General features: G+C 68.3%; 51 protein-coding genes and 2 pseudogenes. 27 read left to right on the forward strand and 26 right to left on the reverse strand.

Features of this window, described 5'->3' with window-relative positions:
- The first annotated feature begins 218 nt into the window (after window positions 1–218).
- Window positions 219–1,775 (forward strand): GMC oxidoreductase, encoded by a 1,557-nt coding sequence (locus tag ACFYYF_RS15160; protein ID WP_388775553.1) that lies wholly within the window; start codon window positions 219–221, stop codon window positions 1,773–1,775.
- A gap of 90 nt (window positions 1,776–1,865) precedes the next feature.
- Here ACFYYF_RS15160 and ACFYYF_RS15165 read toward each other — a convergent pair whose 3' ends face one another.
- Both ACFYYF_RS15165 and ACFYYF_RS15170 read right to left on the reverse strand, forming a co-directional pair.
- On the reverse strand, window positions 1,866–2,345 hold the full coding sequence (locus ACFYYF_RS15165; RefSeq protein WP_361692585.1) for a carboxymuconolactone decarboxylase family protein: 480 nt from the start codon (window positions 2,343–2,345) through the stop codon (window positions 1,866–1,868).
- A 9-nt stretch (window positions 2,346–2,354) separates the two neighbouring features.
- The gene (locus ACFYYF_RS15170; protein WP_388775555.1) at window positions 2,355–3,428 is read right to left on the reverse strand and encodes a dihydrodipicolinate reductase; all 1,074 of its coding nucleotides are present in this window, start codon (window positions 3,426–3,428) and stop codon (window positions 2,355–2,357) included.
- A 115-nt stretch (window positions 3,429–3,543) separates the two neighbouring features.
- Here ACFYYF_RS15170 and ACFYYF_RS15175 point away from each other — a divergent pair, with 115 nt between their 5' ends.
- Complete coding sequence (locus tag ACFYYF_RS15175) at window positions 3,544–4,164, forward strand: L-threonylcarbamoyladenylate synthase (protein ID WP_388775558.1); 621 nt, start codon at window positions 3,544–3,546, stop codon at window positions 4,162–4,164.
- An 82-nt stretch (window positions 4,165–4,246) separates the two neighbouring features.
- Here ACFYYF_RS15175 and ACFYYF_RS15180 read toward each other — a convergent pair whose 3' ends face one another.
- Window positions 4,247–6,637 carry a M4 family metallopeptidase gene (locus ACFYYF_RS15180; protein ID WP_388775561.1) on the reverse strand — a complete coding sequence of 797 codons (2,391 nt, stop codon included), beginning with the start codon at window positions 6,635–6,637 and terminating at the stop codon, window positions 4,247–4,249.
- Between the two features lie 587 nt (window positions 6,638–7,224).
- Between ACFYYF_RS15180 and ACFYYF_RS15185 the strand changes: the two genes are divergently transcribed.
- Together ACFYYF_RS15185 and ACFYYF_RS15190 are read left to right on the forward strand one after the other, a co-directional pair.
- Window positions 7,225–9,504 (forward strand): MMPL family transporter, encoded by a 2,280-nt coding sequence (locus ACFYYF_RS15185; protein ID WP_388775564.1) that lies wholly within the window; start codon window positions 7,225–7,227, stop codon window positions 9,502–9,504.
- Between the two features lie 106 nt (window positions 9,505–9,610).
- On the forward strand, window positions 9,611–10,210 hold the full coding sequence (locus ACFYYF_RS15190; RefSeq protein WP_388775567.1) for a GNAT family N-acetyltransferase: 600 nt from the start codon (window positions 9,611–9,613) through the stop codon (window positions 10,208–10,210).
- On the opposite strand, the gene ACFYYF_RS15195 is transcribed toward ACFYYF_RS15190, so the two are convergent.
- Window positions 10,171–10,407 carry a DUF6296 family protein gene (locus ACFYYF_RS15195; protein ID WP_388775568.1) on the reverse strand — a complete coding sequence of 79 codons (237 nt, stop codon included), beginning with the start codon at window positions 10,405–10,407 and terminating at the stop codon, window positions 10,171–10,173. The genes ACFYYF_RS15190 and ACFYYF_RS15195 overlap by 40 nt on opposite strands.
- Before the next feature lie 188 nt (window positions 10,408–10,595).
- On the opposite strand from ACFYYF_RS15195, the gene ACFYYF_RS15200 reads away from it, so the two are divergent.
- On the forward strand, window positions 10,596–13,328 hold the full coding sequence (locus tag ACFYYF_RS15200; protein WP_388775570.1) for a SpoIIE family protein phosphatase: 2,733 nt from the start codon (window positions 10,596–10,598) through the stop codon (window positions 13,326–13,328).
- Window positions 13,329–13,469: 141 nt separating this feature from the next.
- Here ACFYYF_RS15200 and ACFYYF_RS15205 read toward each other — a convergent pair whose 3' ends face one another.
- Together ACFYYF_RS15205 and ACFYYF_RS15210 are read right to left on the reverse strand one after the other, a co-directional pair.
- Window positions 13,470–15,110 carry an MFS transporter gene (locus ACFYYF_RS15205; RefSeq protein ID WP_388775571.1) on the reverse strand — a complete coding sequence of 547 codons (1,641 nt, stop codon included), beginning with the start codon at window positions 15,108–15,110 and terminating at the stop codon, window positions 13,470–13,472.
- Window positions 15,111–15,240: 130 nt separating this feature from the next.
- Complete coding sequence (locus ACFYYF_RS15210; RefSeq protein WP_388775573.1) at window positions 15,241–16,068, reverse strand: enoyl-CoA hydratase/isomerase family protein; 828 nt, start codon at window positions 16,066–16,068, stop codon at window positions 15,241–15,243.
- Window positions 16,069–16,447: 379 nt separating this feature from the next.
- Here ACFYYF_RS15210 and ACFYYF_RS15215 point away from each other — a divergent pair, with 379 nt between their 5' ends.
- Window positions 16,448–17,227 carry a tetratricopeptide repeat protein gene (locus tag ACFYYF_RS15215; RefSeq protein ID WP_388775575.1) on the forward strand — a complete coding sequence of 260 codons (780 nt, stop codon included), beginning with the start codon at window positions 16,448–16,450 and terminating at the stop codon, window positions 17,225–17,227.
- 599 nt (window positions 17,228–17,826) lie between these two features.
- Complete coding sequence (locus ACFYYF_RS15220) at window positions 17,827–18,240, forward strand: hypothetical protein (protein ID WP_388775578.1); 414 nt, start codon at window positions 17,827–17,829, stop codon at window positions 18,238–18,240.
- A gap of 636 nt (window positions 18,241–18,876) precedes the next feature.
- Here ACFYYF_RS15220 and ACFYYF_RS15225 read toward each other — a convergent pair.
- The 3 genes and pseudogenes from ACFYYF_RS15225 to ACFYYF_RS15235 form a co-directional block, all read right to left on the reverse strand.
- On the reverse strand, window positions 18,877–19,200 hold the full coding sequence (locus ACFYYF_RS15225) for a hypothetical protein (RefSeq protein WP_388775580.1): 324 nt from the start codon (window positions 19,198–19,200) through the stop codon (window positions 18,877–18,879).
- 1,030 nt (window positions 19,201–20,230) lie between these two features.
- A complete protein-coding gene (locus ACFYYF_RS15230) occupies window positions 20,231–21,031 on the reverse strand; it encodes a calcium-binding protein (RefSeq protein ID WP_388775583.1) in 801 nt (266 codons plus the stop codon).
- A 594-nt stretch (window positions 21,032–21,625) separates the two neighbouring features.
- Window positions 21,626–21,922 (reverse strand): annotated as a pseudogene (locus ACFYYF_RS15235) (TSUP family transporter); the annotation flags it as partial.
- A 438-nt stretch (window positions 21,923–22,360) separates the two neighbouring features.
- Between ACFYYF_RS15235 and ACFYYF_RS15240 the strand changes: the two are divergent.
- Together ACFYYF_RS15240 and ACFYYF_RS15245 are read left to right on the forward strand one after the other, a co-directional pair.
- Window positions 22,361–23,395: a matrixin family metalloprotease gene (locus ACFYYF_RS15240; protein ID WP_388775586.1), complete on the forward strand. Its 1,035-nt coding sequence runs from the start codon at window positions 22,361–22,363 to the stop codon at window positions 23,393–23,395.
- Window positions 23,396–23,412: 17 nt separating this feature from the next.
- The gene (locus ACFYYF_RS15245) at window positions 23,413–23,844 is read left to right on the forward strand and encodes a DUF6281 family protein (protein WP_388775589.1); all 432 of its coding nucleotides are present in this window, start codon (window positions 23,413–23,415) and stop codon (window positions 23,842–23,844) included.
- Window positions 23,845–24,650: 806 nt separating this feature from the next.
- Here ACFYYF_RS15245 and ACFYYF_RS15250 read toward each other — a convergent pair.
- Genes ACFYYF_RS15250 through ACFYYF_RS15260 form a run of 3 tightly spaced genes read right to left on the reverse strand, consistent with a single transcriptional unit; the run spans window position 24,651 to window position 27,074 of the window.
- On the reverse strand, window positions 24,651–25,400 hold the full coding sequence (locus ACFYYF_RS15250; protein WP_388775591.1) for an ABC transporter ATP-binding protein: 750 nt from the start codon (window positions 25,398–25,400) through the stop codon (window positions 24,651–24,653).
- Window positions 25,400–25,969, reverse strand: a complete 570-nt coding sequence (locus tag ACFYYF_RS15255) for a hypothetical protein (RefSeq protein WP_388775594.1) — start codon at window positions 25,967–25,969, stop codon at window positions 25,400–25,402. Before ACFYYF_RS15255 ends, ACFYYF_RS15250 begins: the two co-directional genes overlap by 1 nt.
- Before the next feature lies 1 nt (window position 25,970).
- Window positions 25,971–27,074, reverse strand: a complete 1,104-nt coding sequence (locus tag ACFYYF_RS15260; RefSeq protein WP_388775597.1) for a hypothetical protein — start codon at window positions 27,072–27,074, stop codon at window positions 25,971–25,973.
- 742 nt (window positions 27,075–27,816) lie between these two features.
- On the opposite strand from ACFYYF_RS15260, the gene ACFYYF_RS15265 reads away from it, so the two are divergent.
- A complete protein-coding gene (locus tag ACFYYF_RS15265) occupies window positions 27,817–28,095 on the forward strand; it encodes a hypothetical protein (protein ID WP_388775598.1) in 279 nt (92 codons plus the stop codon).
- A gap of 97 nt (window positions 28,096–28,192) precedes the next feature.
- A complete protein-coding gene (locus ACFYYF_RS15270) occupies window positions 28,193–29,107 on the forward strand; it encodes an aminoglycoside phosphotransferase family protein (RefSeq protein ID WP_388775601.1) in 915 nt (304 codons plus the stop codon).
- A 3-nt stretch (window positions 29,108–29,110) separates the two neighbouring features.
- Here ACFYYF_RS15270 and ACFYYF_RS15275 read toward each other — a convergent pair whose 3' ends face one another.
- The gene (locus ACFYYF_RS15275; RefSeq protein WP_388775603.1) at window positions 29,111–30,484 is read right to left on the reverse strand and encodes a sporulation protein; all 1,374 of its coding nucleotides are present in this window, start codon (window positions 30,482–30,484) and stop codon (window positions 29,111–29,113) included.
- 207 nt (window positions 30,485–30,691) lie between these two features.
- Between ACFYYF_RS15275 and ACFYYF_RS15280 the strand changes: the two genes are divergently transcribed.
- On the forward strand, window positions 30,692–31,231 hold the full coding sequence (locus tag ACFYYF_RS15280) for an ATP-binding protein (protein WP_388775605.1): 540 nt from the start codon (window positions 30,692–30,694) through the stop codon (window positions 31,229–31,231).
- 326 nt (window positions 31,232–31,557) lie between these two features.
- Window positions 31,558–31,845, forward strand: a complete 288-nt coding sequence (locus tag ACFYYF_RS15285; RefSeq protein ID WP_388775608.1) for a hypothetical protein — start codon at window positions 31,558–31,560, stop codon at window positions 31,843–31,845.
- Window positions 31,846–32,240: 395 nt separating this feature from the next.
- Here the strand turns inward: ACFYYF_RS15285 and ACFYYF_RS15290 are convergent, their stop codons facing one another.
- Both ACFYYF_RS15290 and ACFYYF_RS15295 read right to left on the reverse strand, forming a co-directional pair.
- A complete protein-coding gene (locus ACFYYF_RS15290) occupies window positions 32,241–32,468 on the reverse strand; it encodes a hypothetical protein (RefSeq protein WP_388775609.1) in 228 nt (75 codons plus the stop codon).
- 57 nt (window positions 32,469–32,525) lie between these two features.
- Window positions 32,526–33,281: a GntR family transcriptional regulator gene (locus tag ACFYYF_RS15295; RefSeq protein WP_388775611.1), complete on the reverse strand. Its 756-nt coding sequence runs from the start codon at window positions 33,279–33,281 to the stop codon at window positions 32,526–32,528.
- A 162-nt stretch (window positions 33,282–33,443) separates the two neighbouring features.
- On the opposite strand from ACFYYF_RS15295, the gene ACFYYF_RS15300 reads away from it, so the two are divergent.
- The 4 genes from ACFYYF_RS15300 (at window position 33,444) to ACFYYF_RS15315 (ending at window position 36,953) form a co-directional block, all read left to right on the forward strand.
- On the forward strand, window positions 33,444–33,794 hold the full coding sequence (locus ACFYYF_RS15300) for a hypothetical protein (RefSeq protein ID WP_388775614.1): 351 nt from the start codon (window positions 33,444–33,446) through the stop codon (window positions 33,792–33,794).
- A complete protein-coding gene (locus ACFYYF_RS15305) occupies window positions 33,794–35,095 on the forward strand; it encodes an FtsK/SpoIIIE domain-containing protein (RefSeq protein ID WP_388775746.1) in 1,302 nt (433 codons plus the stop codon). The genes ACFYYF_RS15300 and ACFYYF_RS15305 overlap by 1 nt, the downstream gene beginning before the upstream one ends.
- Window positions 35,092–35,289 (forward strand): hypothetical protein, encoded by a 198-nt coding sequence (locus ACFYYF_RS15310; protein ID WP_384794548.1) that lies wholly within the window; start codon window positions 35,092–35,094, stop codon window positions 35,287–35,289. The genes ACFYYF_RS15305 and ACFYYF_RS15310 overlap by 4 nt, the downstream gene beginning before the upstream one ends.
- A gap of 299 nt (window positions 35,290–35,588) precedes the next feature.
- Window positions 35,589–36,953, forward strand: a complete 1,365-nt coding sequence (locus ACFYYF_RS15315; protein WP_388775748.1) for a replication initiator — start codon at window positions 35,589–35,591, stop codon at window positions 36,951–36,953.
- An 864-nt stretch (window positions 36,954–37,817) separates the two neighbouring features.
- Here the strand turns inward: ACFYYF_RS15315 and ACFYYF_RS15320 are convergent.
- The 4 genes and pseudogenes from ACFYYF_RS15320 to ACFYYF_RS15335 all read right to left on the reverse strand — a co-directional run bounded on the left by ACFYYF_RS15320 (window position 37,818) and on the right by ACFYYF_RS15335 (window position 41,369).
- The gene (locus ACFYYF_RS15320) at window positions 37,818–39,317 is read right to left on the reverse strand and encodes a recombinase family protein (protein WP_388775617.1); all 1,500 of its coding nucleotides are present in this window, start codon (window positions 39,315–39,317) and stop codon (window positions 37,818–37,820) included.
- 12 nt (window positions 39,318–39,329) lie between these two features.
- Window positions 39,330–39,971: pseudogene (locus ACFYYF_RS15325) on the reverse strand (ABC transporter permease); the annotation flags it as partial.
- Window positions 39,931–40,911: an ABC transporter ATP-binding protein gene (locus ACFYYF_RS15330; RefSeq protein WP_388775620.1), complete on the reverse strand. Its 981-nt coding sequence runs from the start codon at window positions 40,909–40,911 to the stop codon at window positions 39,931–39,933. The gene ACFYYF_RS15330 and the pseudogene ACFYYF_RS15325, both read right to left, overlap by 41 nt.
- A complete protein-coding gene (locus tag ACFYYF_RS15335; protein ID WP_388775622.1) occupies window positions 40,908–41,369 on the reverse strand; it encodes a MarR family winged helix-turn-helix transcriptional regulator in 462 nt (153 codons plus the stop codon). Before ACFYYF_RS15335 ends, ACFYYF_RS15330 begins: the two co-directional genes overlap by 4 nt.
- A gap of 255 nt (window positions 41,370–41,624) precedes the next feature.
- On the opposite strand from ACFYYF_RS15335, the gene ACFYYF_RS15340 reads away from it, so the two are divergent.
- Window positions 41,625–42,002: an STAS domain-containing protein gene (locus tag ACFYYF_RS15340; RefSeq protein WP_388775625.1), complete on the forward strand. Its 378-nt coding sequence runs from the start codon at window positions 41,625–41,627 to the stop codon at window positions 42,000–42,002.
- 30 nt (window positions 42,003–42,032) lie between these two features.
- Here ACFYYF_RS15340 and ACFYYF_RS15345 read toward each other — a convergent pair whose 3' ends face one another.
- Window positions 42,033–42,464, reverse strand: coding sequence for a MarR family winged helix-turn-helix transcriptional regulator (locus tag ACFYYF_RS15345; RefSeq protein WP_388775628.1), 432 nt, complete (start codon window positions 42,462–42,464; stop codon window positions 42,033–42,035).
- Window positions 42,465–42,600: 136 nt separating this feature from the next.
- On the opposite strand from ACFYYF_RS15345, the gene ACFYYF_RS15350 reads away from it, so the two are divergent.
- Window positions 42,601–43,788 carry a PP2C family protein-serine/threonine phosphatase gene (locus ACFYYF_RS15350; protein ID WP_388775631.1) on the forward strand — a complete coding sequence of 396 codons (1,188 nt, stop codon included), beginning with the start codon at window positions 42,601–42,603 and terminating at the stop codon, window positions 43,786–43,788.
- Between the two features lie 134 nt (window positions 43,789–43,922).
- Here the strand turns inward: ACFYYF_RS15350 and ACFYYF_RS15355 are convergent, their stop codons facing one another.
- A complete protein-coding gene (locus tag ACFYYF_RS15355) occupies window positions 43,923–44,333 on the reverse strand; it encodes an ATP-binding protein (RefSeq protein ID WP_388775632.1) in 411 nt (136 codons plus the stop codon).
- 473 nt (window positions 44,334–44,806) lie between these two features.
- On the opposite strand from ACFYYF_RS15355, the gene ACFYYF_RS15360 reads away from it, so the two are divergent.
- Window positions 44,807–46,021 carry a phosphatidylserine/phosphatidylglycerophosphate/cardiolipin synthase family protein gene (locus ACFYYF_RS15360; RefSeq protein WP_388775635.1) on the forward strand — a complete coding sequence of 405 codons (1,215 nt, stop codon included), beginning with the start codon at window positions 44,807–44,809 and terminating at the stop codon, window positions 46,019–46,021.
- 92 nt (window positions 46,022–46,113) lie between these two features.
- Here the strand turns inward: ACFYYF_RS15360 and ACFYYF_RS15365 are convergent, their stop codons facing one another.
- Window positions 46,114–46,833, reverse strand: coding sequence for a GAF and ANTAR domain-containing protein (locus ACFYYF_RS15365; protein ID WP_388775637.1), 720 nt, complete (start codon window positions 46,831–46,833; stop codon window positions 46,114–46,116).
- Between the two features lie 261 nt (window positions 46,834–47,094).
- On the opposite strand from ACFYYF_RS15365, the gene ACFYYF_RS15370 reads away from it, so the two are divergent.
- The 4 genes from ACFYYF_RS15370 to ACFYYF_RS15385 all read left to right on the forward strand — a co-directional run bounded on the left by ACFYYF_RS15370 (window position 47,095) and on the right by ACFYYF_RS15385 (window position 48,926).
- Window positions 47,095–47,355, forward strand: a complete 261-nt coding sequence (locus ACFYYF_RS15370; RefSeq protein WP_361692498.1) for a WhiB family transcriptional regulator — start codon at window positions 47,095–47,097, stop codon at window positions 47,353–47,355.
- 111 nt (window positions 47,356–47,466) lie between these two features.
- Window positions 47,467–47,901: an ATP-binding protein gene (locus tag ACFYYF_RS15375; protein ID WP_388775640.1), complete on the forward strand. Its 435-nt coding sequence runs from the start codon at window positions 47,467–47,469 to the stop codon at window positions 47,899–47,901.
- Between the two features lie 110 nt (window positions 47,902–48,011).
- Window positions 48,012–48,332 carry a hypothetical protein gene (locus ACFYYF_RS15380; protein ID WP_388775643.1) on the forward strand — a complete coding sequence of 107 codons (321 nt, stop codon included), beginning with the start codon at window positions 48,012–48,014 and terminating at the stop codon, window positions 48,330–48,332.
- A gap of 168 nt (window positions 48,333–48,500) precedes the next feature.
- On the forward strand, window positions 48,501–48,926 hold the full coding sequence (locus tag ACFYYF_RS15385) for a hypothetical protein (protein ID WP_388775646.1): 426 nt from the start codon (window positions 48,501–48,503) through the stop codon (window positions 48,924–48,926).
- A 28-nt stretch (window positions 48,927–48,954) separates the two neighbouring features.
- On the opposite strand, the gene ACFYYF_RS15390 is transcribed toward ACFYYF_RS15385, so the two are convergent.
- Entirely contained in the window at window positions 48,955–49,404 is a 450-nt protein-coding gene (locus ACFYYF_RS15390; RefSeq protein WP_388775648.1) for an ATP-binding protein, read from the reverse strand.
- A 356-nt stretch (window positions 49,405–49,760) separates the two neighbouring features.
- On the opposite strand from ACFYYF_RS15390, the gene ACFYYF_RS15395 reads away from it, so the two are divergent.
- The 3 genes from ACFYYF_RS15395 (at window position 49,761) to ACFYYF_RS15405 (ending at window position 51,963) form a co-directional block, all read left to right on the forward strand.
- Window positions 49,761–50,141 carry a DoxX family protein gene (locus ACFYYF_RS15395; protein ID WP_361692483.1) on the forward strand — a complete coding sequence of 127 codons (381 nt, stop codon included), beginning with the start codon at window positions 49,761–49,763 and terminating at the stop codon, window positions 50,139–50,141.
- A complete protein-coding gene (locus ACFYYF_RS15400; protein WP_361692480.1) occupies window positions 50,138–50,605 on the forward strand; it encodes a peroxiredoxin in 468 nt (155 codons plus the stop codon). The genes ACFYYF_RS15395 and ACFYYF_RS15400 overlap by 4 nt, the downstream gene beginning before the upstream one ends.
- A gap of 410 nt (window positions 50,606–51,015) precedes the next feature.
- Window positions 51,016–51,963 carry a TauD/TfdA dioxygenase family protein gene (locus ACFYYF_RS15405; RefSeq protein WP_388775651.1) on the forward strand — a complete coding sequence of 316 codons (948 nt, stop codon included), beginning with the start codon at window positions 51,016–51,018 and terminating at the stop codon, window positions 51,961–51,963.
- A gap of 55 nt (window positions 51,964–52,018) precedes the next feature.
- Here the strand turns inward: ACFYYF_RS15405 and ACFYYF_RS15410 are convergent, their stop codons facing one another.
- The 3 genes from ACFYYF_RS15410 to ACFYYF_RS15420 form a co-directional block, all read right to left on the reverse strand.
- On the reverse strand, window positions 52,019–53,494 hold the full coding sequence (locus ACFYYF_RS15410; protein WP_388775653.1) for an FAD-binding protein: 1,476 nt from the start codon (window positions 53,492–53,494) through the stop codon (window positions 52,019–52,021).
- A 383-nt stretch (window positions 53,495–53,877) separates the two neighbouring features.
- A complete protein-coding gene (locus ACFYYF_RS15415; protein WP_388775656.1) occupies window positions 53,878–55,068 on the reverse strand; it encodes an SPFH domain-containing protein in 1,191 nt (396 codons plus the stop codon).
- Window positions 55,069–55,079: 11 nt separating this feature from the next.
- Window positions 55,080–55,331 (reverse strand): hypothetical protein, encoded by a 252-nt coding sequence (locus ACFYYF_RS15420; RefSeq protein ID WP_361692468.1) that lies wholly within the window; start codon window positions 55,329–55,331, stop codon window positions 55,080–55,082.
- Window positions 55,332–55,433 lie beyond the last annotated feature (102 nt).

Genomic DNA, 55,433 nt, shown 5'->3' on the forward strand with positions numbered 1-55,433 from the left:
GTCAAGAGCAAGCGGAGCAGAGCTCGCCGATCACCCCAAGATCGGACAGAAGTTACCAACCGGTATGTAGTGACTTAACAAGCCAGTAACAGTAGAACCTGTTCCCACTCATCGAGAGTGAGGAGTGTCACGTGGGTGACATCAACCAGCAAACCAACGATTCCAGGGGTGTTTCGCGCCGACGATTCATAGCTGGAACAGGTTCTATTCTTGGAGCAGTGAGCCTCGCCGGTCGCGCTGTCGCGGCCCCCGCGCAGATCGCCACGGCGGCCACGTCGATCCCGTCCGGAGCACACGTCCCCGTCCTCGTGATCGGCACCGGTTACGGCGGCTCGGTCGCCGCCCTGCGGCTCGCCCAGGCGGGTGTCGACGTGCAGATGGTCGAGATGGGCATGGCCTGGGACACCCCCGGCTCGGACGGCAAGATCTTCGCCAACACGACCAGCCCGGACCAGCGTTCGTACTGGCTGCGCACCCGGACCAAACAGCCCCTCAGCAACTTCCTCGGCTTCCCCATCGACAAGGACATCCCCCGCTACACGGGAATCCTGGACGCCGAGGAGATGGGCCAGATCATCGTGTACCAGGGCCGCGGTGTCGGCGGCGGATCACTCGTCAACGGAGGCATGGCGGTCACTCCCAAACGGGAGAACTTCGGCGCGATCCTCCCCTCGGTGAACGCCGACGAGATGTACGCGACGTACTACCCGCGCGCCAACGCCACGCTCGGCACGGGCCTGATCGACCCGGCGTGGTTCGACACCACCGACTGCTACCAGTACGCGCGGGTCGGCCGGAAGCAGGCCCAGCGTTCCGGCTTCCCGTTCGTCTTCGTGCCGGACGTGTACGACTGGGACTACATGAAGCAGGAGGCCGCGGGCACCGTCACCAAGTCGGCCCTCGCCGGGGAGATCCTCTACGGCAACAACTACGGCAAGAAGTCGCTCCAGAAGACCTACCTCGCCCAGGCCACGGCCACCGGACGGGTCACCATCTCACCGCTGCACAAGGTCACGTCGGTCGCACCCGCGTCCGGCGGCGGCTACACGGTCCTGATCGACCAGCTCAGCACCACCGGCGCCACCACGGCCACCAAGACGGTGACCGCCGACCGCGTGTTCTTCGCGGCCGGAAGCGTCGGGACGAGCAAGCTCCTGGTCCGGCTGAAGGCGACCGGCGCGCTGCCCGGCCTCAACGGCGACGTCGGCCAGGGGTGGGGCGACAACGGCAACGTCATGTGCGGCCGCGCCAACCACCTGTGGGATCCGACCGGTTCGCTCCAGGCCAGCATCCCCTGCGGCGGCATCGACAACTGGACCGCGGGCGGCGCGTTCGCCGAGGTGGCGCCGCTGCCCACCGGCATCGAGACCTGGGCGTCCTTCTACCTGTCCATCACCAAGAACCCCAACCGCGCCCAGTTCACCTGGAACGCGGCGACCGGGAACGTCGACCTCAACTGGCAGACCGCCTGGAAGCAGCCCTCCATCGACATGGCGAAGACGATCTTCGACAAGATCAACGCGAAGGAGGGGACGATCTACCGGACCGATCTCTTCGGCGTGTACAAGATCTGGGGCGACCATCTCACCTATCACCCGCTCGGCGGCGCCGTACTGAACAAGGCCACCGACAACTACGGCCGCCTGAAGGGCTATGCGGGCCTGTACGTCATCGACGGCGCGCTGATCCCGGGCAACACCAGCGTCAATCCCTTCGTCACCATCACGGCCCTCGCCGAGAGGAACATCGAGAACATCATCGCCGTGGACCTCTAGGCGGTGCGGACCCCGCGAGGGGTCCGGATCCGCTCGAGGGGCCCCGGCATCCCGCCGGCCGGACGCGCGTTCAGTGGGTCGGCAGCGCGTTCAGTGGGTCGGCAGCACGCACACGGCGTCCAGTCCCAGCACGTGGTTGAGCCGGCCGAACGCCAGCCAGGAGCCGACGCTCATCGACAGCTCCACGATCTCCCGCTGGCTGTACAGGCCCGTCATCCGGGTCCAGAAGTCCTCGTCCAGACCATGGTGATCCAGTGCGTACCGCTCGGCGTACTCGGCGGCCAGCCGTGTCCGGTCGTCGAAGGCGTCGGTGGTACGCCACTGGGTCACCGCGTCCGCGAACTCCTCCTCGACCTTCAGGCCGTCACGTTCCGTGCGCCAGTCCAGGCAGAACAGACACCCGTTGATCTGCGCGATGCGCAGCCGGGCGGCCTCGAACTCGCGCAGGCCCAGCGTCGTGTGCTCGTACACCGACAGGGAGAAGTTCGCGGCGGCCATGCCGATGCCGGGCACCAGCTCGCCCCAGACGTATCCGATCGGTTCCTGTCCCTCGGGAATGTCGACGCGCAGGGTCATGGGTCACTTCCTTCCGAGCCGGCCGACTGCGGGACGCAGCGGGACGTCGAGTGCGTCGTAGAGTCCTGGTTCCGCGTCCACCAGCCAGTCGACGGCGCCGACCAGACGGCCGACCGCGGTGGCGTTCCCGCCCGCGGAACGGTTCTCGCCCTCGTCGGTGGCCGCGACGGTGACCTCGATCCGCGGCAGACCCTCGATGATCACCCGGTGCGCCCCGTCCCCGTCGGGCGGCGAGGGCCAGTCCGGTGCGCAGGAGGCGTGGATGCGGGTGATGTGCTCGATGACGATCCGCGGCTCTCCCCCGACGATCCCCCGCACCTCGAAGCGGACCGCGCCCTGGGTACCGGCCGCGAACTCGCCCATCGTGCGGGTGCTCACGGTGCCGGCCAGCGGGCGGCGCTCCATCGTCTCGGTGATGTCGTCGAGTTCGACGCCGAGGGCCCGCGCCATGAGCCGTATCTGGCCGCCCCACACCATCGTCGGGATCGACGGGGCGAGCATCAGCGGCTCGTAGTCCATCGGCTGCCCCATGCCGACCAAGTACCGTACGGACTCCTCCTGTTCGTACGTGGAGTAGTCGAAGATCTCCTGGCAGCGGATGGCGTCGATCGTGGTGCCCAGACCGCTGATCAGCAGGGGCAGGACGTCATTGCCCCAGCCCGGGTCGACGCCGGAGACGAACAGGGAGCCGCCGCCCTCGGCGATGGCGGCGAGCACGGGGTCCCGGAACTCGGGCGGGGCGCTGCGCTGGTCGTAGAGCGGATAGAGGGCGGGTGTGACGACCACCGCACCGGCCCGGATCGCCCGCGCGATGTCGGCGAGGGCCTCGTCGGGGCGGATGTCGCCGGTGGCCGCGTAGACGACGGCTCCGGGACCCGAGGCCAGGACGGCCTCGATGTCGTCGCTCGCCGCGACACCGAGGCCGTGGCCCAGCCCGGCCAGTTCGCCGGCGTCGCGGCCGACCTTGCGCGGGTCGTGCACCAGCACGGCCGCGAGTCTCAGTTTCGGGTGGGCCTCGACGGCGCGGATGGCCGCGCGGCCGACATTGCCGGTACCCCAGACCACCGTGGAAATCATGCGGCGGAGGGTAGCGAGACGGCCTCGAGGTTCCTATAGCCGCGACCGGGGAGAATTCCGGCGGAGATCCGGAGCCGGGCGCCCCGGTCGGCCTTCGGAGCCCTAGTCTCGAAACATGGCCAAGTACTTCGACGTTCACCCGGAGAATCCGCAGCGGCGCGTCATCACGCAGGTGGTGGAGATCGTCCGCAGCGGCGGGCTGATCGTCTACCCGACGGACTCCTGCTTCGCCCTCGGCTGCGCGCTCGGCAACCGGGACGGCATCGACCGCATCCGTTCGATCCGCCGCCTCGACGAGCGCCACCACTTCACGCTGATGTGCGAGGACTTCGCCCAGCTCGGACACTTCGTACGGATCGACAACGCGGTCTTCCGCTCGGTCAAGGCGGCCACGCCCGGCAGTTACACCTTCATCCTCCCGGCGACGAAGGAGGCTCCGCGCAGGCTGCTGCACCCGAAGAAGAAGACCGTCGGGGTGCGCATCCCCGACCATGCCGTCGCGCAGGCGATCCTGGCCGAACTGGGCGAGCCGCTGCTGTCGAGCACCCTGCTCCTGCCGGACGAGGAGAAGCCGCTGACCCAGGGCTGGGAGATCAAGGACCAACTGGACCACGTGGTCGACGCCGTCATCGACTCCGGCGACTGCGGCACGGAGCCGACGACGGTGGTCGACTTCTCCGGCGGGACCGCCGAACTCGTACGTCTCGGAGCCGGTGACCCCTCCCGGTTCGAGTAGGTCCTGAAAGCGGCGCGCGACGTGGGTCGTCCTCGCGGAGGACCCACGTCGCGGCCGATGCGGAGTTGTCAGGTACTGCGGGTCAGCTCGTCGTCACGGCGGTGTCGTCCACGACGAAGCTGGTCTGGAGCGAGGAGTCCTCGACACCGCTGAACTTGAGGCTCACCGTGGTGCCGGCGAACGAGGACAGGTCGAAGGTCTTCTGCGTGTAGCCGGTGGCCTTGTTGAGGTTGGAGTAGGTCGCCAGCGTGGTCGATCCGGCCGTGACCGTCAGCTTGTCGTACTGCGAGCTGGTGGTGGTCTCCGCCGTGTCGATGTGCAGCCAGAAGGTGAACGAGGCCTTGCAGCCGCTGGGGATCGTCACCGACTGGGACAGCGTGTCGGTGTGCGTGGAGCCGTAACCGTCCAGCCAGGCCTTGTACGAACCGCCGTGGGCCGCCTGACCGGAGTCGGTGGTGATGACTCCGCTGGTGGCGGTCCAGGTGGTGGCGCCGGACTCGAAGCCGGGGTTGCCGAGCAGCTGCGCCGAGGTGCAGGTGCCACCGCCGCCGGAGCTCACGGTCCAGGTGAACGACGCGGTGCCGGTGGCCCCGGTGCTGTCCGTGACGGTCACCGTGGTGCTGTAGGTGCCGGCGGTGGTCGGGGTCCCGGTGATCGCGCCGGTGGAGCCGCTGATCGACAGGCCGGTGGGCAGGCCGCTGGCGGAGTACGTCAGGGAGCCGCTGTTGGTGCTGCTTGCCGAGATCTGCAGGCTCACCGCGGTTCCGACGGTGGAGGACTGGCTGCCCGGGTTGGTGACGGTCACACCGTTGGCCGGCGGGGTGACGTGACCGCCGACGGCGATGCCGGCGAAGGCGTTCGCCACACCCGCGTACTGGGTGGAGTTCGCGCCGTACAGCGCGGTCGCGGCGTTCAGCGCGGCGGTGCGGGCACCCGCGTAGTTGGTGGTGGACGTCATGTACGTCGTCAGTGCCTTGTACCAGATCTGCAGGGCCGCGGCCCGGCCGATGCCCGCGACGGCGACACCGTCGGAGGTCGAGCTGTTGTACGTGACACCGTTGATGGTCTTGGAGCCGCTGCCCTCGGAGAGCAGGTAGAACATGTGGTTCGCCGGGCCCGAGGAGTAGTGGACGTCCAGGTTGCCGACGCCGGAGTACCAGCTGTCGGCGGAGGACCCGTCCTTGCTGGGCTTGTCCATGTAGCGCAGCGGCGTGCCGTCGCCGTTGATGTTGATCTTCTCGCCGATGAGGTAGTCGCCCACGTCGGTTGAGTTGTTGGCGTAGAACTCCACGCCGGTGCCGAAGATGTCGGAGGTCGCCTCGTTCAGACCGCCGGACTCACCGGTGTAGTTCAGGCCCGCGGTGTTGGAGGTGACGCCGTGGCTCATCTCGTGGCCCGCGACGTCCAGCGAGGTCAGCGCGTGGGTGCTGCTGGTGCCGTCGCCGTAGGTCATGCAGAAGCAGCTGTCGTCCCAGAAGGCGTTGACGTACGCCGTGCTGTAGTGGACGCGCGAGTAGGCGGCGACACCGTTGTTCTTGATGCCGCTGCGCCCGAAGGTGTTCTTGTAGAAGTCCCAGGTCGTCTGGGCGCCGTAGGCGGCGTCCGCGCCGGCGGTCTGGGTGTTGGAACCCGCGCCGGTGCCCCAGACGTCGTCGGCGTCCGTCATCAGCGTGCCGGTGCCGGACGTGCCGTTGTTCAGCGAGTACGTCTTGTGGCCGCCGCGGGTCGAGTCCGTGAGCTGGTACGTCGATCCCGACAGCGTGGTGTTCAGCGTGACCGTACCGCTGTACTGGGTGTTGCCGGTGCCGGTCTGGATCCCCTCGTACCGGGTGATCTCCTTGCCGGTGGTGGCGTCGGTGATGACGTGCAGCTTGCTCGGCGTGCCATCGTCCTGGACACCGCTGACCACGGTCTCCCAGGCGAGCCGGGGGGTGCCGGTGCCGGCCCAGACGACCTTGCGGGCGCTGTCCGTCGCGGGCTTCTCCGCCTTCAGCGACTTGGCCGCCTTGAGGGCCTGGGCCCCGGCGGCGGACTTGGTCACGGACGCGGTGGTGCTCGCGACCTTGATGGCGCGCTTGGTGGCGAAGGTCGTGCTCACCGTGCCGGTGGCCTGCGAGGCGGGCGGGGTGTGGACCACGAGGTCGCCGCCGAGCACCGGGAGGCCGGCGTAGGTGCGCTCGTAACGGGTGTGCAAGGTGCCGTCGTTGTCCTTGACGACGTCCTTGACGACCAGCTTTTCCTTCGAACCGAGGCCAAGCGTGCCGGCGGTCGTGGTGGTCTGCTTCGATGCCTTCTTCAGCAGCGCCGTGTGCTGTGCCGGGGTGAGCTTCGCCTCAAGTCCTCCCGTGCGGAGGGGGGTTGTGTGGGGGGCGGGCTTGGCGACTGCCGGGACCGTCTGTATGCCGACGGCCAGGAACGCGGCGGTGGCCACCAGGGCTCCGGCCGCAGTCGCCTGACGGGGGAAACGTCTCACTCGTACTCCTACGCCTTCGGCCGCGGTCGGCGGCCGGTGACAGACCGGGCAGACGGGATGTGCTGTCCGGGAAGCGCTGAGCAGGGCGCGCGGGAACGCGACTGTGGGCAGGCCATGGACGACCCGTCCCACAGGTGTGGGAAGGATTGCACTCTTGACCTAGCCATGACATGACGTCGTCGGCGATCGAGGGTTATCCCTACACCCGGGCGCCGAAACCCCTGGGGCACCGGGGGCGGGACGGAGCGACGGGGGCCGGACCGCCGGACGGATCGACGGGCCCCGGACGGCCGGACGGTTAGGCGGCTCCCGGAACTCCGGACGGGGCGGCGGGAGCCGGGATGCTTGGCGGTGCCGGAATGCTTGGCGGTGCCGGAATGTTCGACGGGCCCCGGACGGCCGGGCGGTCAGCGGGGCACGGACGGCCGGGCGGTCGGCGGCTCCCGGAACTCCGGACGGGGCGGCGGAGTCGGCATGCGCGGCTGTCCCGGGATGTGCGGCGGTGCCGGAATGCTCGGCGGGCCGCGGTGATCGTCACATCGTTTAATGGCGAAGTCGGAGGAGTCGTCTTCGAGCAGGAGCAGCCCATGTCGGCGACACAAGCCCCTTCAGCCAGCGGGCGGAAAAAGCCCGGGGTACTGCAGCGGCTGGGTGAGTGGTGCGCCCGCCATTTCGTGATCGTCATCGTGGGGTGGCTCGTCGCGCTCGGCGTGCTCCAGGGGCTGAACCACTCGTTCGGCGGTCAGTACTCCGACAACTTCCAACTGCCGGGAGTGCAGTCGACCGAGGGGCTGGACGTCCTCAAGGCGCACGACCCGGCGGCGGGCGGCTACAGCAGCCAGATCGTCATGCGCGACACGCAGAAGCCGCTGACCGACCTGAGTTCCCAGATGAGCCAGACCGTCGACTCCCTGGAGAAGCTGCCGCACGTGCTGTCGGCGCAGAACCCGCTGCCGCCGCCCGGCTCCCAGCCGTCCTCGGACCAGTCCCAGCAGCCGAACGTCGGGCCGCTGTCCAGCGACGGGAAGACCGGCTACATCACGGTCCGCTTCGACGTCCAGCCCTCGACCCTCGGCGACGACTACCTCCACGGCGTGGACAGCGCCGTCAAGCCGCTGCGGTCCGCGGGGGTCGACGTCGAGTACGGCGGTCCGCTGGGCGAACTGGCCAGGCCCGAGGCGAACGACAGGATCAGCGAGCTGATCGGGTTCGCGGTGGCGATCGTCGTCCTGCTCGTCGGGTTCGGCAGCGTCATCGCGGCGGGTCTGCCGCTGGTGACCGCCCTCGTCAGCGTCGTGGGCGGGCTCGCCATCCTCGGCCTGGTCGCGGCCGCGACGACCTTCGCGACCGTGTCACCGACGCTCGCCACGATGATCGGACTGGGCGTCGGCATCGACTACGCCCTCTTCCTCCTCACCCGTCACCGGCAGAACCTCATCAACGGAGCCGACCCGGTGCACGCGGCGGGCCGGGCCACCACCACCAGCGGGCGGGCCGTCCTGGTCTCGGGCTGCACCGTCATCATCGCCCTGGCCGGACTGTCCGTCTCCGGGGTCTCGTTCATCAGCAAGCTCGGCCTCGCGGCGGCCATCACGGTGGTCTCCGCGGTGGCCGGCGCGCTGACCCTCGTACCCGCCCTGCTCGGACTCATCGGCAGGCGCATCGACCGTTACCACGTGCGCACGCCGATCGCGGAGACGAACGCCGAACCCGGGGCGCCCGTCACCGGCACCTGGCACCGCTACGCACAGCGCGTCGAGCGGCGGCCCTGGTGGTTCCTGGCCGGCGGCCTCCTCACGGTGCTGGTGCTGGCCATCCCTGTGTTCACCATCCAGCTCGGGCACATCGGTGACGGTGCCGACCCCAAGTCCTTCACGGACCGGCGGGCGTTCGACATCATGTCGGAGTCCTTCGGACCCGGCTCCAACGGTCCGCTGACGGTCGTCATCGACCAGACGGACGTACCGTCGGACAAGCGTTCCGCGCTGGCCTCCCAGGCGCAGAAGACGGTCAGCGGTGTGTCGGGGGCGGCCGCGGTCACCCCGCTGACGGCCACCAAGGACGGGGACGTGCTGGTCGGCACCGTCTACTCCAAGGTGTCCCCGCAGAACCAGGACACCACGGACCTGACGAACCGTCTGGTGGACGACACGCTGCCCAAGGCCGTGGCCGGTTACTCCGCCAAGGGCTATGTCACGGGTACGACGGCCGCGCAGGTCGACTTCCGCAACATCGTCGCCGACCGGCTGCCCCTCATCATCGCCGTGGTGGTCGGGCTGGCCTTCATCATCATCCTGATCGTCTTCCGCGGGATCCTCGTCGCACTGAAGGCGGCGATCCTCAACGTGCTGTCCATCGCGGCCTCCTACGGTGTCGTCGTCGCCGTCTTCCAGTGGGGCTGGGGCGGGCCGGCGCTGGGGGTCTCGGGCAAGGTGCCCATCGAGAGCTACGTGCCGATGATGATGTTCGCGATCATCTTCGGGCTCAGCATGGACTACGAGATCTTCCTGCTGTCGCGGGTCCACGAGTTCTGGCTGCGCAGCGGGGACGCGAAGGCGAGTGTCGCGCACGCCCTGGAGATCACCGCCCGCGTGATCACCTGTGCCGCGCTGATCATGATGAGCGTCTTCGCCGCGTTCATCGTGAGCGACAACATCGTCGTCAAGATGCTCGGTCTCGGACTCGCCGTGAGCGTGCTGATCGACGCCACGGTCGTACGACTCCTGATGGTCCCGGCGGTGATGACCCTGCTCGGCGCCCGCGCCTGGTGGACACCGCGCTGGCTCGACCGGATCCTTCCGCACATCGACCCCGAGGGCGACAACCCCGAGATCCCGGCGCCCGCCGGTCCTCCGGCCGGCGGCTGAGTCCCCCTGCCGCGTCGGCGAACACGCGTCGCGCCCCCGTCCCGGCCCTCTCCCGGGCGGCGGAAATGCGCGTGCTCCGGACGGTACGGGTCCCTAGCATGGCCGGATGCCCCGCATCGAACGCCTCCACCCCGGCCACGCGCCCGCGCTGCTCTCGTTCGAGCGGGAGAACCGCGCCTACTTCGCCGCGACGATCCCCGACCGCGGCGACGACTTCTTCGCCCGGTTCGATGCCCTCCTGGGCGAGCGGCTGGCCGAACAGGCCACGGGAGAGGTCCAGTTCCACGTCGTGGTGGACGACACCGGCGCCGTGCTGGCCCGGATCAATCTGGTCGACGTGGCGCACGGTTCGGCCGATCTCGGGTACCGCGTCGCCGAGCGGGCGACGGGACGAGGTCTCGCGACCGCCGCCGTACGGGAGATGTGCGCCCTGGCCGCGAGCGCGTACGGCCTGAACACGCTGCGCGCCCGCACGACCGCCGACAACAACGCCTCCCGGACGGTTCTGGCCCGCACCGGCTTCCTCGTCACCGGCGAGATCGACCTGAACGGGCGTCCGGGACTCAGCTTCTCGCGTGAGCTCTCCCCCGTCGGCCCTGTCGGCTCCATCGGCCCCGCCGGATTCCCGGCCGCCGGGGCCGTGCTTCCGGCGGGGCGCTCGGCCGTTCAGGAGAGCGGTTCGACGGCCGGGTTGATCGGCGACTGATAGGCGCCGCTGGCCAGCATGCGGACCTCGCCGGCCGGGCTGATCTCGGCCCGGAGGATGCCCGTGGGATCGCTGTACACCGGGTTGCCGCCCGGCCCGTTGGCATTCGTCCGCTCGACGACCACCTCATCGGTCACCATGCGTGCGTCCGGTCCGGGATGGGTGAAGGTCAGCCGGTAGCGGTCCACAGTCTTCATCAGGCCCTCCGCGCCGAAGCGACAAATTCAGGTAATAAGGACTATGTCTCCATCATGCGTCCCGACCCCCATGAGCCGCCTCGCCCGCGCCGGGCCGGCCCACCCACGGCGTCACGCCCCCCGGGGGCGCCCGATCACCGTGCGTGACGCCTCTCGCCATGGGACGCCGGGCAGTGTAGACATAGCTCATGGTCGGACTATTGGGTCGAACCCAGGCTCAGTCGACCCGCCGCCCCAGTACAGCGCACCCTCGCCCTGGGCGACACGACGGCAAGCACAGGAACGGCCCGTCCAACGGGCTACGCTCCGCCATCGGCGGGCGCAGTGTCGCCGGACAGGTGTTCGTCCTGCAAGTGGTGATCGTGCTGCTCCTGGTCGTCGCCGCGGTGGTCGCACTGGTCCTCCAGGTGCGGCATGACAGCACGCAGGAGGCCCGCAACCGCTCGCTCGCCGTCGCGGAGACCTTCGCCAACGCCCCCGGCACCCGTGCGGCCCTCGCCGCCCCCGACCCCACGGCCGTACTGCAGCCCAGCGCCGAAGCCGCCCGCAAGGCGTCGGACGTGGACTTCATCGTCGTACTGAACACCGACGCGATCCGCTACACCCACCCCAAGCCCGACCGGATCGGCAAGAAGTTCGTCGGGACCACCGCCCCGGTCCTGGCCGGCCACTCCATCACCGAGCAGATCAACGGAACGCTCGGACCGCTGGTGCAGGCCACCGTTCCCATCAAGGCACCCGACGGCAAGGTAGTCGGCATGGTGTCGGCCGGCATCACGACGGAGAACGTCGGCGGCGCCGCCGACCACCAGCTCCCGATCCTGCTGGGCGCCGCGGCCGTGGCGCTCGCGCTCGCGACCGCGAGCACCGCCCTGGTGAGCCGACGCCTGCTGCGCCAGACACACGGCCTCGGCCCGTACGAGATGACCCGGATGTACGAGCACCACGACGCCGTGCTGCACTCCGTCCGGGAAGGCGTGATCATCGTCGGTGCCGAGGGAGAGCTGCTCCTGGCCAACGACGAGGCGAACCGCCTCCTCGACCTGCCCGCGGACGCCGAGGGACAGCAGGTGCAGCGGCTCGGCCTCGACGCGGGCACCGCCGAACTGCTGGCCTCCGGCCGCGTCGCCACCGACGAGGTGCACCTCGTCGGGGACCAGCTCCTGGCCATCAACCAGCGGCCCACACACCTGCGGGGCGGACCGGCCGGCAGCGTCGCCACCCTCCGTGACTCCACGGAACTGCGCGCGCTCTCCGGCCGCGCGGAGATCGCCCGCGAACGCCTCAAACTCCTGTACGACGCCGGTGTGCGCATCGGCACGAGTCTGGACGTCACCATGACGGCCGAGGAACTGACGGCGGTCGCGGTCCCCCGGTTCGCCGACTTCGTCACCGTCGACCTGGCCGACGCCGTGCTGAACGGGCAGGAGCCGGACGCGGGCACCGGGCTGCGCCGCACCGCCTCCGGCGGCATCCGCGAGGACGCGCCGCTCTATCCGGTCGGCGAGCACATCGGCTTCGTACCGTCCACTCCCCAGGCCCACAGCCTGCGCACCGGAGAGGCCGTGGTCGAACCCGATCTCGGCGGCGCCCCGGGCTGGCTGGCCCAGGACCCGCGCCGCACCGCGCAGGTCGTCGACTACGGCATCCACTCCCTCATCACCGTCCCCCTGCGCGTCGGCCCCCTGGTCATGGGCGTGGTCAACTTCTGGCGCTCCGAGAAGCCCGACCCCTTCGACGCGGAGGATCTCGCCCTCGCGGAGGAACTGGTCGCCCGTGCGGCGGTCTCCATCGACAACGCGCGCCGTTACACGCGCGAGCACACGATGGCCGTGACCCTGCAGCGCAGCCTGCTGCCGCGCACCCTGCCCGGCCTGAGCGCCCTCGACCTCGCCTACCGCTATCTTCCGGCGCAGGCGGGGGTCGGCGGCGACTGGTTCGACGTGCTGCCGCTGTCCGGCGCCCGGGTGGCGGTCGTCGTCGGCGACGTGGTCGGCCACGGACTGCTGGCCGCCGCGACGATGGGCCGGCTGCGTACGGCGGTCCACAACTTCTCCGCCCTCGATCTTCCGCCCGACGAACTGCTCGGACTCCTGGACGAGCTGGTCGGCCGGATCGACCAGGACGAGCTCCCCGAGGACAGCAGGGCCGCGGTCACGGGTGCCACCTGCGTGTACGCCGTCTACGACCCGACGACGCGGCGCTGTACCGTCGCCCGCGCCGGACACCCGCCGCCCGCGGTGGTGCTCCCGGACGGCAGTGTCGAGTTCCCCGACGTGCCGGCCGGACCGCCGCTCGGACTGGGCGGTCTCCCGTTCGAGACGGCCGAGCTGGAACTGGCGGAGGGCAGCCGGCTCGTGCTGTACACGGACGGCCTGGTCGAGGACCGGGAACGGGACATCGACGTCGGGCTCGAACTGCTGCGCACCGCGCTGGCCGGAGCCGACCGCTCGCCGGAGGACACCTGCCAGGCCGTTCTCACCGCCCTCCTGCCGGCCCGGCCCAGCGACGACATCGCCCTCATCGTGGCGCGTACCCGTGCCCTCGCCCCCGACCGGATCGCCTCATGGGAGGTGCCGCCCGAACCGGCCGCCGTGGGCGAGGTGCGTGCCTCGGTCAGCCGGCAACTGGCCCGGTGGGGGCTCGAGGATCTGGCGTTCACCACGGAACTGATCCTGAGCGAGCTGGTGACCAACGCGATCCGCTACGGCAACGGGCCCATCCGCGTCCGCATGCTGCTGGACCGGGCGCTGATCTGCGAGGTCTTCGACGGCAGCAACACCTCTCCGCATCTGCGGTACGCGGCGACGACGGACGAGGGCGGACGGGGCCTGTTCCTGGTCGCCCAGCTCACCGAGCGCTGGGGCACGCGCTACACCCCCGAGGGCAAGGTCATCTGGGCCGAGCAGCCACTGCCCTGAGGCGACCGGGCCACGGCCCATCGGGCCACCGGGTCGCCAGGTCGCCGGGTCGGCGGGTCGCCGGGTCGCCGGGTCCTACAGGGTTACGGGCTACGGCTTACGGGCGGCCACGGTCGAGCCCTACGGGAAGCGGGCCCGGATTCAGCCGGGGGCGGACGGTCCCCCGTCGCGGGTGTCCGACTCCCCCACCGGGGTCGCGCCGGCCGAAGCGCTCTCGGCGCCCCCCGCTCCGTCCACGGGCGTCATCGCGGCGGCGCCTCCCTGGAGGCGTTCGAGGTCGGAGGGGCGGACCTGGATGACGATCAGGGCGACCAGCGCGGCGACGACCGCGAAGGCGGCGGCCGCGACGAACGCTCCCGTGATGCCGGACGTCAGCACCTCGCTGCTCCAGGGCGGCGGCAGCTCTCCCGTCCTGCGGAACTGCAGTTGCTGTGCCGGGGTCGCGGTCGACAGGAAGTCCTTGACCTGGTCCGTGGACTCGTTGCGGCTCGCCGTGCCGAAGACCGTGACCAGCACGGACAGGCCGAGGGACCCGCCGACCTGCTGGGTGGCGTTGAGGATGCCGGAGGCGGCGCCCGTGTCGCTGGGCTGCACCCCCGACACCGCCATCAGTGTCAGCGACACGAACTGCAGGCCCATGCCGAAACCGAAGACGAGGGTCGGTCCGAGGATGCTGCCGAGATACGTGCTGTCGACGTCGGTCAGCGTCAGCCAGCCGAGGCCCAGCGCGGCCAGGATCGCGCCGACCGCCATGAAGGGTTTGGGGCCCCATCTGGGCAGGAAGTTGGACGCGACGCCCGCGCCGATCGCGATGATCACACTCACCGGCAGGAAGGCGAAGCCGGCCTTGAGCGGGCTGAACCCTAGGATGTTCTGCACGAAGAGCGTCAGGAAGAAGAACATGCCGAAGATGGCGGCGGACAGGCTCAGCATCATCGCGTAGACGCCCGAGCGATTGCGGTCGCGGAACATCCACAGGGGCGTGATGGGCTGTCTCGACCGGCGTTCGACGGCGATGAACGCGATCAGGAACACCAGCGCGGCGCCGAAGGCCCCGAGGGTGAGGGGGTCGCTCCAGCCCTCCTCCGAGGCCCGGATGAAGCCGTAGACCAGCAGCACCATGCCGAGGGTCGAGGTGAGGGCACCGAGCAGGTCGAAGTGGCCCGGGTGGCGCTCGGATTCCCTGATGTAGCGGGGGGTCGCGAGCACGATCAGCAGACCGATGGGGACGTTCACGAAGAACACCCACCGCCAGTCGAGCCATTCGACGAGGATGCCTCCCGCGAGCAGCCCGATCGCGCTGCCGCCCGCGGAGACGGCGGCGAACACGCCGAACGCCCTGTTGCGCTCGGGGCCTTCACGGAACGTGGTGGTGATCAGCGACAGGGCCGTGGGCGAGGCGATGGCCCCGCCGACGCCCTGGAGGGCTCGCGCGGCGAGCAACTGCCAGGAGTCCTGGGAGAGTCCGCCGAGCAGCGACGCGAACACGAAGAGCAGCACGCCGAACATGAACATCCGGCGTCTGCCGAGGATGTCCCCGGAGCGTCCGCCGAGCAGCAGCAGACCGCCGAAGGTGAGCGTGTAGGCGTTGATCACCCAGGACAAGTTCTCGGTCGAGAAGCCGAGCGAGGTCTGGATGTGCGGCAGCGCGATGTTCACGATGGTGATGTCGAGGACCACCATCAGCTGGCAGGAGGCGATGACGAGGAGTGCGATACCGCTGCCTCGTCCCCGCTGCGGGGAGTCGGCAGACTCGGAGGATGTCACGTGATCGGCCGTCATCGGAGAAGGCCCTGCATCGCGGGTCGGCGGTGAACATGCATGTTCACTCCATCGACGTTAAGCCTGCCCGCCCCGCCTCACCAATCGATCAACGCCCGATCCCCGGAGTCCTGACGATCGTGCCGCGCCGTCACGACTGCCGCAGTCGCCCGATCGCGGCGCCGAGGTCGGTCTCGATGCCGTCGGGCTGCTGCAGGCCGTTCTCCAGCAGGCGTTGGACGAACGGCCGGTGTTCCGAGCGGCCGGCGGTGGAGAAGTACGCCTGGAGGCCGGGCGCGAATTCGCTGTCCTCGGGCAGGGTGGCCACATCCACCAGTTTCTTGATCCCGGTGACGGCCACCTTGTCGAACGCGGCGATGCGACGCGCGAACGCGTCGGTGAAGTCCTCGATCTCGGCGTCGGGAACGAGGCGATTGACGTAGCCGTACTGGGCGGCCTGGTCGGCGGGGACGTCGTCGCCGCCGAGCAGGATCTCCAGGGCGCGGCCCCGGCCGACCAGCCGCCCGAGTCGTGCCATGGGTCCGCCGCCGGGGACGGTACCGACACCGACCTCGAACTGACCGAGGACCGCCTTCTCGGAAGCGAAGCGGATGTCGGTGGCGAGCACGAACTCGCTGCCCGCACCGCGGGTACGGCCGCGGATCTCGGAGATCGTCGCCGCCGGAAGCCTGCTGAGCCGTACGAAGTTGTCCAGGTACGGGTGCAGGCCGGTCGGTCCGGGACGCATCCCCGCCACCCGGGAGTTGTCGGCCTTGAAGTCCCAGTGGGCCATGAAGTACCCGGCGGTGTCACTGCGGAACACGACCACGGTGAGGTGCGGGTCGGTCTCGATGCGTTCGATGAGCGCGCCGAGCTGGTCAAGGGTGTCCGGGTCCAGCAGGTTGACCGGGCCGTTGTCGAACGTCACCCGCCAGTAGGAGGGGGAGACTTCGACGACGTGAAACTGCTCCGCGGCCATGTCGACTCCGTTGTTCGAGGTGGTGTTCGTCGGGAGACGAACCGTTGCCCGCCATCGATGTCCTATGTCGCACCGGTCAAGGCGTGTTGCCCATGAGGCGGACGGCCGGCGCCGCGATGTCCGCGGCCGGACGTCGCGACCGATCGGCCGGCGTGCCGCGGCTCGGCGCGGCGGTTCCTCAACCCGGCCGCCCGGCGACAAGGCCGAGCGCGGAGTGCCGACGAAGCGGACCGCGACGACGCCGAGGCGCTGCCCCCAGCGGTCGGTGACACGCCGACGCCCCGGAACTCACGCATCCCGACTCACACATCCCGGGTTCCGCGGGTGGGCCCCGTAGTCGCCGCCACGGCGTTCCGGAACCGAGCACCCACCTCACACCATGAGAACCGCCCTCATCGAAGCACGCAAACCCGGCGTTCGGATCGCCCCTGGGACCGACGGCGGCACCGGGGCCCGCCGCGCTCCAGGGCCGCGCCTGCGCTCGGCAGCAAGGATCGCCACCCTCTCCCAACGCGAACAGGTCCTGGGCGACACCCACCCCGACACCCTGGCCAGCCGCAACAACCTCGCCTGCGCCTACCGGGTGACGAAAAAGGTGGACTGGGCCGTCCCCCTCTTCGAGGCCACCCTCGCCCAACGCGAGCAGGTCCTGGGCGACACCCACCCGGACACGCTGAGAAGCCGCAACAACCTCGCGCGCGCCTACCGGACGGCGGGGGACCTGCGGCGGGCTATTCCCCTGCACGAGACCACCGTCACCCAGTACGAGCAGGTTCTGGGCGACACCCACCCCGACACACTAAGCAGCCGCAACAACCTCGCGCGCGCCTACGAGGCAGCGGGGGACCTGAAGCGGGCCATGCCCCTGTACGAGGCCACCCTCGCCCAGTACGAGCAGGTCCTGGGCGACACCCACCCCGACACACTAAGCAGCCGCAACAACCTAGCGTGTGCCTACTTGGCGGCAGGGAACCTGGAACGGGCCGTCCCCCTGCTGGAAACCACCCTCGCCCAGTGCGAGCGGGTCCTGGGCAATACCCACCCCGACACACTGAACAGCCGCAAAAACCTTACGTGCGCCCGCCAAGAAGCCAAAGCTGCGCAGAAGGAAAATCCAACAGGTGCCACCGGCCCCCACCAACCCCCACCAACTGTGTGACTCAGTAGATCGCAGCGACCACTCGCGCGTAGCCCAGAACGAAGGGGAGCGCGCCAGGCCCGTGCCCGATCATGCGGGACCACTAGGGATCGAGACAGCGGCATACAGGGATGCAACGCGGCCCCGCCGCAGGTCATTCAGGTGAGCCACCCTTACTCAATCGCCTGCGTCAATGCCGGTCCACAAGGTGTTTGCTGTCGCCAGACGTCCAGCCTCTGACCTGCTCAGACGTTCTAGTGGTCTGCTTCTACGCGGCCGAGTGCTTCCACCAGCAGTACCTTTGGGCAGCAAAAACCCCGGACGGGTACCGCGGGCTGGACGGGGTCAGGGGTCAAGCTAAGTGACCCGTTCGGAGCGACTGAGGGGCGCCTTGCTTCACGGGGATCACTCCGGCTCAGGAGGCCACAGACAGTAGATCCGCAAGCTCGCGCCGACTGATCCGACTGCACTGCCAATTGCCAGGCACTACGGCAACGGCCCTGGTGGACCGCGCGGTGATGGGTGTTACCGCCGAGCGACGCCAGTGACCCTGGGACCCCTTTCGGCCATACCGTCCGCTCGTTGCATGATTCGCCACACCCACAGCCACCATTACAGGCATGGCGACTTCGGGGGCAAGAAGCAGTCGGCTCGGCGGCTTGGGGCAATGGTGGGGCATCCTGGCTGGCGCCCTCCTCATCGCCGCGTGGATCAATGAAGCAGCAGGCCCAGCAGTGATCATCACGCTGTCCGCCTTGGTTCTCCTCTGGTCCTTCTTCCAGGCTCCGGTGACCTGTGGGGCACCCGTCAGAGGTCGATCAGACGGCTGCCGCAATAACGCCAGCGGCATCCTCATGGGCTGCCACATCCATCAGCACCGCTGGCAGAAACTCAAGATGCTGATCTTCAGGCGACGAGTGCGCGAGTTCTGCTCCGGACTCTTCTCAGATGGCAAGGCCACCCTCGTCACACTCGCAGCGCTGGGCAGCTTCCTCTCGGGGCTGGTGGCGCTCGTACCTGGCGTCGCCGCCTGACTCAACGGCGGCGCAGCCACGTCGGAACGTGGGTCAAAACTACGTACCTCGCTTGGGACCAACTGGCGTGCCTCGTGCCAGTGGGGTCTCACTCTGGATCCGACTGAGGACTGAAGCGGCCGCCTCTGAGATGGCCGTTGACGGCATGCGTCGACTGCACCGTCTGCCCGCAGATGGACACGGCCATACAAATCGGCCCGACCGGCAAGAAGCTGCTGCCTCTGACGGTCAAGAACGCAGGTCCGACGCCGGCTGCCAGCGGTCACTCTCACTGACGTGAGCGGGGCACTCGATCGGGTGATTGAGGCGCTGGCGGGGGCTGGCGAGGACGAGGTGACGACTGCGCTGTCCGCGGCCGGCGTCTTGCTCCCTCGCCCCTCGTCGCCGCCCGCATCCCTCCGGACGCCGTTGCCGGGCCCTGCGGCTTCGCCGCACATCGTTTCCGAGGTGGAGTGGGTCTGAGGCCGGTCATCGTGCCTGCGTGACCCTGCGAGGCCCCTTTCCTGACCGGGAAGGGGCCTCGTTGGGCAGGTCCAGAGACTGCCCGAATCGCGCCGAGCGTGGGGCTGTGATCACTCGCCCCAAAGCAGCTCCAGCCCAAAGCCACCCCACCGACCTACGTATCTCGCGGTCACGCTACTCGTCCGGATAGGTCCATTCCTCGATACTCCAAGCGTCGTGCCTGGTCGCACGCCAGGCGACGTGTCCAGGTGGCATGGTGGCCAGCGGACCGAGTGACGGATCGAGGACCACGACGTGGTGAAGGTGGCGCAGGTTCGAAGCCCCGTCGTTGGGATCGTGCACGCCGTCGCTCACGAGCCAGTCGCCCTCGTCGTCGTGGATCACGGTCAAGGCAGGAAACTCCCCTGCCGAGACGGTTTTCTGGACGACCGCCAGCAGCCCTTCAGGGAAGACCTCTCCCTCAAACGGCCAGCTCAGCTCTGGTTGCATAGATCCCATGCGGGGATTCTGGGTACAGCAGCGAAGTACAGCAACCCTGCCTACCCTCACCCCTCGCCAGGGACGATCAGAGACCGTCTGACCAGTCGAGGAGACCTCAGCGACAGCCCCGCCGATAGTTCGCATCGAGGGGACGCGGGGCGTGCCACTTCCGCGCGAGAACGGACAGGGACTCACGGGGAATCAAGGTTCGCCAGGGTGCGTACCACCCCACGTTGTCCAAGGCAGGGATTCCCAGGTCACACCCGTGATCACCCAACCTCGCTCCCGCGGTGCTTACTAGCCTGTCCGACGTACAACGGTGCAGGCCACCAGTGTGCCCCTCGCGTGCCCCCCGAGCGGGGAGTCAGGGGGATCGCGGTGTGCAGGGGACGCGCCGCCCACTCCATCCGAGGCTGGGAATCCTCAGGTCACGCCGCAGACCGCCTCACCTCGCTCCTGAAGCGATGGTCGACAGGGCTTGGCACGATTGTGGGCGACTGGCTGCCCGCAGATGGACGCGGCCATACAAATCGGCCCGACCGGCAACAAGCTGCTGCCGCTGACGGTCAAGAACGCGGGTCCGACCTCGGCATCGAGCGGTCACTCTCACTGACGTGAGCGGGCCACTAGATCGGGTGATTGAGGCACTGGCGGGGGGCTAGCGAGGACGAGGTGACGGCTGTGTTGTCCGCGGCTGGCGTCTTGCTCCCGCGCCCCTCGTCGCCGCCAGTGTCCCTCCGGACGCCGTTGCCGGGCCCTGAGGCTTCGCTGCATATCGTTTCCGAGGTGGAGTGGGTCCTGATGCCTGTACGGGCTTGTGCGTGACTGTATGAACCTGTGAGCCCCCTTCCTGACCGAGAAGGGGGCTCGTTTCGCAGGCCGAGGAAAGGCCGCTGTGCGGCCTTCACGCGTGGTCGCGCACTGCGCGGGGCGCCCGCCGGCCTTGCCAATCTCAGCAGCTTCCCCTGTACCGGATGCGTCTCATCGTGCCGGACCCGGAAGCGGGCGACACCTTTGTGCGCTGGACAGGCCAGGCGTCATGTCCGGGTTACAGCACGTCCACGAAGTCGCCGGTCGCCTTGGCGGCCGGGGTGGTGGAGGTGCCTGCGAAGTTCCAGCGCCAGTAGCCGTCCTCCGACGCGGGGACCGTGGTCGTCAGGGTGCCGGCGCTGGAGGTGTACACGGTCTTGACGGTCGTGTAGGTCGTGGTGCCGGCCTTGCGGAACTGGAGCTTGACCGGCTGGTTGGTGTAACCCGGATAGTCGAGGTTGTCCCAGTCGACCCGAGTGAGCTTGCCGGTGACGGTGAGGGTCTTGCCCTTGGCGATCGGCTCGGGGCCTGCGTTCGCCGTGAGTTTGGAGTCACGCTGCAGACGGGACGTGGTGTAGCTCGCGGATTGGGTCCAGCTGTCGTCATTGGCCACCCCCTGCACACTGACCTTCCAGGTGCCGGCGTGGGCGTTGGTGAGCGCTGTGCCGCCGTACTTCCAGTCCGGTTCGAGGGAGATTGTCTGCGAGCAGGTGGAGGTGGTCTCACTCGAGGCTACGCAGTCCGCGTGCGAGTAGTACTGGTTCGACACGATGCGGTCGTCGTAGGTCTCGTAGGGGTTGGCGCCATCCGGTCCGCGCCACAGGACGAAGTCCGCGTCCTGAATGCCCGACGGGTGGGTGAAGGTTCCTGAGACCGTGATCGTCTTGGCGTAGAGACCCACCACGGTGTTCTTGCCGCCGTCGAAGGTGAGGTTGCTGATCTGGACGTCGGTCTGGGTCTCATCCCCATAGGCGCCGGGAATGGCGAAGCCGGCCAGCGAGGCGACGGCACCGAACAGAGCAAGGGCGCGCTTGCGCATGTATCTCCTTCACAGAGGAAGAGTGGAAACCCGCTGAGAGGGAGCAGCGGGGCAGTCGAAGCAGGTCAGGGACCGGTAAGCGATCCGATAGAGGCAGACCGGTGTCGGCAGGTCGCAGGTTCGGAGCCGGCGGGGCGTCACTCTGCCGGTCGACCGGCAGAGTGGGCGATTCGTCGGGGGCTCAACTGGAGGCCGACAGGTTCCGCGCCGGCGTTCACGCAGCCGCGGTGTTCAGGCCTGGTCGCTGTGACCGCGACACCTGCGGCCTCGGTGACCGAAGCGCCGTCAAGAACACGACGCTTCACCGAACGCCGATGATGTGCTGCACGCTGAGCGGTGTGGTCACCGCCGGAGCTCCTCGACGTGCGTTACGACCGCAACGGATCGAGCGGGCAATAGCGGGGCCTTTTGCCGCGTGCCTGGCTGCCGGGCTCGACGACAGGGGCGCCAGCCGGAGTGGCCGGAACGAGGACCACGAGTCCTTCGGCTGCCGGATGCTGATCTCTTTGCCGCGGCGCTCAGCAGGCTGTACACGGCTTTTGGTGCTTACGTGACGCACGCGAGCCCCGTTCCCGGATCGGCGAAGGGGGCTCGCAGGGTCGCAAGTAGTGCGGCAATCAACAGTCGGAAGACGTCAGGTCCGCGTACGACGAAGACGCGGATGGTGGCGCCTGCTGCGACGCCGGGGAGCGTCCAGACGACCAGTCGCCGGGTCAGATCCCGGTACAGGGCTCCATCGCGGCGATACCGCCACTACGCACCGGGGGCGGCCACCACGTTGTACGGCAGGTTCGTCGGTGTGACCGCAGGGCTGGGCACGCCGAGGGCGCTCAACTGGACGGGGAGGAGGCACCCGGCGCCCGAGACGGCCGACTTCACTGTCGAGAACAGGAGACCGGCTGAGCTGAGATTACCGTCAGGTCTTCCAGCCCACTGCCGTTTCCGATCCTCGGTTGCCCGCCCAGTGTCCCGGGAGCCCTGTGTGTTGGGGCATCCACCTCATGCCACCTCCGTCACCCGATCGGTGGCCACGCTGAAAATGCTCACTCGGTGCTCGTAGCTACTTGCCACCCACATGATCACCAGCGGTCATGCCTGTTCTGCCACCAAGACCGCTTCGCGACAGAAACTGTCAAGGCATCACATCTGTTGCTCATCGGGCGAACCGCTCATCTCGCGGCTCCTCGATAGCCCTGCTTGACGCCTCCGTGACGCAACGAAGTGAACGCCGGCGCCAACTCGCCCTCGTATAACGCCAGTTCACATTATCGTCACCAAATCGAACGAAAACCTTGACCAATTGAAAAGTTGATCTTTACACTCCGGCCCATGATCAACCGAATATTCACTGCCCACAAGGGGCATCGCGGCAGATCCCTTTCCGGCGTGAGCCTGGCCGTCATCTCTGCAGCCCTCCTTGTGTTTGCGTCAGGCCAAATCCCAGCTCTCGCAGCCGAATCGGCCAGCTCGACGGCATGCCCCTCCCTGGTTGAGCCGGGGGATGACTTGACTGCCGCCGAGTTGCCCGAGGGGACCTCGGCTATCGACTGTGACCTCATCGGAGAGGTGGTTCGCGAAGGTGAGGTGGCAGTGACCATCCCCCAACCGGGGAGGGGCGTGTCAGCAACTTCGATCGGTGAGGACGGCGCGCCCGAAGAGGAATTGACGGTCGAGGTGTCGGAGTCCGGCGAAATCTCTTACACCGAGCATCCGGAGGATGAGCTGCCCAGCGAGCCGGATGAGGGTCAGAGTCCCTACACCACCGTGCTCGGCGCGTGTGACGACACAGCCAACAGCGAGCTGTCGCATACGGAGTGGGGCACCTACAACTGGTATGTCGGTGACGGAGGTATGCCTGGCGCTCTGTCGAAGAGCGACGCCGCGACCGCCTTCGCCGATGCCATCAATAACATCACCGGGTCGTATAATAACTGCGGCCTGGAGGATCAGGTGAACGCCTCAGCGTCGTATCAGGGGACCACGACCTACGAAGCGGACATCAACAGTTCCGGCACCTGCACCGAAGAAGACGGGAAGAGCACCTGGGACGCAGGAGACCTCCCCTCCACCCGTGTGGCGATAACGTGCACCCACTACTGGGCAGTCACCTACGACCTCTACGAGGCGGACGTTCGCTATAACACCACAGACTTCGACTTCGTCAACGAAGTGACGAGCAGCTGCGTGAACAAGTATGACGTGCGATCTGTCGGCACACACGAGGCAGGACACGTCTTCGGCCTAGGACATGTCTCGGGCACGAGCCACTCAAATCAAACCATGTACACGAACTCGTTCCTGTGCAACGAAAAGGCCCGGACCCTTGGCTACGGAGACGTTCTCGGCCTCCGCAGCATTTACTGACGTTGGAAGGGGCGCACATGACCATGAAGTTCCGCATCCGCCGCCTGGGAGTGCTGCAAACCGTCCTTGCGACATCGTTCCTGATCCCGACCGTGGCCTGCACCGCGACCGGCTCAAGCGAGGACGGTGCAGTCGCCTCATGTGCTTTCAGTGTCCAGTACCGCGGCAAGTCGTACACCGAGGTGACTCACGACGACTTCACCTTGGGTGCCAAGATAGGGACCGTGAAGGAAGTCCCCTGCAATGACACGGGTGATTCGGCACAGACCGGTGCAAAATCGGAGTCCTATACCGCCTATGAGATCACAGAACTCGATGCAGAGACGGCGATCGCGGTGAAGGATTTCCGGGAGAACCCGGACCGCGAGGACGGGCTCCACCTGTACGTACTCCACGGCGAAGGCGGGTATTCGCCCGAAGCGAAGAAGTTCCTCGACTCTGCGAACTAGCGTCTATCTTTCGTGAGGGTCCGCCGGCTGAGTCGGCGGACCCTTTCGGTGTCGGGGCGGGTGGTGGATGTGCTGATGACACGGTTGTCGTGTTTGGGTGATGCTGTCGCCAGGGTCTTTGAGGAGTTTCGAGGTGGATGCTTCGCCTGTTGAGTAAGAGATGTGACCTCTTATCGTTTCTTTCGGGAATTTGTTCTGGATACAAAATAGGCATGACTGCTGGTGACTACGTGGGTGCGGAGTCCGTATGAGCAAGCGAGTTCATGCCTGTGTGCCCATCCTGTCCAGCGGCGGTGGGTTGCCCCTTCGGTCTGTCGTGCCGGAAACTACTGGCGACCCGCGTAGCCATCTGATCGAAGTGTCTGTTCCGCAAACCCGTCGCAGCATCTGCTGCCCCTGAACGGCCCTGCTCGGATTCCGTCCCGAACCCGCCGCCTCACGCAACACCATTTGCCTCAGCCTGGCCGCCGCGGACGGCGACACCCTGGACCGGGCTATTAGGGATTCCTCCAGGAACGTCAGCCCCCGATCTCCGCCCATCAGATCATCGTCGCCGACGGCAACAGACTCCATTGCTCTCGCACCCAGGGATCGTCGCGGACCATCACACTCATCGCCACGATGATCCGCGGCGGGCAAGTCCCCGCCTAACGGCAGACCGTCGCCGAGAGAAATGAGATTCTGTCTCTTATGCCACTCCTCGGCGGCAATCGAGGGTGCCAGGTTGTTCCAGGTAGCGCAGGCAGGTTTGAATCGGCGCCGTTGTTCTGGTCTGGGAATTGACCCGAACAATGACGAGACCTAGATCAGGATGCTGATGCTGGTTCGAACTGTCTGAGCAAAGCGCTATAGGCTGCTTCGGCCCTGCGCCCTTCGACAACGTCGGCAGGACTGAGGGAGAGAAAGCTGGCTGTGGGCCCTTTGTGAATGATGGCGCCGTTAACGAGTACAGCTACAGAGTCGGCTTCCTCGGCGAGGTCTGCAATGTCATGTGTGGAGATCACGACCTTCATTCGTTGCGACAGGTCACCAATTATGTCACGGAAGATTCGTCGTTGGTGGGGATCCATGCCAGCTGTGGGTTCGTCGAGTAGCAGGATCTTGGCGTCGTGCACCAAGGCGGCCGCGAGCCCCAAACGGCGCAACTGTCCGCCCGACAGATGGTGGGATTTCTTGTCGGCCAGTTTGGCCAAGTCGACTTGGGCCAAGGCGGGTACGGCCGCATCGTGCGCGGCCTGCGTGCTCATTCCGCGCAGCCATCCGGCATAGGCCACGTATTCGCGAGCCGTGAGTCGAGGCATTGGAACGATGCTCTGTGGCATCCATGCCACTTGTTGCCGATAGGCTGTCGAGTCCGACGACAGGTCTTCGTGAGTGACTCTCCCCGAGTTGGGTAGCAAGAGGCCTGCGGCGAGCTTGAGGAAAGTCGACTTTCCGGCACCATTCGGGCCAAGGAGGATGGTGAGGCCATCGGGGACAGTGAAGCTGAGCCCATTTAGTGTGGGCTGACTCCAGCGCCGGTATCGGAAAACGCACTCGCTGAGTTGGATGGTCATCACTCGTTCCGGCTGATGTGGTGAAGGTGCACGATGATCCCCAGAAGGATCATCACGAAAGCCCCTAGAAAGGCATGAAATGCAGTGGCAGGTTCCGGCAAAAGAGTCCATGGGTCTGGGTCAGGCCAGGGTCTCTTTCCGAGGAAAACTACGATTCCTATCCAAGCCACAGGAATCGTGACGGCTGCTTGTTTTGCGAATGGCCGGAACGTGAGGGTCAATCCGGCAAGGAAAGCTGTGTTGCGAGCCACGCACGCGAGAATCCCGGAATGTGTGGCCGCAGCCACGACGAGGAACGTAGCCAAGACGGCAAGAATGACAGCAACGTCATAACGCAGTACAGGCCGTACAGCAACTGCTTCGATTCCAGGGATCCGCGAATCGAGCGCGAGAGCTATAACGGCCACTGTTGGCATCGGCAGGAAAATGGTGAGAACCGCTTGCATGCTTCCGGAGAACAGGGAAGGAAGCATAATTTGTTCTCCGCCGACCCACAATGACAGGAAGGTAGTTGTAAAGGTTCCAGCAAGAACCATGGGGATGTTGCGTGTCTTCAGCCACCAGCGCACGTCAGGCTCCGCAGGCCTTCGAGACGGTCCGGTTGAACCATGTTGCTTGCTTTTCAGGAGTCATGGAAAGCACACGCGCCACTTCCTTTTCTACTCTTTCGTTTTTGATACCCCTATCGATGTGATTTCGGTATTTCTCCCACGCTTCTTGAGTCGAAGTGATGTGCGAAGCCCAGGAAAGTGTTGTGCGGCGAGCATAAGGGTCAGGCCGTCCACAGGGGAGTTCGACCGCACTAACCACCATGGCAAATTCAAGGTCCTTCTCCTGGGCCGCGAGCGTAATTGGCACCCGCCACGTTGACCGAGTGGACGGCCTAGAGAAGCGTCCGTCTGGCAGGCTATCCGTAATCAGACTGGGTCGTCGCTTGATGCCGGCCTTCTGGAAATCTGCCAATATCTTTGACGCGAACTGTGTCGCTTCAGGGAGATACTGGTCGGCGGCCTCCGGCACGCAGATCGTGGGATGGCTTTCGGTCGCCTTCGCGCAGCTCATTTGCGCTGCACCTGTAATCAGTGGAGCGTTGTAGCCATAGTCGCGCACTGCCAAGTATGTGCCAAGAGTTCCGGACAGCGCGATAATTGTACTCAGTGAGATAGAGATCCATACTCGGCGTAGCGGGGACCAAAGGAGAGCCAATGCTGCCGCAATACTTCCGGAGAGGGCGACGTGGGGCCACAACGCAGAGAAGGCCGCTGCCTCTCCGAACATCAACTGCTCAGGAAACTCTCCGGATACATGCCGAACCCATGGAGTGTCCACGGTGATAGAGAAAGCCACCGCAATCCATACGCCAATAGCAAGCAGAGGTGCTGCAAGGACTCGGGAAACCTTCGTTCCAATTGTGAATCCAATGACTGCATGGCAGACGACCACGATCAGTCCCATAAAAACTGGACGCAAGCTTAGCCAGTTCGGCCAGACCCCTTCCCCGGCCAGCGAGATGGCCGGCGGGATGATCAGCGCAATCCAGCACAGAAGAACAACAGGAATCAACGATTGTGTTGCAATAGACAATCGAGACCGCGTGGCAAGCATCTCCCATACGCCGGCTTTCCGCAACGTTCCTGATTCCCAAGCGGATACTGCCGATGCGGCTGCATACACGAATGGGTACGTAAACATTAGTGGATATGACGTTAGCGTCGGGGCGTAGCCGAGATTGTTGTATGGCGCCTTTCCTGGGCCGACGGTCGCGTACAGCAGAGGCAGCGCGATAGCGAATGGCGCTACCCAAATCGCTGATGAAGCTCTAAGGGGGACGGCGAGTCTCAATCCAGTTTCCTGTCGATATTCAGCTGAGCAATGAGGTGGCGCCCCATTTTTCGATTAGAGGCGCCACCAAATTGGATTCTTAGTCGGCCGCAGTTGTGTCTACCAGGACGTCATCGACATTGACGTACGACCCGCCGGTCAGACCCTCGATCGTGAAGTGGTAACTTCCCTCAGGGAGGTCGTGCCACTCACCGCGGCTTTCGGCGTAGTAGCCGTCGAAGCAAGCCGTGAACTTCTTGTCGTCGTAGTCAGCGTCTGGCCAGGCAGCAATCCATCGGTGGTACTGCACCGTAACGCTGTTCGTTCCTGGACCGCTACAGGTCCAGAACATCAACTCTGAGTACTGCTGATCCGCCCAGGAGCGAGATTCCTGCCCCACGGCAGCGTGAGTGAAGTAGCTTCGCCACGTGTAGTCAGAAGCCGATGAAGTAGCCGCGGTACCCAGCAATGTGACTACGGCTGTCGCGGAAACTAGTAGCGAGTTTCTGAGTCGACGCTTCGCCATGCCAATGCCCTCCCCATACATGGATCCATCTCCTTGGCGCAGTCGTATCAACTACACCCGGGCGTGATCATGAGTGAAGAGAAGGTGAATGTCAATGAACGAGTAAAGATGACAGGTATCCGAAAATGCAAGGAAAGCAATGAATTTATCGAGATGAGTACTATTGGGCAATGGGGCGTTTTAGTCCCTTTGCTGCATATGTTTGGCTGCATTTGCTCGGACTCGTTGTCTTCCAGGCGGTCTGGTGCAGATGGCGTGGTCGATGATCCTTCCGCTAGCCAGCTACATGAAGCTGAGTGCTCGGCGAAACCCGCTGTCCCATGGCAACCCATCGCTTCGATTGTTTGAAGGTGGGTACCGTCGGAGGCCGGTCTGGTGCGCGCGGGTTGGTCACCCGTAGGCGTGTGCCGGTTGATCGCGTGCGACTAGGGGAGCTGGTGCGGGCATGGCGGTTGATGCTGCTCGGTCTGAAGAGGGGTTCAGCTCGGCAGGGGCGACGCGAGTGATGGTTGCCGCGTGCCGGGCTGCGGGGCTCGACGACCGAGGCGCGGAGTTGATCCGGCTCGGAGAGAACGCGTTGTTCCGGCTGGCTTCTGTGCCGGTGATCGTGCGGGTGGCCCGTGGGGAGGAGTGGTTGCCGAAGTCGCGCAACGAGGTGGCTGTGGGGCGGTGGCTGGCGGCGGAAGGGTTTCCCGCTGCGCGGGTCGTTGAGGATCTGGAACAGCCGCTCGTGGTCGACGGGCACCCTGTGACGTTCTGGCATCTGATCGAGGAGGGGGATCGCAAGGCGACGTACGGGGAGCTGGGCGCGATCCTGAGGGATCTGCACTCCTTGAGCCTGCCGGCCAGCTTGGAGCTGCCGCCGTTCGATCCCTTTGACAAGCAGGAGTTGCGGCTCGATCGGGCCGTGATTCCAGCGGATGACAAGGTCTTCCTGCGGAAGCGGTGGCGGGAGTTGCGTGACAAGTTCGAAGAGCTGCGGTTCGAGACGCCCAAGGGGCCGGTGCACGGTGATGCTCACGTGCAGAACCTCATGGTGGACGACCAAGGACGCGTGATCCTGATCGACTTCGAGGCCTTCTGTTTCGATCATCCTGAGTGGGACCTGATGGTTACCGCTGTTGAGCATCACAGTCTCGGCTGGCAGACCGACGAGCAGTACGCCGACTTCGTAAGGGCCTACGGGCGGGATCTGTACGAGTGGCACGGGTACGAGACGCTGCGCGGGTTGCAGGAGTTCGGCATGACGACGTGGCTGATGCAAAACGTGCAGGAGGACGAGCGGACGGCGGCCGAGTATCGCCGGCGTATCGCTGGGCTGCGGAATGACGACGGGCCTCGGGACTGGCATCCCTGGTAGTCGCTACTCGTCGTCGTCCAGGCGGGCGAGGGCGTCGCGCACTTGGTCGCTGAAGGCTGCCACGATCGGGTTCGTCGCGTGGATGCTCACTTCGGCTTGGAAGTCGGTCACGTAGCGCTGGAAGCGGGCGGACTGGAGGGTGTCCCCGCCATCCACGGCCAGACTGGCTGTCGTGACGGCGGCTTCCAGTTCACCGTTCAGAAGGTGGCTTTGGGCGAGCACCATGCGGCAGAACCCCAGGGTGCGGGCGTACTTCGGGTCGGTTTGATCGACCGCGCGTTGCGCTGCCTCGACGGATTCGCGGCGCATCTTGAGGTCGCGGAAGCAGTGGCAGAGTTCGCCCATGAGTTCCGCGGAGTCGAAGTAGTCGAGCCACGCGGGGTCGTCGGCGGTGTCGGAGTGCTCGAAGTGGCGTTCGGCTTCGTTCATCGCCCGGCCGGCGCCGATCGGGTCTCCTCCGTTGGCCAGGGCGCGGGCTTCCATGGCTGAGTAGTTCGCCATGGCCCGCGGCGTGGCCCTGCCCTTCGCGCCTTCGACGGCGGCGCGCGCGAGCTGGATGGCCTGGGCGTGGTTGCCCAGGTAGTTGGCCTGGTGGCTGAGGTTGCCGAGGATCCGGGCGCCGAACATGCGGTCGTCGATGACCTGGGACAGGCGCAGTGTCGACGTCAGGTAGCGGTGGGCGAGACGCTGGTTTCCGGTGTCGTACGCGGTCCACGCGAGCAGCTGCGAGACCTCGGCAGCGGCCCCGAATAGCGCGGTGCCGACCTTCTCGCTGTAGCTGGCCTCCAAGAGAGGTAAGACCTCCTGGCGGAAGTAGTGGCGGAGGGCCCGATGACCGTGGCCTCCGCCGTACTTGAAGTCGAGCTGCATGAACATGCTGGCCGCGTCTCGGATGGCCCGCACGTCGCGCATACCGATGCGTTGGTGAGCGGGCCTGTCGGCCTCGACGCCGTCGGGGCGCGCGATCATCCATGACAGGACCGCCGAGTTGAGGTCGGTGTCCGCGACCGCCGGGTGGTCGGGGGTGACGGCTTCAACCCGCTCGTCGGCGAGTCCGTCGAGCATGGACAGCACGTCGGACACGGTGCCCGGGTACTCGATCGGCTGCGGTGTCGCCTGCCGGAGCTGGGCGAAGAATCCGAGGTCGGCCGGTGTGATGCGGCGGTTCAGCTTGGAACTGAGAACGTCCGCCATGATGGCCGCCGTCTGGGGCTGGATGCCCGCGCCGTCTCGCCAACGCTGCACGGCGACGTGCGTCGTCCCGAGACTCGTTCCGCGCTGGGCAGCGGCGTCCTGCATCCGCTTGGCGAGTCCCTTGTTGGAGACGTTCGCTTCGGTCATGACCGCGATCAACTGTGCGTTCGGCTCTCGGCTCATGCTCCCCTGCCAACCCGAGAATGACAGCGAGCATTCATCGTGGCACAGGGTTATGACATTGGGGGGTTCATCGGTGAACCCCCTTTGCATTTGCCGGTGTTCACGTGAACCCCCTGGTGAACGCTCCCGGTTCCGCAGCCCGCGCCGTTCACTGTTCTGCACGGAGCGACGGGCTACAGGGTTCGTCGGCAGTGGGCAGGGGACGCAATGGAAGCTCGGCAGAGCAAACGCAGAGCGAACATCCCGCGGGCGGTCCCGCTGCGTGACGCGGCGCAGGATCCCTCAGCGGGGCACTTCCGGGCGCTGACGCTCTTCGACGAGTCCGCCGGCACCGCGTGCGCCGCACGCAACATGGTGGGCGCCTGCCTCCAGGACTGGGGGCTCGGCCACATGGTCGACGATGGCCGGCTCGTTGTCTCGGAGCTGGTGGGCAACGTCGTACACCACGCAGTGCCGGACGATTGCCTGACCCAACCCGGTGCCGCACGGCGGATCGACGTGCTGGTGAAGGCGTGGCCCGGGTGGCTGTTCATCGGCGTCGCTGACGAGGACTCGACTCCGCCCGATCTTCCGGCCCGGGAGTTCGTCTCGCCGGAGCTGGTGGGTGATTTCTCCGAGGCGTTGCTGCCCGACCAGGGGCGGGGGCTGCTGATCATCCAGCGACTGGCCGACGCGGTGTGGTGGTCGCCAAAGGGCCCGGGAGGCAAGACCGTGTGGGTCCGCTTCGACCTCGACAGCGCTACCTAGAGATCTCCGGGCCGCACGCCTGTCCACTCTCACGTGATCGGGAGTGAGCGGCGGTCCGGACGCCGGCCGGAGTCTGACCCGCTTCGGCCGTACGGGGCGCGGTTCCTCGGATCATCCCGGGAGCTCCCCTCCCGAGCTGAGGGGCCGCGCTTCACAACCTCATACCGAGACCGGACCACCCCCGCGCCGGGAAGCAACCGGGGTGGTCCGGGAGGGGACGCAGCGGTCCCCGGTGCCTGATGGTACCGGGGCCGCTGCGCTGCGCATCTGCCCTGAAGAAAAGAGAGTTGACGATCCGTTACTAGATCAGGGCAGAGGTGGGCAAGGTGACTGGCTCGGATGAGGACTGGTTGAGAGACGGTCTCGACTTCGAGGGCGCGGACCGTGGTTTGTGGGTGTGCGGCGTCGACTACATCGCGGGCTGGCGTGCGGCGCGGGATGCTGCGGACCGGCTCAACCGGGCACTGCTCGGGGCGGGGTTCGAGCTGTCGCAGGTGCGGGCTGTTGCCTCGACGGACGAGAGCGGGCGGGGCGTCGTGCGGGTGGCGGGCCGGCTCGATTCGGTGGACCGGCTTTCTGTGCTCCTGGAGGGGATCTCGGGCGGTGCGGCGTGACGCGTCCTCTTGCTGGTGAGTGGCGCGCGTGGGCACGTCGTCGGTCGCTGAGACTTTGGACGGTAGCTGCCATGGGGCGAGTGAACAGGGGGCCTTACGCTCGCCAGCGGATCGGGCAGTCCTTGGACCTGCCCGCAACAGCCCGATCGGCCCCCTGTTCTTCGAGGCTCGCTCCATGGGAGCTGTCTAAAGTCTCGGTGGCCGGCGACCCCCAGCCCCATGGGTCCCGGCCCGCTCCGGTGGGTCGATGCTTCAACTCCTTGGGCGTGCTGTGGTGCGGGCAGTCGGGCGACCGGACGGGACCGGCGGCCACGCCGCACGCCCGGCCGGGGCGGCCGGGCTGCCCGGCGCGCCGCAGGCGCGCCCTTGAGGAAGTGAAGACTGTTTCGACCGATCTACGGCTTCGGGTCGGTCTTCGGCTCGAAGCGGCGGGCGTGTGCTGCGGCGCGCAGCAGCGATTGGGCAACTCGCTCGGCGTCGTCGGCCGACAGGTAGATCTCTTGGGTGAACAGCACGGCCAGTCGAACTGTGCCGTCCAGGGCGTTGGTTGCGACGTCGACCTGTACCCCGTTGCCCGTCACGTCGTAGACCTCAAGGTCCAGGTCGCTTCTGTATGCGCTCATGTCCTGAGCATGCGTCACGGGGTGCGTAGGTGTTCCTGTGCGGGTTCGTCGTGCGGGCTACTCGCCCGCGTCGATCCGGTAGGTGAGTTCGGTGCGGGCTGCTCCGATGTGGAGTTCTTCGAGGAGCAGGGCCTGGTCGTCGGTGCCGCAGGTGACGCGGGAGACGTGCAGGACTGGGGTCGCGTCGGGCAGGCGCAGCGTGGTGCGCTCGTCGGGCAGCGGCATGCGGGCCCGTACCGACTCCGACCACCACAGCTCGTGTCCGGCCGCCGTCAGCATGCTGTAGATCGCGGCGGGGGCGGCGTCCGGCCTTTTGCTGAGATCGGATACGGCGTCGACGGTGGCGAAGGGGATCAGGGTGCGGAGCATCGCGCGGGCTCCGGTGTCCGGGTCGGCGAGCAGTTGGTCACAGCCGAACAGGGCTTCTCCCACCTGGAGTCCCAGCAGTTGGGCCGTGGCTTCGGTGGTGTGGGTGCGGTAGGTGTGCGGTTCCTCGGCCTGCTGCCACACGGCGACGCCGTACAGCCTGAAATGCCCGGCCGGTGTCCTGCCGATGTGGCGGGAGATCGGGAGGGCGGGGCCCTTGTCGGAGCGTACGAAGCTGCCCTTGCCGTGATGGACGTCGATGAGTCCCTCCGCGCGCAATGCGGCGACGGCGTTGCGGACGGTGGGGCGCGAGACCTTGTAGCGCTCCATGAGCTGGGCCTCGGAGGGGAGCGGGCCTCCGGGTTCGTACTCGCCGGCCAGGATCGCTTGGCGGATCGCGGCGGCGACCTGCTGGTAGAGGGCTCCGGGGCGCTGGATCTCTGTCATCTCGGCATCTCCGGGTGAGGTCGTAGGCACGTCGCACGCGCGACATCACTCGTCAGCATAAGTAGTTGCGCCCTCGCCGTACAGAGCCGCATAGTCATCACTCGTAAGGACAAGTGACGTCTGAATGTGTCGGGCGTCCTGATTGGCCAAGGAGGCCACGCAATGCAGTCCATTCCCGTGGACACGGCACGACTGGGCGTACTGCGGTGCGCCATTGCACCGGAAGCGAAGATCAGCAACTTCGAGACACAGGAGGTGAAGAGGGACCGGGACGGTAACCCGGTCTGGACCGTCGCCGTCACCGTGCGGCAGGACGGACGACGGATCTCCGTCATCGAGATCGCCGTCAGCGGCCAGCCCCAGGGCATCGACGAAGGGCAGATCGTCAAGGTCACCGGACTGACCGCGTTCATGTGGTCGATGGGCGACCGGCACGGCGTCAGCTTCCGCGCCGACGCGATCACCCCGGTGCCTGGCAGCCCGGCGGCACGCGCGAAGGGCGGTGACGCGTGATGGGGCCGATCCTGCTCGCCCTCGCGCTCGCCGTTCTGGCCTGGCTGCTCGTCGTCGGTGACCTGGTGCGCCAGCACCGTCCGGCCTGGCACTGGTACTTGATCGGCTACCCGGCCACCAGCTGCCGGGTGCTGTTAACCTGGCGCAAGGTCGCCCTGCTCAACGACCTCACCGTCTCCCACCGTCCGTCGCGCGGGCTTCTCGGGGACCTGGTCGTCAAGGGCGATCCGCTACGGCCGCTCACCCCGCGGCGCTCCTTCCCCAGGGCGAACCGCCTCGGCCTGACCGTGGCCGTGCACCTGCACGCGGGCCAGACCCCCGCGACGTACATGAAGGCGGCGGACGCGCTGGTGCACGCCTGGAAGGTCCACTCGGTACGCGTCACCTCCCCCGAACGTGGCCTCGTACTCCTGACCGCGACGGCCACGGATCCCCTGGAGCGGCCCGGCTTAGCCACGGCTCCGGCCGAACTTCTCTCCGCGCTCATCGGTGTCCTGGAGAGCGGCGGAGCCTGGGTGATGAACCTGCGCGTGGTGCCGCACTGGCTGGTCGTCGGGGCCACCCGGTCGGGGAAGTCCACGCTGCTGGCCCGGCTGATCACTCAACTCGCCACTCAGCGGGTTGCCCTGGTCGGGATCGATTGCAAGGGCGGCATGGAACTGGGCCTGTTCGCCGGACGGCTGAGCGCACTGGCTACCTGTCGACGTGAGGCCGTTGCCGTGCTCTCGGCCCTGGTGGTCGACATGCAAGATCGGATGAGTGCGTGCCGCACGGCCGGCGCGCGATCGATCTGGGAGCTCCCGGAGAAGCTGCGGCCCATACCCGTGGTGGTGATCGTCGACGAGATCGCGGAGCTGTACCTCTCTGACGGCACGCGGGAGGGCAAGGCAGAGGCGGAGCAGTGCTCCACGCTCCTGCTCCGCATCGCGCAGCTCGGAGCCGCGCTCGGTATCCACCTGGTGGTCGCCGGCCAGCGGGTCGGCTCCGACCTCGGCCCCGGCGTCACCGCCCTGCGCGCCCAGCTCGGTGGCCGGATCTGCCACCGCGTCAACGACCCCGGCACGGCCGAAATGGCCCTGGGTGATCTGAACAAGGACGCCGTGATCGTCGCCCAGTCGATCAGCGCACAGGAGCGGGGTGTGGCCGTATGCACCGGGCCCGATGGCGGATGGAGCCGTGCCCGGTCCCACCTCACGCCGACGGATGAAGCCGTGTCCGTCACACGCAAGTACGCCGGAATGACACCCGACTTGCCGGGCCTCGCGGGAGCACTCGCAGCCCTGGAAGGAGGCGACAAGTGATCAGCGCCGGTACGGCCGTGTCCCTCGTGTTGCTCTTCGGGGTCATCACCTTCCTCCTCGTCCGCTCTCGTGACGTGCGGATCTGGGAAGCGGCCTGCATCGCCCTGTTCGGCATGTACCTCGGTCAGACCCCGGTCAGCCTCACCATCAACGGCTTCATGACCTGGATCCTCACCGGCTTCGCCCACTTCTGATCAGGAAGGACGCACGCCTATGCCTATGCCTCGCGTGCGGTGCCCGCACTGCAAGGGCGACGGAGCCCGCAAGACCTGGACCGGACGGACACGGCGCTGCCGCGTCTGCCGGGGCACCGGAACCATCCGCTGACCTGGCCACCCTCAGCCCGACCACGCAAGGGAGCGATCCCCATGACCGACAGCGCGCCACCAACCATCACCCGTGCCGCCTCGGCGGCCAACCTTGGAAGGTCACCACCATCACCCCGGAAATCACCCCGGCTGACAGGCGCGCCGTTCTCGACCGCGCGGCGCGCCTGCGTCAGCTCTCAGAAGCAGACCGCGATGCCATCCGCATCGCCCAAGACCCGAAGTTCCCCCGCTGGCTGGAGCAGATAGCCGCTACCGGCGGCTGCGCCCACCCAGTCCACCTCTCCGGCTTCACCACCACCCTGGATGGTGGGACCGGGGAGATCCTCCAGCACTACGACACTCGTGACGAACCCGGCGAACGTCTCCTCGTCCGCTGCCGCAACCGCCGCGCAACCGTCTGCCCCGCCTGCTCCCGTCTTCACGCCGGTGACACCTTCCACCTGGTGCGCGCCGGCCTCCTCGGCGGCAAGAACGTCCCCGAATCGGTCCGCCATCGACCTCGGCTCTTCATCACCCTCACCGCCCCGTCTTTCGGCCCCGTCCACCGTGCCGGAGAGCAGTGCCGCCCCCGCCGCGATGGCGGAACCTGCGAGCACGGACGCCCCATCGGCTGCCGGACGGTGCACGCTTCAGATGCGTCGGTCGTCGGCCAACCACTGTGCCCCGACTGCTACGACTACACGGCCCACGTGCTCTGGCACGCGCACGCCTCCAAGCTGTGGGACCGATTCGTCATCGACGTCCGCCGCCGCATCGCCGCCTCCGCGGGCTTCGTCCAGTCCCACTTCGCCCGGCACGCCCGACTGTCCTTCACTCGCGTCGCCGAGTACCAGAAGCGTGCCGCCGTCCATGTGCACGCCGTCGTCCGCCTCGACGGCCCGAACGGACCCGCCGACGAACCCCCGGCCTGGGGCGCCGCGGACCTGCTCATCGACTCCGTACGCACCTCTGCCCAACGTGTCCTGGTCCGCACTCCCCACAGTCCCGCCCTCGGCGAACTCGAACTCCGATGGGGCACCCAGATCGACATCCGGCCTCTCCGAGCCGACAGCCTCGGTCCCGACGACGATGCCGTAGCCGCGTACGTCGGCAAGTACGTCACCAAGGGAGCGAGCGAGACAGGCGCCGGCATCGATCACCCGATCACCACCCGTGGTGACATCGAGTCCGCACCCGTGAACGATCACGTCCGCACTCTCATGCACACCTGCTGGCGCCTCGGCGGCCTCCCCGAGTACGAACCCCTCCACCTCCGGGCCTGGGCCCACACCCTCGGCTACCGCGGCCACATCCTCACCAAATCCCGCGCCTACTCCACCACCTACGCAGCACTCCGCGCCGAACGCGCCCACCACATGGGCCACGACGACGCCCCCGACACGATGACCGAACGTCACTGGCGCTACACAGGCTCCGGCCATACCCCTGGCGCTTCCCTCATCGCGGCCGGAATCGCGGACGATCTGGCGCGCAACCGCGAGATCGCCCGAGACGAGATCACCTCCGGCCGGAAGGAGGTGATCACCTGACGATACGGCGTGATCACAAGGCGGAACGTGCTCGGCATCTGGAGCGAGTGTGCGCCAAGTTCCCGACCAAGATCAGCTCTGAAGGGGCGCGGCGTCTGGCCCGGCTTCTGCAACCCCCGTTCGTGGACGGGTGTAGCTCCGCTGGAGGGACAAGCTGACCTGGGATCTTTCTAGTTCGATCGTGCGAGGCTCAGATGCCTGCTGCGTTGGCGCAGCCGTTCAAGGCAACGAGCGTAGACAAGATCGGCTGGGTGTCGTTACTCATGCACGAGGGGGCGGCCAAAGCGTCCGATAGGGCATACGCCACGTATGGACCCGTAAGGTCGCGCCGCTGAAACGGTTTCCAGAAGATCTGCGCCAATGGCAGGCGGGCAGTTGGCGGGTCTCGCTCACCAGGAGGGGCAGGGAGTAAGGCGGAAGGTCAGTCGGTCACCGGGACAGACCTACTGGGCCGGCGCGACGGAGGAAACACGCCGGACCAACACGGGACCGAGCTTCACTCCCGCCTTACTCGGGGTTCAGAGATCGACCCCATAATGGCCAAGCAACTTCGTGATAACGGCCCAAAGAGCTCTCGCCCCCATGGCAACCGCCATACGCGAAGCCACCTCACGTAACCGGCCAGATCTCACCCGGCCAGACTCCGCTGTGACCATCCCTGCACCTCATCTCATTGGGCCGGAACCTACGCGGACGACGCAGGCTCCTCCTGGTTGTCCTGGGCCTACGTATTCCGCTCGTCCATAGGCCCCGGCCCTGCCTTGAGATGAGGCATCATCAGGCTAGCTTCAAGAGCATGGTCATGGGGAGTGGTTTGCCAGTATTGCGGAGTGGCCCCATGCGAGTCCCTCCCCTTTCGCTTCGCTAAAGCTCGTTCGGCTCGATGTCCACACGGCCGAAGTCGAAGGTGCGACCCCGTGTCGATGAGGCGTCGATGATCACTGCGCCGAACAGGAAGCGGAGAACGGCGTTCATGCGCTCGTACTGCTTCCCCTTCTCCAACGCCCCCCAGCTTCTCCGCGCGTTGAGACCCACCAAGCCTTCCAGCACCTCCACGGTCGGCCGGACCGCCAACTTGCGGCGGATCTGAGCGATCCGGTCCTCCACCGTCTTGCGCATGGCGCGATACTCGCGCGTCTTCAGTTCCCCGGACTCCCACATGTCTTTTAGCTCGGCGAGCTCCTCCTCGTCGGCCTCGATGACCGCCTGATCAGCCGCTGTCAGGCTCGGCGCCTCGGCTCCGCCGTTCATGTCCAGCCGCTCCAACAGGTTGAGTGCCGCGTCGGTCACAAACGCTTCCAGTGTCGGCGCGGAGACGCTGCGCCCGCAGAACTTGCTGTCCGCGCGCTGGCTGCGTCCACACAGGTACTTGCTCATGGACCCGGCCATGCGCACGCCGCATCGCTTGCACATCACGATGCCGCGGAGCAGGTAGAAGCGGTTGTCCTCGTTCTGGCGGCTCGGGCTGGCCTGTGCCCGGTACGTGCGCCGGTCGCGCACCTCCTGCCAAAGTCCTTGGTTGATGATCGCGGGCCACTGGCCGGGGCCGACTTCCTCGCCTCGAAAGACCCGGATGCCTGCTACGTGGTGACTGTCCAGCAGCGCTCGGACAGTGTCGGCGTTCCACTCGCGGGCGAGGGCCGTTCGTTCGTTGCGTTCGTTGAGGTCACGAGCCAGAGCGGTCGGGCTCTCGCCGTCGAGGTAGCGAGTGAAGACTTCCCGGACGATGGCCGCCTCCGCCATGTTGATCACCGTTCCGGAGGCGTCGTAGCCGTAGCGGCGCTTGCCCCCGTGTGGATGGCCGTCCCGGGCTCGGTCGACCGTGGAGTCCTTCAATCGCCGTGAGGTGTCGTCACTGGATCGGCAGGCGTGTGCCACCTCGATGCGGAGGAAGAACCGGTCGTCGGGGTCGGCGAGATCGCGCCGGTTGGCCTGGCCGTGCAGCGTGATGTTGTGCTGGTCAGCAGTCTGCAAGAGCTGTTCGAGGTCATGGGGTTGCCGCATGAGGCGGTCCGGATGGTAGGCGAGGATGTGTCTCACCTGGCCGTTGCTCACAGCTTCGAGCAGCGCGTCCCACCCCGGGCGCTTGCGGTTGCGCTTCCACGCGGAACGGTTGTTGTCCACGAACACCAGATCGTTCGGCACCGTGAGGTCGAGACGCTCGGCGGTGTCTCGACAGATCCGCTCCTGACGGTCAACGCCCGTCTGGTCGTCGTCGTTCGCCTGCGAGATGCGGCAGTAGATCGCTGCCCTCTCTCCGCTCCATTCGACAGCACTTCGGCGGCCCTGGCGGGGTAAGGACAACCGGGAGATGCGGCGGTCTGCCAGCGGCTGACGGCCTGCTTCCTGCTCGTCTGCGTCCATGGAAATAGCTTATGGGCAGGCAATCGCCTGCCCGATGCCCATCAGCCGGTCCCGGGTGAGCACGATGCCCGCGATCGTCATCGACAGGCAGGAGAAGAAGGCCGAACCGAGCACGACGGCCACCGCCACTCCGAACAGCCGCAGGGGGTTCCAGGTCATGGCCACCCCGAGCAGCGCGGCGATGACGACGACCACCACGGCCTGGATCAGTGCCTTCACTCCCGCGGCGAACGCCTTGCCGGTGATGAGCGCGGAACGGGGCGTGGGCGTGACGAGGAGTTTGGTGAGGATTCCGGCGTCACGCTCCCAGATGATCATGATGCCGTAAAAAATGGCGATGAACATGGCGGACTGGGCGATGATGCCGGGCGCCAGATAGTCGAGGTAGGGGATACCACCGGTCGGGATCGCGTGGATCCGGGTGAACGTCTCGCCGAAGATCAGCAGCCACAGAGCCGGCTGGATCGCGCGGGTGTACAGCTCGGTGCGGTCGTGGCGGAGCTTCTGCAGCTCGACCGCGCACATCGCGGCGACCCTGGCAGGCAGCACACGCCAGCCCGTGCGGGCCCTCGGCGGGGTCACGAGCAGGTCGAGACTCCCGGGGCGGAGGCGGTCAGCCGACGCGGGAAGCGGTACGGCGGGTGCTTCGGACATCGCTGAAGTCTCCTGACCGGTCGTCGAGTCCACTCCCGGCGACGTCACGGAAGACGTCCTCGAGCGTGGGAGGTTCGGCGTCGCCCGCGATCCCGCGGCGCTCACCGAGGTCCGTCCTGAGCTGCCGCGGGGTGCCGAGCGCGCGGACGCGTCCGCGGTGCATCAGCGCCACGCGGTCGCAGTACTGGTCGGCCTCGTCCATGTAGTGGGTCGTCACGAGGACGGTCATCCCGGTGGCGGCCCGTACGGCGTTGATGTGCTCCCACACGCTGGTACGGGCGATCGGGTCGAGGCCGATGGTCGGCTCGTCCAGGATCAGCAGGCGCGGTGCGCTGACCAGGGCCTGGGCGAGTTCGAGGCGGCGGACCATGCCTCCGGAGTACGTCTTGGCCAGCCGGTCGGCCACGTCCGCGAGGCCGACCGCATCGAGGGCCTGGGCGACACGGGCCGCGCGTTCGCGCCGGGACACGTCGAAGACGCGGGCGAACAGGGCGACGTTCTCCCGGCCGGTGAGACCGGAGTCGGCGGACAGTTGCTGCGGAACGTACCCCAACAGGCGTCGTACGGCCATGCGTTCACGGGTGGCGTCGTGCCCGAAGACACGGACCTTCCCGGCCGGGACCGGCAGCAGGGTCGTGATGCACCGGAGCGCCGTCGTCTTGCCAGCGCCGTTGGGCCCGAGCAGTCCGAACACCTCACCGTCACGAACGGCGAGGTCGAGCCCGTCGACGGCGGTCGTCTCGCCGAAGGCGTAGGCGAGTCCGGCACACGACACGGCGTCCGGGGCCGGACCGTCGACGGCCCCGGAGTCGGCCGATCCGGCCAGGAGCGGTGCCGGGGCTCTCCCGGCCCCGTCGCCGACGGGGTTGACCGCGTCGCACGCGGGTTCCGGGGTCACCGGCCGTGCGGGTTCCGCGCGTCCGCTCCTGTGCCGTCTCATGTCTCCTCGGCCTCCTCGTGCAGGTTCGCCGCCAGTTTGCGCAGGGCCGGAAGGGCGGCCTCCAGAGCGGCGCGGTCGGCCGCGTCCAGCCGCTCCACCTGCGCCCGTACGAGCACCGCGCGCCGCTGTCGCCAGTCGCGCAGCCGGGCATCGGCGGCCGGTGTGGACAGCAGCCGGGCGGCGCGCCGGTCCGCCGGGTCCGTCTCGCGGATCAGATAGCCCTCCGCGGTCAACCTGTTGACCAGGGTCGAAACCGAATTGCCCGCCAGGTAGAGCTCCTTGGCCGCCTCCGACACACCGATCCCCGGCCGGTCGACGACCAGCCGCAGCAGGTCGACCTCGGCACCGCGCAGGCTCGGTCCGGCCGTACCGCGGCGCAGCCGCCGCCTGATCAGCCGCTGCAGCCCGGCGAGGGCGTCCGCCAGGGTCTCGGGGAAGCTCTCCGATTCCGACGTCACCATCCGAGATTACCTCTGCCTCAGAGATAATTCGGGAAAGGGAGAGTCAAAAGGCACCGGGGTCGAACGCGAGCACCGGACCTCGCTCACCTCCGGGCGAGGGGCAACCCGGACTCCGGGCCCCCGGTCGGTCTCCGAAAAGGCGAAAACCGAAGGTGTGCACTTCGGTTCGGGGGGTAACCGTTGACCTGCTCACCGGCGTACCCCCGCGCCGGGTCGATCCCGAGGGGTCGGAGTTCCAACGTGGAGGTAACCGTGCCGGCCGAAGAGGCTCCTGTGTCCATCGACGCGACCGTGTACGCCGAGGGCATCGCCCTGGTCACCGTCGCCGGGGAACTGGACGTCGAGACAGCACCTGAGCTGCACAACCGACTGGCCGACCAGATCCGCGGTGGCCGACGGCATCTGCTGCTCGACATGTCCGCGGTCCCCTTCATGGACTCCTCCGGCATCAACGCCCTGCTCAAGGCGCACGACGCCGCCGGACGCGCGGGAGGGGGCCTGCGCCTCGTGTCCCCGGCCCCGGTCGTCCAGCGCGTCCTGGATCTCACCGGCGTCAGCCTCGCCATACCGTCGGTGAAGGACGTGGACGCCGCGCTGGTCCAGATCGGCGAAGGGACGGCCCCGCACTAGGGCCCGGCGGACGGGAGCGCCGGACACGGCCTAGGCGGAGCGGGCCTCCGTCGGGCCGGTCTCGTGGAGCTGGGCCGCCGCGGCCACGCAGAAGGCCGCCAGCCCCTCCACGAGCGCCGCCCGCCCGGCGGCCGGCATCTGCTCGAGGACCGCTTCCACCGCCTGCTCCCGCCGCGCACGCAGCTCGGCGAGAAAGGTCCGGCCCTGGGGGCTCAGGAACAACCGCAGCTCGCGGCGGCTCGTCGCGCTCGGTGCCCGCTCGATGAATCCCACGGCTTGGAGCCGGTCGCAGAGCCTGCTGGTGGAGGGAGGTGTGGAGCCGAGCGCGTCGGCCAGGGTCCTCAGATTGATGCCCTCGTCGTGCTCCAGGACGAACAGCACCCGCAGCTGGGAGGCGGAGACCGGGGCCGTCGAGGCGCGGCCCCAGAGGATCTCCAGCAGCTCGGCCGCCTCGGCGGTCACGCGGGCCACCTCACTGCGGTGCGGGCGCGGGCCTGAGGAAGTCACCGTCCAACTCTCCCAGTCTTCTCGAGCACTGTCAGCCTGTCGGCCCGACGTCAGGAACAAAATGGTGGATATCAACACTCAAGAGATGGGCATGTCCGACATCGTGAACAGATTCGTGGCCGCGGAGCGTGCGCTGCGCACCGCGGCGCCCCACCAGCTGCTGGACGCCGTCCGTGACGTGCTGTGCGCACACTACGCGGCGGATTCCGTCGAACTCTTCATGGCCGACTACGGGCTCACCGTGCTGCAGCCCGTCTCGGTGCTTCCGCACACCCTGGAACCCATTCCGGTGCACACCAGCCCCGAGGGCCGGGCCTTCGGCGCGCAGGAGCCCTTCGTCGAGCAACGCGGCGACGAGATCGTACGGGCGCACCTCCCGGTGACGGTGCGCGGCGACCGGCTCGGCGTCCTGTCCGTCGTCCTGCCCTCCTCCGCATGCGACACCGCGACGCTCGCCGAGCTCGCCGACGTCGCGGAGGTCCTCGCCCACGAGGTGCTGGTGGCCGAACGCGACACCGACCTGTATCTCCAGGCGCGCCGCAAGGACCGGCTGACCCTGGCCGCGGAGATGCAGTGGCAACTCCTGCCCGGCCGCTCCTGCTCCCGGCCCGAGTACGAACTCGGTGCCCAGCTCGAACCCGCCTACGCGATCTTCGGCGACAACTTCGACTGGTCGGCCGACGCCGAACGGCTGTCCCTCTACGTCACGAACGGGATGGGCGAGGGCATCGAGGCGTCGCTGCTCACCAATCTCGGCATCAACGCCCTGCGCAACGCGCGCCGGGCCGGCATCCCGCTCCACGACCAGGCGGCCCTCGCCGACCAGGCGATCTACGCGCAGTACCGCGGCGACCGCTATCTCTCCGTGCTCATGCTCGACTTCGAGTTGTCCACGGGCCGGATGCAGGTGATCGACGCGGGCTCGCCGCAGATGCTGCGGCTGCGCGGCCGGACCGTCGAGCGCGTGGACTTCGAGGCCCAGTTGCCCCTCGGCATGTTCGAGGAGACCGACTACCTCGTGCAGGAGTTCCACGTGGAGCCCGGTGACCGGCTCCTCTTCGTGAGCGACGGTGTCCACGCCGTGGCCGGGCCGGGCGGAGAGACGTACGGGGAGAAGGCCCTGGCCATGGCGATCAACTCCACCCGATTGCTGCCGGCGACAGAGGTGCCCCGCGCCGTCCTGCGGGAACTGAGCGGCCACCGGGGCAGGCCGGGCCCCGAGGACGACGCCCTCGTGGTGTGCCTCGACTGGCACGGTCCTGAGGGCGCCGGACGCTGAGAGGGCCGAGGAGACCGGCGGTCCGGGCGGGCCGGCGCCGAGGGCCGGGACATCCGGCGGGCGGGTGCAGGGGGCCGGGAGATCCGGCGGTCCGGGCCGCCGGGTGCCCGTGCGGCCCCGGCCGCCGGTCCTCGTCAGAAGCTCACGACCGCGTGGACCGTCTTGCCGTCGGGCCGGGACAGCACGGTCAGCTCGGAGGACAGCCGGCGCACCAGGGGCCAGCCGAGGCCGCCCTGTCCGGTCAGGTCGAGGCGCCGGGGACGCGGGGGCTCGGGGTCGTCGTCGGAGACCGAGATGCCCACTCCGTGGCCCATGTCCCTCAGGTCGAGGCTGCAGAGCCGGCCGCGCGCGTGCCGCACCACGTTCGTCACGAGCTCCGAGACCACGAGCATGACGGCCTCGGTGGTCTCCCGCGGTACGGCGCGTGGCAGCGTCCCCAGGAACGTGCGGACCATCCGCCGGGCCTGCACAGCGGCCTGCGGATCCCGCTCCAGCCTCGCGCCGAGACCGGGACCGAGTTCGCAGGGCGGTTCGACGGTGGTCATTCCTTCGCCTCCCTTGCCGTACGTCCTGCCCGTTCGCCGCGCGGCGGCGCCACTCCGTGCTGATCGAAGTGCGGGCGGGCTGCCTCCCCTTCTTCCCGGACCTCAGGAGGCCATGTCACGGGTTCCCCCACCTTCACACCCCACCCACAGACGTCCCGTCGGGCGTGGCCAGGAGCCCTGCCGGGAGCGACGGGACTCCGGGGGGACTGCCGCGGCGGATCGGGGGCACTAGGCACGCGTCCCGGACGCCGACGGGCGGTCCGGTGACATCGCTCCCGTGGCGGTCGTACGGGGCCGGGCGACCCCGGGACCGGCACGGTCGAGCGGCTGGGGTGGTGACCCGCGCCGGAAAGGGGCCGGCGGGGCCACCACCCCAGCACTGCCCCGCGCCCGCCCGCGGCGCCGGGGCGGCACGCGGTACGTACGGACGGAACGCGGCACCGAGACGCGGCACCGAGACAAGGAGACGGCGGATGTCCCAGACCATCGAGGCGGGAGCCGAGGCGTACGGCACGGTGGACCCGGCGGAGGCGCGACGCCGCAAGCAGCGGTTCCGCAGACGTCTGGAGCGGCTGCTCGGCATCGCCGCCACCGAGGGCAACGAACTGGTTCCCCTGCGGAACGGCGACCGGATCTTCGGCGCGATGCTCGAAGCGGTGCGCTCCGCCGAGCACACCATCGACATGATGACGTTCGTGTACTGGCGCGGACAGATCGCCCGTGACTTCGCCGCCGCGCTGGCCGACCGCGCGCGGGAGGGTGTCCGGGTGCGGCTGCTGCTGGACGGCTTCGGCGCGAAGCGCATCGAGGAGGAGCTGCTGCGGTCCATGACCTCGGCGGGTGTGCAGGTCGCGTGGTTCCGCAAGCCGTTGTGGCTCTCCCCCCTCAAGCAGAACCACCGCTGTCACCGCAAGGCGCTCGTCGTGGACGAGCACACGGCGTTCACCGGCGGGGTGGGCATCGCCGAGGAGTGGTGCGGGGACGCCCGGGGTCCCTCCGAGTGGCGGGACACCCACGTCAAGGTGCGGGGGCCAGCCGTGGACGGCATCGCCGCCGCGTTCGCGCAGAACTGGGCGGAGTGCCACGACGAGCTCTTCGACGACCGGGACCGCTTCACCGGGCACGGACAGCCGGGCACCGCGACCGTGCAGGTGGTGCGGGGCTCCGCCAGTTTCGGCTGGCAGGACATGCAGACCCTCATCCGGGTGATGCTCACCTCCGCCGAGGAACGCTTCCGCCTCGCCACCGCCTACTTCGCGCCCGACACCTACTTCGTGGACCTGCTGTGCGCGACGGCGCGGCGCGGTGTCCGGGTGGAGATCCTGCTGCCCGGTCCGTACACCGACCAGCGGGCCTGTCAGCTCGCCGGCCAGAACCACTACGGCGCGCTGCTGGACGCCGGTGTCGAGATACGCCAGTACCAGCCGACCATGCTCCACACCAAGATCATGACGGTGGACGGGGTGGCGTCCTTGATCGGCAGCACCAATTTCAACAGGCGCTCGATGGAGCACGACGAGGAGGTCATGCTGGCCGTCCTCGACGAGGCGTTCACCGGGGCCCTCGACCGGGACTTCGACGAGGACCGGGAGAACGCCGTGGGCATCGAGCCGACCCGCTGGCGCCGCAGGTCGCCCGTCCAGCGGGCCAAGGAGCTGGCCGTCGTACCCCTGCGCCGCTTCCTCTAGCCGGACCGCCAGCGGGGTCGGGCCAACCGTCAGCGCGGGCCGGCCCGACCGTCAGCGGGTCGGGCCAACCGTCAGCGGGGTCGTCCCGGCCCTCAGCGCGGGCGTTCGCCCGTCTCGCAGACCGTGCGGGCGATCTCCCGCAGCTTGATGTTGTGATCCTGGGAAGCCTTCTTCAGCACCGCGAAGGCGTTCTCCTCGCTGAGGCCGTGGCGCTCCATGAGGATGCCCATGGCCTCACCGATCTCGTGCCGGGTCTCCAGGGCGTGACCGAGCTGCTGCTGCTTCCGCGCCGCCGAGAGGGCGACCGCGGCGTGCGCGGCCAGGATCCAGCCGGCGCGCTGAGCCGCCTCGTCGAAGACGTCCGGGGTGTGCGAGTACACGTTCAGCGCGCCGAGCGCGTCCTCGTCGGTGAACAGCAGGAAGCCCATGACGCTGCCCATGCCCAGCTTCCTCAGCTCGGGCGCGAAGCGTGACCACCGCTCGTACGGCCGGCTCAGGTCCTCGATGACGTAGAGCTGCCGCCGGTCGGTCACCGCGTCGAAACACGGCCCCTCCTGCAGCTCCTGCTGGATGCGGTCCGCCTCGCGCACGACGTCGCCGGTCGCGGCCAGTGCGCTGACCTCACCGCGGCGGACCGTGAGGATGCCGGCCTCGTCGCAGTCGTTGATCAGCACCTTCGCGTGCTCGACGATCCGGTCCAGGGTCGCCTGCACCGTGTCCTGCGCCAGCAGGTCCCGGGCCATGTCCGCCAGGGCCATGGCGAACTTCTCCCAGACCTCGGCGGACTCCTGCGCCATGAGCCATCCGTTCATCCGTCGAAACGAAGGTCGGGGCGGAACCAGCCCCCACCTGGGCTTCCATTTTGCCACCCCGGCACGCGCCCGCCCCGCCGATCGGGTGACGCCGGTCCGCCGACCCGGGGAATCCCGTCGCGCGGCGTGGCCGACACACGCGGCCGACCCAGTATCCACGGGATCTTTGCACGACTCGCCTGTTTCATCGGGCGGATCAAGGGTGACCCGAGAAGGGACCGAATGCACGAGGAACGCACTCGACCCGATCAGGAGGTTCCCATGGAGAACTGGCGCGAAGGCGCGTCCTGCCGCACCGTCGACCCCGATCTGTTCTTCCCCATCGGGAGCACCGGCCCCGCGGTGCTCCAGATCCAGGAGGCGAAGGCGGTCTGTGCGGGCTGCCCGGTCCGTGAGGAGTGCCTGCGGTGGGCACTGGACACGAGCCAGACCGTCGGTGTCTGGGGCGGGACGAGCGAGGCGGAACGGCGCGCGCTGGCGCGGCGCCGCTCCCGCCGGCGCTCCCAGGAGACCTCCGCGTAGCCAGGAGGGGCAGCGCCGGGCCGCACCGCACGGGGGCCGGGTTCGAAGCGGGTGACCGGGTCGCGACGCGGCGAGGGACATTCCGCCGACGAGATCCGAACGAAGGGCACGATGGAGATCGATCCGAGCCGGAACAGGAAGGGGGCGTCCGAGGACCTGGGGACGCTCACCAGCGCCTTCGGCGGGGAGCTGCGCAACGTGACCGACGCGCGACTGGCCGCGGACGGCTATCTGCGCGCCCTCGCGCGGGCGACACCGCCCTCGCAGGCGGAGCACTGGGACGACATCCTGCTGGTGGTCACCGAACTCGCCGCGAACACGATCCAGTACGCTCCCGGCCCCTTCGAACTCCAGATGCGTCCCACCACCGGCGGTGTGCACGTGACGGTCCACGACACCAGTACGACCCCGCCGGCGCCGCGCCGCTTCCGCCCTTCCCAGGGCGGCGGCGGCATCGGCTGGCATCTCGTCCACGCGCTCTGCGACCAGGTGAGTGTGATCGTGCGGCCCGACGGCAAGGACGTCCACGCGTTCCTGCCCTGGTGACGGACCCGAATCAGCGCCTGCGCCCGCCGACGCGGAGGTGTCGTTCCGCGCGACCTGGGCACACGGTTCCGGTGAAGCAAGCTATTCCGTCGCACGATCGAGGTGGAGCGTTGAGTCCGGAGCCGGAGCCGTCCGAGCGGGAACCGTCCGAGCGGGAGCACGCCGTGTGGGACCGGGTGCGCCGCACCGCCACGGGAATGAACCACCACCGGGCGAAGGCGGCCCTCGACGACGCGCGGGAGGCCGCCGAGGCCGGTTCGGACGGCGGCACGTCCGCCTCCGACGCTTGGACGGAGGTGGACGAGTGGGAACGGATCACCGAGGCCCTGGCCGACCACGCCGGTTCGTACGACCCCGCCGCGGACCCCTTCGTCCAGGGGCAGCTCACCGCCCGGTCCCGTCGCGCACAGACATCCGCGCGACGGGACTGAGCACCGTTCCGCCCACGATGTCAGTCCCGTACGGAACAATGCTGGTCAGCCGCAACAGCACCGCACCCGTGCCGTGTGATCCCGTCCGCTCGTCGAAAGGCCGCCCGCACATGACGCCGACCCCGCATCTCCGTGCCGTGCCGCGAGCGCCGATCGGAGGCCGGTGACATGCTGCGGCCGCTGCCCCGCACGCGCGCCCAGCTCAGCCCCGAGGGCGCCGAGATACTCCGGCTGATCACCCAGCGGCGGTACCCCGTCCGTCTCACGGTGCACGCGAACGGCCGCCGCCGGTACGGCTATTGGCTCCCGCTCGACCCCGGGACCGGACGCGGCGGCTGCTATGTGGCGCTACCCACCGGCGAGTGCGACGCACTGCACGCGGCGGGCCGGATCGTGCTGGGAGACGCGCTCGTCGACCCCGCGAAGACCACGTACGCGGTCCAGGCCGCGGCACGGACGACCGTCACGGGCAGGAGCGAGGCAGTCGGCAGGAGCGAGGCCACCGGTCGGAGCGAGGCGACGGGCCGGAGCACGGCGACCCGGCGGAGCGGGGCGATGGATTCGACCACCTTTCGACAGGCCCTGACGGCCTGACCCGGCGGCGGGGCGGTGCCGTTCAGCCCTACGGGCCTGCCGAGAGCGGCACCTCGGCCGTTATGCGCTTGCCGCCGGCCCGCAGGTTCGAGACGACGACGTCGCCGGCCAGGGCACAGACGATCATCCAGCCCCGGCCGCCCACCCGCATCCGGCCGACGTCGCCGAACGGATCACCGGGCACGGGCAGTTGATCGCTGCGGTCGCTCACGGACACGCGCACCGCCCGCTCCGTACGTGTCACCTCGAAGCCGGTGACCCCGCCTCCGTGGAGCATCGCGTTGGTGACCAGCTCGGAGGCGACGAGCAGGGCGTCACCGAGGGCGTCCTCGTCGTGGCGGGCGAGGCCACCGGGCCGGCCCATGAGGGCGCGCCTGACCGCCTGCCGCACATCGGCGGGGCTGCCCGAGCCCGTCGGGACCGTCCGTCGGGGACCGGCCACCGTGTCGGTGGCGGACCTCTGATCCTGCCGGCACATCCGCTGCTCCTCCGTTCCCGGCCGGAATCGCGCGGGGCCCCCGCGACATCCACGGCGGACCCCGCGGAACCGCGGCCATGGTCTTCACCGCGCTACGCCGTCGGCCTTTCCACGTCCTCGCGTCTCGGCCAGGGCGAGTCTCCTTCTACAGCTCACCGCGCACGGCGTTCCCAAACCTGGACGTTCACGCATCCACCGGACGCAGCGATTCCGATCCCCGTTCGCCCGGCACGGCCCCGGTACCGGCGCCGGCACGCGGAGGGCACGCGATGCACAGCCAACCGAGGAGCCCCACCCGTACCACGGGCACTTACTCTGCAGTAATATCCGCGGGCAGGCCCCCGGAGGAGGAATTCGTGCCACGGCCCGACCGATCGCCCTTGCTGCTCGCAGGCCTTCTGGCCACCGCGGGCGTCGCCCACTTCGCCGCACCGCGGCAGTTCGACGCCATCATCCCGCGCGCACTGCCGGGAGCACCGAGAACCTGGACCTACGCGAGCGGCGCCGCCGAACTCGCCCTGGCGGCCGGGGTGGCACTCCCCCGGACGCGCCGGGTCGCAGCGCTCGCCACCGCCGCGTTCTTCGTCGGGGTCTTCCCCGCCAACGTCAAGATGGCCGCGGACTGGCGCGGGCGCCCCGCGCCGCTCCGGGCCGCGGCCCTCGCACGGCTCCCGCTGCAGGTGCCGCTCGTCCTGTGGGCGCGCGGAGTCGCCCGGTCCGGAAAGGGACTGTCATGACATCTCAGGTGAACGTCGGCGACCAGGTCGAGGACTTCTCGCTGCCGGACGAGACCGGGGCGATGCGGAGCCTGTCCGAGCTGCTGGCCGAGGGGCCGGTGGTGCTCTTCTTCTATCCCGCGGCCCTCACCGCCGGCTGCACCGCCGAGGCCTGCCACTTCCGTGACCTGGCCACCGAGTTCACGGCCGCCGGCGCGCGTCCGGTCGGGATCAGCGGTGACGCGGTCGACCGGCAGCAGGAGTTCGCCGAACGGCACACGCTCGGCTTCCCGCTGCTGTCCGACGTCGACGGAAGCGTGCGGGAGCGGTTCGGGGTGAAGCGGGGCTTCTCGCTCGCCCCCACCAAGCGCGTCACCTTCGTGATAGCGGCCGACCGCACCGTCCTCGAGGTGGTCCGCAGCGAACTGCGCATGAGCGCCCACGCCGACCGGGCTCTCGCCGCGCTGCGCGAGCACAAGGGCTGAGAGGTCCGGGGCGCCGCCGCGGGCGGCCCCGAACGGAGTGAACGGGCCCCGCCCCTATGCGGATGGAGGGCGGGTCCCGTTCACTGTGCCTCATTCTCGGCACGGTCCGTGTCCGCCGACAGGGAGTGCGACCCGGTGACGTGGAGGACGCCGCGCACACCCCGTGCGCGCCGCGCGCCTCCCGTGTGCGCCGGTCCTCACGCGAACGCGCGCCCTCCCCGCCGAGGCACCGCCGCCCTTCCCGGCCGACACCCTCAGCCGGTCCCGAGCGAAGCCCCCTCCCGCTCTCCCGCGCACCGCTGCCCTCCCCCGGCCGAGGCCCGTCGCCGCGTGCGAGGCGGCCTGTCGGGTCCCCGGTCGAGCGGTCATGCTGGAGCCGACGAGCAGGACACACGAGCCACGGAGGCCCCATGACGGACCAGGTCACATCTCTCGAAGTGAAGCCGGCGGCGGGACACATCGGCGCCGAGATCACGGGAGTCGACCTGGCGGAGCCGCTGAAGGACGAGGTCGTGGCCGCGATCAGGGCGGCCCTCCTGCGCTGGAAGGTGCTGTTCTTCCGCGGCCAGCGACTCGATCACGCCTCGCACGTCGCCTTCGCCCACCGGTTCGGAACGCCGGTCCGCCTCCGGTCCCGGGGCAGCGTGTCGCCCGGGGAGTTCCCCGAGGTCGAGACGACGGCCGACCGCCTCGAACTGGGCGGGCGCTACGGGATGGACCACGAGGAGTGGCTGCGCAGACGCCGTCACTCGCTGCTGCGCGGCTGGCACTGCGACCACGGCGCCCGCGTCGATCCCCCGGCCGCGACGATTCTGCGCGCCGAGACCGTACCGCCGTACGGCGGCGACACGACGTGGTCGAACCTGGCCGCCGCCTACGCGGGCCTCTCGGCTCCCGTCCGTGCCTTCGTCGACACCCTGCGCGCCGAGCACCGGCTCGGGGTCGGCTACCAGAGCCGGCCGGGCGACGACGCGTACGCCCGTCATCTGCTGGACCGTCAGATCGCCACCGATCACCCGCTGGTGCGGGTGCACCCGGAGTCGGGCGAGCGGGTGCTGTTCGTCAACGGCTACTACGTCGAGCAGATCCTCCAGGTGTCCCGGCCGGAGAGCCGGGCGCTGCTCGACATGCTGCTGGAGCAGGCGACCCGGCCCGAGTACACGGTCCGCTTCCGCTGGGAGCCGGGCAGTGTGGCCTTCTGGGACAACCGCGCCACCATCCATCTGGCACCGAGCGACACCGCCCACCTCGACCACCCCCGGGTCATGCACCGGGTGATGCTGGCCGGTGACGTCCCGAAGGGGGTGGACGGCGAGCCGTCCGTGCCGATCGTGGGCAGTGAGCCCGGCCGCTGGTGACACCGGGCCGGGAAGGGGTCACCGGCGGACGGACCGCCGGTGACCGCCGCCGCCGTCAGAAGATGCCCTGCCCGGGGACCAGGATTCCTCGCGGGTCGTAGGTGTGCCGGGCGGAAGCCAGCCGCCGGTAGGCGGGGCCGAAGTGCTCGCGCCAGTCCGCCGCGCCGAAGGGGACCGAGCCGACCGGGTAGTGGGTGCCGCCCGCCGCGTGGACGGTCTCGTAGGCGGCCCGGTTGGCCGCGAGCAGCCGGTCGACGGTCGCGGTGTCCTCGGGCGGGGTCGTGCGCAGAACGGCCAGGAGGTAGGACACCGGGTCGTCGGCGGTGCGCAGCAGCGGGGCGTGCAGGTTCTCGCGCAGCACCGGGTACAGCAGGACGACGCCGGGCCCGAGGTCGGCCGGGGTGAGGTCCGCCAGCAGGGATGCGGTCAGCGTCGCCGCCGAACGGCCCGGCAGCAGCAGGTTCAGCCAGGGGTGGGCGAAGGCCCACAGGCCCGCCGCCTTGAGGGCGGCGACTCCGGCGGCGAGCCGGTCGAGGAAGTCGTAGTAGCCGAGGTCGCTCGCCTGGACGCCCGAGGGGTCGTGGCGCAGTCCGCTGAGCAGCGCGGTGTCGTCCGGGACGGGACCGACGGGCGGACCGTAGGCGACGGCTTCGATGACGTACGCGTTGAAGTCGCCGTCGGCGTCGGCGGTCACCTGGCCCTCGACGTAGTCGAACCGGCCCTCCTCGACGAGCCGCCGCTGGTCGTCGAGGAACGTGCGCAGGTCGTCGTACGGAAGGAGGTAGTGCCGTACGGTCCCGGGCGCGGGGACCAGGCGCAGGGTGGCGGCGACGATGATCGCGCACTGGCCGAGTCCGGCGAGCACGGCGTGGAACAGGTCGCTGTTGCGGGTCCGGGAACAGCGGACGAGTTCGCCCGCCCCGGTGACGACCTGGAGTTCCGTCACGTTGTCGACCTGGGCGCCCTGCTGGTGGGTCTGGCCTCCGATACCGCCGACCGACAGGGTTCCGCCGACGGAGAGTTCGAGGTAGTCGGTGAAGGTGGGCGGGGTGAGTCCGTGGGCCAGGGTGGCCCGGGCGACCTCGCTCCACCGGGCTCCCGCGCCGACGGTGACCGTCGCGCTGCCCGGTCCGACCGGGCCGATGGACGCGAGCGGGGTGGTCTCGACGATCAGGCCGCCGTCGACCTGCGCCTGCCCCTGGGTGGCGTGGCCCTGGCCGCGCGGTGCGACGGAGATGCCGTGCTTGTTGCAGAAGCGGACCATGGCGACGATGTCGCGCACCGAGCCGGGTCGCAGGACCGCGGCGGGACGCCGGTGCACGATGTGTCCGTAGTCGTCGGCGTCCGCGGTGAGCGAGGCGTCGTCGGTGTGCACACTGCCGTCCAGCGACGGGAGGCCCGCGAGCGGCCGGCGGGTGGTGTCGGTCGTGGTGGCCGCCCAGCTCCGGGTGAAGGGATCGAACCCGACGACCGCGGCGCCGGTGGCGGCGAGGCCCTTGATTGCGGTACGTCGCGAGGGTGTCCGGGGCATGCGCTCCTCCAGGGGCGGACGCGTCAAACGATCAACTGGGCCAGAGTGTAAGGGACTTGAGGGACATCCGGGCCTCTTGATACGAACGTGCACCGTGGTGTTCCCGCGCCGGGGGAGACAGCCGGACCGCCGCGCCCACCCGGGGAAACCCCGGGGCCCGCCCGGGGAAACGGCAGTAGCCACCCGGGAAATCGGCCGCGTCCACCCGGGGAAACGGGAGTGTCCGCCACGGGAACCGGCGTGCCCACCCCAGGAAACGGTCGCGTCCGCCAGGGAAACGGCCGTGCTCACCACGGGAACTGGCCGCGCTCACCCGGGAAAACGGCCGCGTCCGCCGCCCCGGAAGGGGGCGGCGGACGCGGGGATACGGGATCCGGCGATCGTCAGTTCGCCTGCCCGGCGCCCTTCGGCTCGTCGCCCTCGATGTCGACCGGCGTGCGGCGTCCAGGGAGTTCGAGCGGGCCGTTCGCCTTCGCGGCGCCGCTCTCGGGGTTCTGCCCGCCCAGGTTCTGGCGGACCGAGTCGAGGATGGTCAGGCCCTGGGCGACCAGGCCGGCCGCGATCTCGCCGAGGCCGTCGGCGCCGTTGAGGACGTTGACGTTCGCGCCGGCGAGACCGCCGGCCGCTTCCTTGACGATCAGGGGCAGTTGGTCGATCAGCATCCGGTCGAGCGCGACCCGGTCGTGCGAGGCGGCCGCCTCGGCCTGGATCTTCATGCGCTCGGCGTCGGCGATCGCGAGCACCTTGATCCGCTCGGCCTCGGCCTCGGCCGGCTTGACGACCTCGGCGACGAGCTGCTCCTGACGCAACTGCGCCGCGCGCTGGGCCAGTTCGGTCTGCGCGGCCAGGACCTCCTGCTGGGCGTGGGCCTGGGCGAGGGGACCCGCCTGGGCCGCCATCGCCTGCGCCCGGTCCACCTCGGCCGAGTACTCCGCCTTCACGATCGCGGTCTGCCGCGCGTACTCGGCCTGGTTGCGCGCCGCGACCTGCTCCGCCTCGACGGAGGCCTGGGTGGCCTGCGCCTGGGCGATCTGGGCCTGGCGCTGGATGGCCGCCTTGTGCGGTGCGGACATCGCGTCGATGTAGCCGGTGTCTCCGTCGTCGATCGACTGGATCTGGAGCGAGTCGACGATGAGGCCGATCTTCGCCATCTCCAGCTTCGAGGTGTCGAGCACCTCCGCGGCGAGCTTCTGCCTCTCGGTGACGATCTCCTCGACCGTCATCGAGCCGATGATGGCACGCAGATGGCCCGCGAAGATCCGGCCGGTCAGGACCGACATCTGATCCTGGTCGGACAGGAACCGCTGCCCCGCGTTGATGATGCTCTCCGTGTCGTTGCCGACCTTGAAAGCGATCACGGCACGGACGTGCAGCGAGATGCCCTGCTTGGTGACACAGGTCTCGGTGACCTCCGACTCGCACATGGACAGGGTCAGGAAGCGGGTCTTGCGGAAGACGGGAAGCACGAACTTGCCGTGGCCCGTCACCACTCGGAACGGCGCGCCCCCCAGTCCCCGCCTGCCACCCGAGATCAACATCGCCTCGTCGGGGGCGGGTACGCGATAACCGAACATGCTTCTCCTTCTCAGCCTTCGCCGACGGCGTCGCCGTCGAGCGCGTCCAGCGGATCGGCCCACTCGATGACATCGACCGTGCGACATCCTCTGGACTCGATCACCAGCGCGGTCGCCCCCTTCGGCAGGGGCTCCCGAGACCAGGCGAGGAAGGTCTCGGATCCACCTCTCACGCGCACCAGGATCTCGCCGGGACCGGCGGATCCCCGGGTGCCGATGAGCAGTTCCCCCGTGCAGCCGATCACGGCTTCGTCCTGCACCACAGTCGGCCCCCCATCACTCTGAATCTGCCTCTGACCATAGACCCAGCCCTTTCGGGGCGTGTACGCCCCCCGCCGGTCGGAGCCCCGCGGCGGGGGGCGCGC

It is taken from the genome of Streptomyces sp. NPDC001914 (assembly GCF_042891215.1).
Taxonomy (GTDB): Bacteria; Actinomycetota; Actinomycetes; order Streptomycetales; family Streptomycetaceae; genus Streptomyces.

What these genes read in the sequence shown, in the direction of transcription:
- ACFYYF_RS15400 (WP_361692480.1), top strand. Translation starts at nt 50,138, where the DNA reads ATGACATCTCAGGTGAACGTCGGCGACCAGGTCGAGGACTTCTCGCTG.
- ACFYYF_RS15270 (WP_388775601.1), top strand. Translation starts at nt 28,193, where the DNA reads ATGGCGGTTGATGCTGCTCGGTCTGAAGAGGGGTTCAGCTCGGCAGGG.
- ACFYYF_RS15190 (WP_388775567.1), top strand. Translation starts at nt 9,611, where the DNA reads ATGCCCCGCATCGAACGCCTCCACCCCGGCCACGCGCCCGCGCTGCTC.
- ACFYYF_RS15230 (WP_388775583.1), bottom strand. Translation starts at nt 21,031, where the DNA reads ATGCGCAAGCGCGCCCTTGCTCTGTTCGGTGCCGTCGCCTCGCTGGCC.
- ACFYYF_RS15220 (WP_388775578.1), top strand. Translation starts at nt 17,827, where the DNA reads ATGGCGACTTCGGGGGCAAGAAGCAGTCGGCTCGGCGGCTTGGGGCAA.
- ACFYYF_RS15415 (WP_388775656.1), bottom strand. Translation starts at nt 55,068, where the DNA reads ATGTTCGGTTATCGCGTACCCGCCCCCGACGAGGCGATGTTGATCTCG.
- ACFYYF_RS15405 (WP_388775651.1), top strand. Translation starts at nt 51,016, where the DNA reads ATGACGGACCAGGTCACATCTCTCGAAGTGAAGCCGGCGGCGGGACAC.
- ACFYYF_RS15200 (WP_388775570.1), top strand. Translation starts at nt 10,596, where the DNA reads ATGGTCGGACTATTGGGTCGAACCCAGGCTCAGTCGACCCGCCGCCCC.
- ACFYYF_RS15360 (WP_388775635.1), top strand. Translation starts at nt 44,807, where the DNA reads ATGTCCCAGACCATCGAGGCGGGAGCCGAGGCGTACGGCACGGTGGAC.
- ACFYYF_RS15195 (WP_388775568.1), bottom strand. Translation starts at nt 10,407, where the DNA reads ATGAAGACTGTGGACCGCTACCGGCTGACCTTCACCCATCCCGGACCG.
- ACFYYF_RS15300 (WP_388775614.1), top strand. Translation starts at nt 33,444, where the DNA reads ATGCAGTCCATTCCCGTGGACACGGCACGACTGGGCGTACTGCGGTGC.
- ACFYYF_RS15355 (WP_388775632.1), bottom strand. Translation starts at nt 44,333, where the DNA reads ATGACCACCGTCGAACCGCCCTGCGAACTCGGTCCCGGTCTCGGCGCG.
- ACFYYF_RS15305 (WP_388775746.1), top strand. Translation starts at nt 33,794, where the DNA reads ATGGGGCCGATCCTGCTCGCCCTCGCGCTCGCCGTTCTGGCCTGGCTG.
- ACFYYF_RS15265 (WP_388775598.1), top strand. Translation starts at nt 27,817, where the DNA reads ATGAGTGAAGAGAAGGTGAATGTCAATGAACGAGTAAAGATGACAGGT.
- ACFYYF_RS15375 (WP_388775640.1), top strand. Translation starts at nt 47,467, where the DNA reads ATGGAGATCGATCCGAGCCGGAACAGGAAGGGGGCGTCCGAGGACCTG.
- ACFYYF_RS15245 (WP_388775589.1), top strand. Translation starts at nt 23,413, where the DNA reads ATGACCATGAAGTTCCGCATCCGCCGCCTGGGAGTGCTGCAAACCGTC.
- ACFYYF_RS15215 (WP_388775575.1), top strand. Translation starts at nt 16,448, where the DNA reads ATGAGAACCGCCCTCATCGAAGCACGCAAACCCGGCGTTCGGATCGCC.
- ACFYYF_RS15290 (WP_388775609.1), bottom strand. Translation starts at nt 32,468, where the DNA reads ATGAGCGCATACAGAAGCGACCTGGACCTTGAGGTCTACGACGTGACG.
- ACFYYF_RS15175 (WP_388775558.1), top strand. Translation starts at nt 3,544, where the DNA reads ATGGCCAAGTACTTCGACGTTCACCCGGAGAATCCGCAGCGGCGCGTC.
- ACFYYF_RS15410 (WP_388775653.1), bottom strand. Translation starts at nt 53,494, where the DNA reads ATGCCCCGGACACCCTCGCGACGTACCGCAATCAAGGGCCTCGCCGCC.
- ACFYYF_RS15350 (WP_388775631.1), top strand. Translation starts at nt 42,601, where the DNA reads ATGTCCGACATCGTGAACAGATTCGTGGCCGCGGAGCGTGCGCTGCGC.
- ACFYYF_RS15385 (WP_388775646.1), top strand. Translation starts at nt 48,501, where the DNA reads ATGCTGCGGCCGCTGCCCCGCACGCGCGCCCAGCTCAGCCCCGAGGGC.
- ACFYYF_RS15170 (WP_388775555.1), bottom strand. Translation starts at nt 3,428, where the DNA reads ATGATTTCCACGGTGGTCTGGGGTACCGGCAATGTCGGCCGCGCGGCC.
- ACFYYF_RS15205 (WP_388775571.1), bottom strand. Translation starts at nt 15,110, where the DNA reads ATGACGGCCGATCACGTGACATCCTCCGAGTCTGCCGACTCCCCGCAG.
- ACFYYF_RS15295 (WP_388775611.1), bottom strand. Translation starts at nt 33,281, where the DNA reads ATGACAGAGATCCAGCGCCCCGGAGCCCTCTACCAGCAGGTCGCCGCC.
- ACFYYF_RS15250 (WP_388775591.1), bottom strand. Translation starts at nt 25,400, where the DNA reads ATGACCATCCAACTCAGCGAGTGCGTTTTCCGATACCGGCGCTGGAGT.
- ACFYYF_RS15210 (WP_388775573.1), bottom strand. Translation starts at nt 16,068, where the DNA reads ATGGCCGCGGAGCAGTTTCACGTCGTCGAAGTCTCCCCCTCCTACTGG.
- ACFYYF_RS15330 (WP_388775620.1), bottom strand. Translation starts at nt 40,911, where the DNA reads ATGAGACGGCACAGGAGCGGACGCGCGGAACCCGCACGGCCGGTGACC.
- ACFYYF_RS15275 (WP_388775603.1), bottom strand. Translation starts at nt 30,484, where the DNA reads ATGAGCCGAGAGCCGAACGCACAGTTGATCGCGGTCATGACCGAAGCG.
- ACFYYF_RS15225 (WP_388775580.1), bottom strand. Translation starts at nt 19,200, where the DNA reads ATGGGATCTATGCAACCAGAGCTGAGCTGGCCGTTTGAGGGAGAGGTC.
- ACFYYF_RS15370 (WP_361692498.1), top strand. Translation starts at nt 47,095, where the DNA reads ATGGAGAACTGGCGCGAAGGCGCGTCCTGCCGCACCGTCGACCCCGAT.
- ACFYYF_RS15390 (WP_388775648.1), bottom strand. Translation starts at nt 49,404, where the DNA reads ATGTGCCGGCAGGATCAGAGGTCCGCCACCGACACGGTGGCCGGTCCC.
- ACFYYF_RS15240 (WP_388775586.1), top strand. Translation starts at nt 22,361, where the DNA reads ATGATCAACCGAATATTCACTGCCCACAAGGGGCATCGCGGCAGATCC.
- ACFYYF_RS15365 (WP_388775637.1), bottom strand. Translation starts at nt 46,833, where the DNA reads ATGAACGGATGGCTCATGGCGCAGGAGTCCGCCGAGGTCTGGGAGAAG.
- ACFYYF_RS15280 (WP_388775605.1), top strand. Translation starts at nt 30,692, where the DNA reads ATGGAAGCTCGGCAGAGCAAACGCAGAGCGAACATCCCGCGGGCGGTC.
- ACFYYF_RS15185 (WP_388775564.1), top strand. Translation starts at nt 7,225, where the DNA reads ATGTCGGCGACACAAGCCCCTTCAGCCAGCGGGCGGAAAAAGCCCGGG.
- ACFYYF_RS15320 (WP_388775617.1), bottom strand. Translation starts at nt 39,317, where the DNA reads ATGGACGCAGACGAGCAGGAAGCAGGCCGTCAGCCGCTGGCAGACCGC.